This window comes from Psychromonas arctica DSM 14288 (assembly GCF_000482725.1).
In the GTDB taxonomy this organism is placed as follows: Bacteria; Pseudomonadota; Gammaproteobacteria; order Enterobacterales; family Psychromonadaceae; genus Psychromonas; species Psychromonas arctica.
Window position 1 is genome coordinate 329,878 of record NZ_AXWP01000008.1, and the last position, 52,426, is coordinate 382,303.

Here is a 52,426-nt window from a genome sequence, read left to right on the forward strand (position 1 = left end):
GAATGATTTGGGAAAGCTCAACGGTGGGGAGTTGTAGCCATATTGAGTAAAGTTTTATTGTTGTTATCTGATATTGTTTACTTTAATGATTAAGGCTGAAATTTTGGTTACTGCTTTCTGTTTTAGCTCGTCTGCGCTCGCCCTGTCGGCGACCAAACTTTCTTTTATCAGAAAAGACCTATACCTACAAAGAACTCAAAGAAACTGACCACCGAATCACTTTCTGATCCAATTAATCAATTACTTCTATAACGCACCGGCTCTTGCAGGCCATCCATGGCCAGAACGAGCCTAAACCAAACATCCTGTTTGGGTTTGCTAAAAGCAATAAATGATTTGGGAAAGTTCAACGGTGGGGGGAGTTGTAGCCACATTGAGTAAGGTTTTATTGTAACTATCTGATATTGCTTGTTTCAATTGTTTTCGCTGCATTTCAAGTTCCAGGAGCAGGTTTTTCCTCTTGTAAGATGATTCAAAATGAAAGACTTGACCCCATTAGTTTGTGACCCCATTAGTTTGCTTGGGGGCCAGCACTTTTGTGTTTGATTGTTGAACCTCATTTGCGGGAATAGCACATCTTATTCAGGTTCCATTTTTAGATTACGTTGAATCAAGCGATGATATCGAGACCTTTTTATTCAGCGAGTGATAGCATTTTCAATGCAGCACCTCTTGGCTTACTGTCTCCTTGTTCCCATTTTTTTACTAACTTATCACTCACATTAAAATAACGAGCAAAGACGGGTTGAGAAAGTTTATTTTTAAGCCTAAGTGCTCGAACTTGATCTGGTGTAAACTCATGCACACTAGTTAAACAAAGTGCATCAAACTTACGCATAGTGGTTTTATCTATCGAACCAGATTTCTGTAGGCCTTTAGCTGTTTTATGTACTGCTTTTAAAATATCACTCATCGTTTTCTACCTTAATAAGTTCGCCATCATTTACAAGTTGGTTTAGCTCATTCTGATCAAACCCTAGAAACTCTTTAGCTAACTCTTTTAGTGCTAATTTCTCTTTAGAATTAATATTCGCTTTGTCACTCTTGGCAAAGACATATACCCGTGATCAATGAAGATGCTTGATTTTTAGCTTAATGAGGATCATGCTACCTCAATGCAAAAAATAAACCTCACTTCTGACCAAAAGCATAAATTAATGCAGTTACATCACGAAACTCGTGATAAGCGTGTTTGTGATCGTATTAAAGCCATTATCCACCATTCAAATGGGTGGTCTACTAGTCAGATTGCGGAAGCTTTACTCATTCATGAGACAAGTGTTAATCGACACATCAATGAATATCTTGCGACGGGCAAATTAAAACCTGAAAATGGTGGCTCTCACGGTTATTTATCTGTTGCTCAAACAGAATCTTTGATACTTCATTTATCCAATAATACTTATCGATATTCTTACCAAATCATTGATTACGTTTTCGATACTTGGAATATCTCATTTAGTGTTTCTGGACTGAATAAATGGTTGCATCAGCATAAATTTAGTTACAAATATCCAAAAGGTGTTCCTCATAAATTTGATGCCGATAAACAAGCTGAATTTATCGAGTATTACAAACAACTCAAAGCTACCGCAGGTAACTCACCTATTTTGTTTATGGATGCAATGCATCCAACTCAGGCGACTAAAGTAGCATGTGGGTGGATCCAAACTGGCCAAGATAAAAGTATTGAGACAACCGGAAGTCGAACACGATTAAATATTATTGGCGCTATTAACTTAAGCGAAATTGGTTCGGCGATTGTTAAACGTTATGAAAAAGTAAATAGTGATTATATTAATATTTTCTTAGCAGAATTGAGGGCACAACATCCGCCGGATCTGAGTATTCATTTGGTACTCGATGGCGCAGCTTATCATCGGTCAAATATAGTAAAAAACAAAGCGAATGAGCTTAATATTCAACTTCATTATTTACCACCTTACAGCCCCAATTTGAATCCAATAGAGCGACTGTGGAAAGTAATGAATGAACATGTGAGAAATAATAAATATTTTTCTAGTGCCCAAGAATTTCGAGAACAGATTGATCAGTTTTTTGAAAGTAAACTTCCTGAGATAGGAGACTCATTATCGAGTCGAATTAATGACAACTTTCAAAAGCTAACGCCTGCATCTTGAAGTGGGATGGGTATATAGTGATTGCAGTTAATGCATTAATGGCTTTGCCTTTTGTATTAAAGAGTTTGTCATTACCTATGTTACATAATGCTCAAAAATATGAATTATTATGTGCGAGCATAGGTGTATTTTGGTGGCATCGTTTTTATTGGGTTGAATGGAAAGCGTTACGACGACCTATTTTACAAGCGCTGTGTTTAAGCTTTGTGCTGTCCGTGGGTGATTTAAGTGCGATTGCATTATTTGGTAGCCATAACTTTAGTACTTTACCTTTATATCTTTTCCAATTATTAGGCAGTTATCAAATGCAATCAGCAGCTGTCATTGCGTTGGTGCTATTGGTGTTGAGTGTGGGTGTTTTTATAGTGGTGGAATATCTATTTAAAGAAAGAAGAACTCAACATGATTAAATTTACAGACGTTAATTATCATTATAAACAGCAAAGCTTTCATTTTGATTTAGAGGTTGAAGCCGGCAGTGTAGTCGCTATTCTTGGGCCAAGTGGAGCCGGTAAAAGCACGCTTTTAAATTTATTGGCGGGTTTTATTACACCAGTGCAAGGAGAGATCAAAATAAATAACAGTTCAATCCTTAAGCAAGCACCGCATCAGCGACCACTTTCAATCTTGTTTCAGGATAATAATCTATTTACGCACCTTTCTGCCTATGAAAATATTGCATTAGGTTTACATCCTGGCTTAAAACTTAATGCTGAGCAAAAGTTACGTCTACATACTGTCAGCGAGCAAGTTGGTGTAGAGAGCTTATTAGATCGTTTGCCTGCTCAACTTTCTGGAGGGCAGCAACAACGTATCGCGTTAGCGCGTTGCTTTGTACAGGATAAACCTATCCTACTGCTAGATGAGCCTTTCTCTGCCTTAGATCCTGTGTTGCGAGTGGCAATGTTGAAGTCAGTTAAGTCATTGGCTAAATTACAAAATGTTACCGTGTTGATGGTCACTCATCATATTCATGATGCATTATCCGTAGCCTCTGACTTTGTTTTTATCGACCGAGGCACTGCCTTAGCCGTTGAAAAAATTACTTACCTCAATACGACTCATAACAATAAGCAACTAGTGTATTTTTTGAGCGCCGAAATGAATAGGTGATAGGATTTTTTCGGTATACTATTCAATCAATTTAGGCCATATTCTATTCATGAACAACGACTTATGGTGTCGCTTTAATGATTTTAGTTCTACTATTTGTATTAATTATAATGATTTCTCCCATGGAAGTGTCAGCTTTATTTACAACTTAATTGTAGGTAACTAATTATGGGTAATTACATGGTTGATATTTAAGCAATTGTTAAAGTTGGATCGTTACTTGCTCCTTTGTAGGTATATTGTTGTTTAACTATTCCCTATAAAACGTAAACAAGGGAAGTAAAGGAGTACTTTATGAAATTGAAATCAATGAAATCGATAGTGACATGCATGATTTTCTCAATTGCGAGCTTATTTAATATAGCGAATGCAAGTGTACTGACCGGGAACTTAAATGTGGATAATACATTTTCTGCATATTTAAGCACCGATGATAGCGTACAAGGTGCTTTATTAGTCTCTGGTAATGATTGGACTGTAACGGACACTTTTAGTACTAATTTAACGGCAGGAACAGACTATTACCTACATGTTAAAGCGCAAGACTGGGGCTATATAGCCGGATTTTTAGGTGATTTTAGTATAGATACTAATGATCACGTGTTTAACAACGGTTTGGCACAATTATTAACTAATAATGTTGATTGGAATGTAAGCACGACTGGTTGGAATAACTATACAACTGCTAGCACTAGTTTATTAGGTACCTCTTATAATGGAATCGGACCTTGGGGGTTAAGAAGTGGTGTTGATGCTAATGCAGATTGGATTTGGTCATCTGAATCTTATACTGATTTAAATGCTTATTTCTCAACCACAATTACAGCTGTAACGGCAGTACCTGCGCCATCAACAATGATTATCTTTGGTCTAGCGCTTATTGGCTTAGCATCACGTCGATTCAAAAAACAAGCTTAATTTAATAAGCTTAATTTATAAATTAAGCTTTACTCAAAAGCACCACTCGAAAGTTTGGTGCTTTATTGTTTTTAAGATTCAAAGATTCAAAGATTCAAAGATTCAAAGCTCCCTCTGTGCCATACCTGTTCTATGCTCGAATTATAATTTTCCTTGGTATTAACTCTAATCCCGTTTGATAACGTTTAGCTGATGCATTTAAACCTAGTTCCAGTGCACTGTCTGCAATCAGTTCGAATTGCTGTGCTAAAGAGTTAATTTTAATCGGTAAAAAGTCTAACAAGCGATTATCACCAAAGGTAGCTAGTTTGACTGTTTGCATGAGCGTTGGTTGCTCAATTAACACATCTAAAATACCTTCCAACATCGTATAAGAAGTCACAATAATGGCATCTGGTATTTTGTCTTCTGCTACCCATTGTTTAAAAGCGGCTTTGCCAGATTCACTATTAAAGTGCTCGCCATAAATAGAAGTACAGGTTATTCCTTGTTTTTCGGCTTGCGCTTTAAAACCTGCGTGACGTTGACGAGAGATATTTAATGTAGGTAAGGCGCCAATCAGGCCAATAGACTTTACATGCTCAGTGATCATGGATCCTGTTAATTCATAAGCACCATCAAAATCCTCACTGATCACACAACCAAAATATTCATCATCTAAGGCGCGGTCAAGGGCAATAATGGGCGTGCCTTGCTGTTGTATTTTCAAATAATATTCGCTGCCATCAGGCAATGAGCTCGCAACAAAAAGCGCATCAATACGACGACTCAATAATGCTTTTACTAAGTTCTTCTCTGTTTCTGGATCATCATCTGAACATCCAATCAGTATTTGATAACCTGCTTTACGAGAATTAGATTCGAGTAATTTGGCTAATTTTGTATAACTGCTGTTTTCAAGATCTGGAATGATCAGCCCAAAAGATCGGCTACTACCAGCACGCAGGGCTGACGCAGCATGGTCAGGACTATAATTGTGTTCATTAACAACCGCCATCACTCTCAGTTGCGTCTTTTCACTGATCCTATATTTCTTGGCTTTACCATTAATGACATAGCTTGCAGTGGTTTTTGATACGCCTGCTAATTTGGCAATATTATCTAATGTCATGGTTAAGATCCTTATTTATGTCGACAAGATCAAATTAATGCAAGTCTAATATGTTTAGTAGTTGCATTATATGCTGAATCGATTCACTATAAAAGCTGAAACGATTCAGTAAGACTTAAAGTTTGCAATAATTGAGACCAGCGTAACGTATTAATTATTATTTTATAAGCTTATTGAAAATTTTTTGAATGTTTTGCTGAATCGATTCAGTAAAGCGTTAATAGCGAATAATTCATTAATAGAGCGAGAGATTAAGACCGATGCTGACACTAACTAATAACGATATAACCTTACAACAAAGCGCAAGTGATAAAACCACTGCCATTAAAGCAATTGCTAAGCAACTGACTGATAACGGTTTAGTGGCGGAGCAATACGTGACTGGCATGCTTAACCGAGAAAAACAAAATTCAACATTTTTAGGTAATGGCATTGCGATTCCTCATGGCACAACAGATACACGAGATTTGGTGAATAAAACCGGTGTTGTGGTACATCATTTCCCTGAAGGGGTGAATTGGGGGGATGGAAATGTAGCTTATGTCGCAATTGGTATTGCTGCTAAGTCTGACGAACACTTAGGTATTTTAAAGCAATTAACTAAAGTGTTATCTGCTGATGATGTAGAAGGTAAATTAAAACAAGCTAAAACAAAAGATGACATCATCAAGTTATTAAATGGTGAAGTGCAGTTTGAAGCTGACTTCAACCCCACTTTAATACATTTAAATTTCCCAGCGACTGACATGATTCAAATGAGCGCTGTCGCAGGTGGCCTATTAAAAAATAGTGGTAGTGTAGAAAGTCAATTTGTTGCTGAGTTAGTCACAAAAGAGGTCACACATCTAGGTAATGGCTTGTGGTTAGTGAGTGGAGACCAAGGCGTTAAACGTTCTGCTATGTCTATTTTAACGACTAGCGAAGCCTGCGAATATAAAGGATTACCAGTGAAGGCCGTCATTGCTATTGCTGCTTGTAATGATTCACATCGTACGCTGTTAAACACCATTAGCCAGTTGGTGTTTGAGCAGCAACAAACAAAAATTTTCACCTCCACTGCCGCTGAATTAGTCGCTTTGTTCAACGGTTCAGTACAACAAGTCTCTGTTGATGGCGATAATGTCGCGACGTTCAAAATTCAAAATGCACACGGTTTACATGCTCGTCCTAGTGCAATGTTAGTGGCAACCGTTAAGAAATATAAATCAACAATTAAAGTATCAAATATTGATGGCGAAAATAAATTCGTTGATGCAAAAAGTCTGATGAAAGTGATTGGTTTAGGGGTTAAACACGGTAACTCATTACAATTTACCGCAGAGGGGCCTGATGCAAAAGAAGCGCTAGTAGGTATTGGTGAAGCGATTGCTTCTGGCCTGAGTGAGGGGTAAATCATGACTAATCAACATGCGATTGAAGATAATAAAGTGGTCACTATCACATTGAACCCTGCATTAGATTTAACAGGTAGTTTGGATACCTTAAATACTGGCTCGGTAAGTTTAGCAAATACTGGTTCATTACATGCAGCAGGTAAAGGCGTTAACGTTGCAAAAGTACTTTCTGATTTAGGTGCAGAGGTGACTGTCACTGGTTTTTTAGGGCGTGATAATGAAGCCTTGTTTTGTACCTTATTTAGCGAAATGAATGCTCAGGATAAGTTTATCCGTGTTGATGGTTCAACGCGTATTAATGTCAAACTAGTCGAAAAAAATGGCCAAGTGAGTGATATTAATTTCCCAGGTGTTGAAGTTTCTGAACAAGCTATTGGTGAATTTGAAACTGCTTTATTTAAGTTAGCTGAAACGCATCAGTTTTTTGTGCTTGCAGGTAGTTTACCTAAAGGTATTTCACCTGAACTGTGTGCAAGTTGGATAGAAAAGCTACATCAACTGGGTAAAAAAGTCATATTTGATAGTAGCCGCGCTGCGTTAGCTGCTGGTTTAGATGCACACCCATGGTTAATTAAACCCAATGATGAAGAGCTATCAGAATTTATCGGACGTGAATTGAATACGCCTAAAGCTTGCCAACAAGCGGCACAGGATCTGGCCAGCAAGGGTATTCAAAATATCGTTGTGTCATTGGGCTCAAAAGGAGTGATGTGGTTAGACAGCACTGCGCAAGATGAGCCAAAAAACCAACACAGCCAAAATGACCAAAACAACACCTTGTGGCGCTACGCCCAACCACCAAAAATGAATGTTGTTAGTACTGTGGGAGCTGGAGATACGTTAGTAGCAGGTTTTTGTTGGGGACACATGAAACAGTGGCAAGCAGAACAAACATTATCGTTTGCTACCGCGCTATCCGCTCTTGCTGTGACGCAAGTAGGCGTAGGTGTACCTAGTCTTGAAGCGGTAACGGAATTACAAAAAGAGATCACTCACAATAACCCTATTTCAACAAGCGTGTAAATACGCCAATAACTAATTTAAGGATTGAATATGAAAAATATAGCTATTGTAACTGCATGTCCAAGTGGCGTAGCAAACAGTATCATTGCTGCTGGTTTATTAAAGCAAGCAAGTGAAAAGTTAAACATTAATGCATCGATAGAGTGCCAATCAACGGTATTACCTGTTGAGCCTTTAACTGCTGCTGTTATTGCTGCTGCCGATGCGATTATTATCGCCACTAATAGTGATATCGATACGACACGTTTTGTTGGTAAAAAAGTCTACCAAGGTGCGATTGCTGATTGTACGGAAGATCCACAAGCCTGGTTGGGTAATGCAATTAATTCAGCTCAAGAGTTAACTGCTGCTAAAGCGAGTAAAGGTGCAATCGTTGCTTCAACTACTGCAATGAAGAGTTCTGACAGTAATAGTGCAAAGAAAATTGTTGCTATCACAGCTTGTCCAACGGGAGTTGCACATACCTTTATGGCTGCTGAAGCGTTAGAGAGTGAAGCTAAGCGCCAAGGGCATATTATTAAAGTAGAAACACGTGGGTCGGTAGGTGCAAAGAATCAATTAACGGATCAGGATGTTGCTGATGCGGATCTAGTGATTATTGCTGCTGATATCGAAGTACCACTTGAACGTTTTAATGGTAAACGTCTGTACAAAACAAGCACTAGTTTAGCACTTAAAAAAACCGAGCAAGAAATCACTAAAGCTTTTTCACAAGCTTCAGTTTTTCAAGCAAGCGGTAACGTAAACTCATCTCAAAGTGAAGAGAAGAAGGGCGTCTATAAACATCTTATGACAGGGGTTTCACATATGTTGCCTGTTGTTATTGCGGGTGGTTTGTTGATTGCGCTTTCGTTTGTATTTGGTATTGAAGCATTTAAAGAAAAAGGCACGATTGCTGCAACCTTGATGGATATTGGTGGCGGTGCTGCTTTTGCATTAATGATCCCCGTATTGGCTGGTTTTATTGCATTCTCGATTGCCGACCGCCCAGGTTTAGCACCGGGTTTAATTGGTGGTATGTTAGCAAGCCAACTTGGTGCAGGTTTCTTAGGGGGGATTGCAGCGGGTTTCATCGCAGGTTATGCAGCTAAATTTATTGCGGATAAAGTGTCATTGCCACAATCAATGGAAGCCCTTAAACCTATTCTGATCATTCCTTTTGTAGCGAGTCTATTCACTGGCTTAGTGATGATTTATATTGTCGGTGGTCCTGTTGCTAGCATTATGGCTGCACTTACTGAATTCCTAACTAATATGGGGTCAACTAATGCTGTTCTATTAGGAATAGTATTAGGCTGTATGATGTGTTTCGATTTAGGTGGTCCTGTTAATAAAGCGGCATACACATTTGGTGTAGGTCTATTAGCTTCTCAATCATACGGTCCAATGGCTGCTATTATGGCTGCCGGTATGGTGCCTGCGCTTGGCATGGGCTTAGCAACTTTCCTTGCGAAGAAAAAATTTATTGATAGTGAACGTGAAGCCGGAAAAGCATCATTTGTTTTAGGGTTATGCTTTATTTCTGAAGGTGCAATCCCATTTGCAGCAAAAGATCCGATGCGTGTTATTCCAAGTTGTATGGCTGGTGGTGCATTAACGGGTGGTTTATCTATGTTGTTCGGCGCACAGTTACTCGCTCCGCACGGTGGTTTATTTGTTCTGTTGATTCCAAATGCAATCTCACCGGTATTATTATACTTAGTGGCAATCGCAGCGGGTACAGCTGTAACAGGTTTCACCTATGCTTTCTTGAAAAATAAAGAAGAAGTAAAACAAGCTGTTGTAGTTTAAAACAAGCTTAAAAAATATAAGTGAGTTTTTAAATCACTCAATAAAAAGGGAGCTTACGATATTAGTCGTAAGCTCCCTTTTTATTTACAGGGGCTTTTATGATGAGTTTTAGCCCTAAACTTATCGCTTTATTGGTCTAGTATTGCAATATTCTTATCTGATACTAACGGACCCGTTTGATGCAGATATTCATTCTCATCATCTTGATTGTCATGTTCTGAAATGAAGTTAAGTAAACAGCTGCTGTAGTTCGCTTCAGCTTTAGCTAAGTGTTTACCATCATCACTACGAATTAAAATAGTATCTCCGGCTGAGAATTCACCGACCACTTCAACTATTTCATTACTCGTTAGCTGGTCACTATTTTCATGTAGAGGGTATTCAAATCCATCTCCAATAACAACTTCACCCTGTGCTCTTGATGTATGAGTCATCCAATGTAAATCTTCTTCCATTGGTTTTGCATAAGGTGCAAAAACAGTACCGGGGTTATTACCCAGTATTAACTGCTCAAAGGAGCTTTCTTTAAAGCCATTGATTATATAGGTAGTAAGACCATGTGATGTTGCTTTTTCAGCTGCTTCTATTTTAGTTTGCATACCGCCAGTACCAACGCTGCTATGTGCGCCACCGGCCATATCGTAAATGCTTTGATCGATAGCACTCACGTTTTTAATCATCACCGCATCGTCATTAGTATGTGGGTTTTTATTATATAAGCCGTCAATGTCAGAACATATGATTAATGCGTCTGCATCTGCCGCCGCTGCAACCATTGCTGATAAATTATCGTTATCACCCACTTTTAATGCATCTGTTGTTACTACGTCATTTTCATTAACAACGGGTAAAATGCCATGTTCGAGCAATGCGAAGATAGTTTCACGCACACTGTCATATCTCTCTCTATCTTGGAAATCACCATGCGTTAAAAGAATTTGTGCTGAAGGGAAATCAAAGAAACGATCCCATGCTGCCATCATTTCATTTTGACCTGCTGCGGCCATTGCTTTTTTTATTGGGAGAGATGGGTTTTCTATTTCACCGAAAAAGTGTGCGCCAGCTGCAACTGAACCTGAAGAGACAAGAATAACTTCAATGCCCATATCTCTGCACTGTAATATAAATTTGGCGATATGTAATAAGTAGCGTGAACTACAACCTTTTCTCTCTGGTGCAATGAGTGCGCTACCGACTTTAAGTACAATTCGATTCCATTTATGATTTTTCATATTTTCTCTTTTAACTTTACTGCATTACTCTTTTTATAAATGTGCAACATCAATCGCAAGAGTAAGAAGCGATTTGTCGCATTGAAAATTTTATAGTTATTTTTAGTTTGGAAAAGTGCTGGATCTTGGTGGGGGAAGCGTGGTTGATATATTATAACTTCTCAATAGAGTCATTATTCTATGTCCTGCCTTACTAAGTTGATTTAAAGGTTACTCAGATGAAGTAATTCCATATGATTTGTGTAGTGTATCACAAAATTATGCTTATATTTTGTTTGATTTTTGTTTGAATTAAATACATTTATTCCTAAATATGCTGCTTTTACACTAATCATGGGCCTGTGAGGCTATTTTTGTATTTTAAAAATCATTCTAAATTTTATTTTTTATTGATATAACTCAAAACATTTTTATCTCTAATATCATCTACCTGTAATAATCTTTTTAAGTCCCCACTTTATTCGCTATCTGTGTTTTAACTACCCCTCTTTCTAGCTAGCAGCTTTATCTTACGTTCTATTGATGTTACTTTGATTTGTTTTGACTATTAATTTAATTGAAATTAACAATTTTACCTATCAATCGATTTGCTACACAATGCTTTCCATGGACTCGCAGAACGAGCCCAATTAATGTAACTAACTCACTTAATAGGAATAATAAAATGATCAATTCTAAACTTAAACCATTTAACGCGACTGCATTTAAACAAGGTGAATTCGTAGAGATTTCTGAGAAAGACGTACTAGGTAAATGGTCTATCTTTTTCTTCTACCCAGCTGACTTTACGTTTGTTTGTCCTACTGAGTTAGGCGATGTTGCTGACCATTACGAAGAATTACAAAAACGTGGTGTAGAAGTTTTCTCTGTATCAACTGATACGCACTTCACCCACAAAGCATGGCACGATAGTTCAGACACAATTGGTAAAATTAACTACTTCATGGTTGGTGACCAATCAGGCGCTATCACAAATAACTTCGGTATGATGCGTGAAGGTCAAGGCCTTGCAAACCGTGGTACGTTCTTGATGGATCCAGAAGGTGTTGTGCAAGCACTAGAAGTTACTGCTGAAGGTGTTGGTCGTGATGCTGAAGACCTAATGCGCAAAGTGAAAGCGGCGCAATATGTTGCTGCACACCCAGGTGAAGTATGTCCTGCTAAATGGAAAGAAGGTGAAGCAACGTTAGCACCTTCATTAGACCTAGTAGGTAAAATCTAAGTCTACAGAGCTAAACCTAAAAGCTAAGTAACCTATACGTTGCTTAGTAATAATAGACCTTAGTCCTATCGACTGAGGTCATTTAAAAATAGATTTTTATAAAGCCTTGTTGACCAGAGAGTCGATTTTTAAATTAACCAAAATTGCTCATTACGTTTTTAACTAAACGTAAATAAATACAGCCCAAAAATATAAAGGTGACATTATGTTAGATCAAAATATGAAAACCCAGCTTAAAGCTTACCTAGAAAACTTAAAAACAGACGTACAATTAGTATTAAGCCTTGATGACAGTGAAACGGCAACAAAATTACACTCGTTAGCAACTGATATTGCTTCATTACACGATAAAATTACTGTGATTGAAGATGCCGCTGCAAGTGAACGTAAACCTATTATGCAAGTGGTTAATCCAGCTAAAAACACCGCTATCGGTTTTGCTGGTTTACCAATGGGTCATGAATTCACATCATTAGTGCTGGCTCTGTTACATAGCGGTGGTCACCCTATGAAAATTGACTCAGAAGTGATCGAGCAAGTAAGAAACTTAGAAGGTGAGTTCAACTTTGAAGTGTTTATTTCTTTAAGCTGTCAAAACTGTCCTGATGTTGTACAAGCATTAAATATGATGGCTGCGATTAATCCAAAGATTAGCACAACCATGATTGACGGTGGAGCCTTCCAAGCTGAAGTCGCTGAACGTAATATTATGGCAGTACCCAGTGTATTTTTAAACGGTGAAGTTTTTACCCAAGGCCGTATTACATTAAGCGAAATATTAAGCAAAGTTGATACAGGAGCAGCTAAGAAAAAAGCCGCGGTATTGAATGAGAAACAACCCTATGAAATATTAGTTGTAGGCGGTGGACCTGCGGGTGCATCAGCTGCCATTTATGCCGCACGTAAAGGTATTCGTACTGGCGTCGTTGCTGAACGTTTTGGCGGACAAGTCATGGATACAATGGCGATTGAGAACTTCATCTCAGTAAAAGAGACACAAGGCCCTAAATTAGCTGCTGCACTTGAAGAGCATGTAAAAGAATACGACGTTGATATTATGAATGAGCAACGTGCCAGTGCAGTTGTTGCTGCTGAAAAAACAGAAGATGGTTACATTCATGTCGAGCTTGAAAGCGGTGCAATATTGAAAAGCCGAAGCGTCATTTTATCGACTGGTGCGCGCTGGAGAAAAATGAACGTACCCGGTGAAGAGCAATACAGTAATAAAGGCGTTGCTTACTGCCCACACTGTGACGGCCCATTATTTAAAGGCAAAAAAGTAGCGGTAATTGGTGGCGGTAACTCAGGTATTGAAGCAGCTATCGATTTAGCAGGGTTAGTTGAGCATGTAACAGTATTAGAGTTTGCAGATACACTACGAGCAGATCAGGTACTTGTAAACAAAGCAAACAGTCTGGCTAACGTGACTATTATTAAAAGTGCACAAACAACAGAGGTCATTGGAGATGGTACTCGTGTGACTGCTCTCAACTATGTCGACCGTGTGAGTGGTGAAGAAAACCAAATTGAGCTTGCTGGGATCTTTGTGCAAATCGGTTTAGTACCAAATAGTGATTTCTTAAAAGACAGCGGTGTTGCTTTATCTGCTCGTGGTGAAATTGAAGTGAATGCTAAAGGGGAAACATCGTTACCGGGTGTATTTGCTGCAGGTGATGTAACAACCGTACCTTATAAGCAAATTATTATTGCGATGGGCGAGGGTTCAAAAGCGAGCTTAAGTGCTTTTGACCATTTAATTAGAACACCTGTGCCTTTCTCAAAATCGGAACAAGTTGCTTAAGTTATGTCTTATGATTAAGTTAAAGTTATTAGATAATTTTAACTATAAATAATTAAAATCAAGTGAGTGTGTCTCCTGTTATTGTGCGGGTTACACGCTCTTTTTTTGTTTATTCGCCTTTGAATTTAAGTTGTTAATTAATACGTTCAATCATCATTTACATAAACAGATATAAGTTCTACTACTAATTTTTCTACTTGTAATTGGTATGATTTTTTATAATAAATTGGTATGTATTAATATTTAATATTGGCTATTAATCATCATTTGGTTATTCTTTTGATAAGCTTATTATAAAAAGAGTCTCATCTTTTTGAGGTAATTATATGTTAATCTTAAATAAATTAGGGGTACCTTTTGCCTTCTTGTTCTTATCTCATGTTGTCTTTGCGGGAGATAATGAAAAAATTAATGCCCACTCATGTGCGCAGATTGATAATAAAATTGCTAAAGTTAAAACTGCAATGGAAAATCGTTATAGTGAAAAAAGAGGGCAGTCTTTAAGAGCAAAGTTAAAAGGCTTACAAAAACAAAAAACGTATTGTAAAAGGAAAAATTTTTCTACATCTTAAATGAATATAGATTATGGGTAATCTACATAACTTATTTTTATTTTATTAAGCCATTATATTTAATTAGGAGAGTATTTTGAATCAATTACTAAATATTATCATCTGTATCTTATTACCACCTTTGGCTGTTTTTCTAAAATTTGGACTAGGGAAAGATTTTATTATTAATCTTGTTCTTAGTATTTTCTTTTTTGTACCCGGCATTATTCATGCGTTATGGCTTACAACCAGATAAAGTGTTTTTAGGTAATAAAAGAAGTGCAAAAAAGCCATAAATAGGACCATTTATGGCTTTTTTATAGTACTTTTTTGATGCTTTCTAATCAGAACAGACAATGTGTTCTGAATATAATTGTTGTTCATCTGCTGTTTTAGTTGTCGCTTGCCGTCCAGCTAAAAAACTCTTTAAATATCCCATAGCAGCATAAAATATGACGGTATAGCCTAATACCTCCAACCCTTCCTCTACCACGCGTTTTATAAGGCGCTCATAATCGGGACCTAAAATGCCTTGCCATAATTCACCCATTCCAAAAATACGTGAAAAGACCAGTAATAATGTCATGCCAATGCTTAAACTAATAAAGTGTCGACTTTGTACGAATCTAGCGAAGGCGCTTAATGTCTTTTCAGGGGCTTTTAAAGCATGGATAATCGACAATAAAGCAACCAACGTAGCAGGGTAAACCCAAAAGCCGTGTTGAATAGTATCCAGTAAACCATCAAGTTCCCGAATTAACATACAGGCAAAAAAGCCTGCAATAAGCACACTGAAATGTCTGACTGAAGGGTCTTTATAAGCGGTATAGGTAAAAGATAAGGTGGTACAAAATAATAAAGTTTCCTGTAAAAGCTCTGTTGCTGAATACTCAGAGATACCTTGATCTAAGTTGATCACACCGTGCTGCATATAAATAAGATCAAAGGCAAGAGCTAAAATAGGTAAGGTCACTAAAAGAGATAACAGTAAAAATTGTTGAAAGCCTTTTAGGATGATGCGTAAATCAGATGACATAGTTACTCCGCTAAAATAAAGTATGGTGTATTGTCCTTAATGCGAGATTCCGTTCTACTTTATTAATGAGACGCAATATTATATCTTCACAAACAAAAAATCACACTATTTAAATAATGAAAAAGTAAAGAGAAATAATTGTAATATGTGATTTTTGTTGTATTTTTTTGTGTGTCTTTTATTGTTAACTGTATTAGTTTTTGCTGGATTATTTGCTTGGATTATTTGCTTGGATTATTTGCTTGGATTATTTGCTTGGATTATTTGCTTGGATTATTTGCTTGGATTTATTGTTTAGTCTCAAACGGTAATATCTAATTACTTTAAAATAACTTACAACAATCGCTAACCCATTATAGATCATTGAGTTAGCGATCAATTGATAAGATTAACTTAGGTGTAAAAACTACTTAACCGTTAGTTTTACATCTGCATCTCTTAGTAGATAAAGTGCAATACAAGCCGCAAGCATAGGCCACGCAGCAAAAAATAATAGGTTATTGAAACCGTCAATGTAGCGAGGGAATGAAGAAAAAGTGGATGCAGCGTGCATTAATAAAATAATACCGTAAGTAAGGCGTTTTTTGATGCCAGCAACAAATGCAAGAACTAACAACAGTTGTAGTGCGCCAAGAATATAAAAGATGGTATCACTTACTCCATTGATACCATAAAATGCTTTCATAACCAGCGCACTGTGTGCTGGATTGATAAATTTATCTAATGTCCACATAAAGAAAACGATAAAAATACCTAAGCGTAATGAAAAAAGTGACCACTGAAGGCGGTTTTGTAGGTTTGCTGAAACAGGTTGTGACATAGGGAAATCCTTAAAAATGTTAAACGGTTTAATACAGAACATATCAAGACCGTTGCCTATGTTGTTTTATTTCACAAATTTGTAATTAATTTTCAAATAATGACGCGTTAGTTCATAAATATCATTCGTGATGCTTTACAAAAAGCATTAATTTAGGCGCTTTTTGTGTTGCTTATCGTCATTAGCTTGATACTAGTAGCCAAAGAATCAGGATAAATTAAAGAGACTTTCAATGATCAAAATGTTCACAATATTAATACTACTTATTGCTGGTGGATACGCTTACTTTTTATATTCAAATAATGAATTGCCTCTTATTACTGCTAACACTCCAAGTGTTTCCATTGATGACAAAATAAAATGTACGACTAAAGAAGGCCGAATTTTATACGGGAAAGTTCCTGATGGTGTGATTTGTGAGCGCCTTGAGTCAGTAAAAGGATCGATTATTATTTTGCCAAGTGAAACTAAAAGTGAACGTAAAGCTTCTATTAATTTATTTAATAAAAAAAGTGAACTAGCAAATTCAAAATACCGATGTGATGGTCGAACCTATTGCAGTGAAATGCGTTCAAAAGCGGAAGCGATCTTTTTCATAGAGAACTGCCCAAATACCAAAATGGACGGTGACCACGACGGCGAGCCCTGTGAAAGTGATTCTCGTTTTTAAATTCATTTATAGTCATTAACGAAGAGGAGGATTAATAGCTATAAATAATCTCAACTCGGATAAGGAAAAGTATTGATGAAAAATAGCATGCTTATGCTGTTAGCGCTGTTGCTTGCTGCGTGTGATAACCAAAGCCAACCTAATGGGGTTACTTCAGAGCCATTAGCCAAATATGAGCAGATAAAAGAAGCAGCTTACACAATCAGCATTTCGGCTAATAGCGAACAACGCCTGAGTGATGCTTTTAAAGATAAGCGTTCAGATTTACAGATTGCTGGTAAAGGAACAGTGGTGAAACTACTTACTGATGACCTAAAAGGTTCTCAGCATCAACGTTTTATTATAAAAACGAATACTGGGCAAACATTACTGGTCGCACATAATATAGATTTAGCGCCAAGAATAAACACTCTAAAAGTCGGTGATAGCATTGAATTTTATGGTGAATATGAATGGAATAAACATGGTGGTGTGATGCATTGGACACATAAAGATCCTAAGCAACGTCATATCGATGGGTGGTTAAGGCATGCTGGTCTAGTTTATCAATAACAACAAAAGTGCCGTTAAACTTAAAATGAGCTCAGCATTCGAGCTCATTAATTTGCCTTAAAAGTTGTTTATCGCTGTTAAGGCAAGTGATCACTAATATTAGTTTAGCGTTTGATCGATGATTGGCGACGACGGCCTTTTTGCGCTTTTTTCGGTGCGTGTGCAGCGTTTGAATCAGGCACAACCAACTTCGCTTCAAAGCCTTCAATCACTTCACGGTTAATGAAGTAACCTAAATGACGTTCGATAGCACATAGGTTTCTAAAGTCATCACGCGATACCAATGAAATAGCTTCACCTTCAGCGCCAGCACGACCAGTACGACCAATACGATGTACATAATCTTCGGCTTCATCAGGTAAGTCGTAGTTAATTACACGTTCTAAATCATCAATATCAATACCACGAGCAGCGATACCCGTTGCTACTAAGAACTGAATTTTTCCCTCTTTAAAGTCTGCCATTAACTGCTCACGCACCGCTTGGCTTCGTCCACTATGGAATGATTCTGCTGCAATCTCTCGCTTTTCTAACTGACTGACTAGTTTAGCGGCACCACGTTTAGTTTCGATGAATATCAAGGCTTGTTGCCATTTATTCTCATGGATCAAATGGCTTAATAATGCCGATTTAAACTCTTTATCGACAGTGATCAAACGCTGGGCAATTTTAGGAACAGTAACATTTTCTGGTGCAATTGATATCTCTACCGCATCGGTCACAGCTGTTCTTGCTAAAAAGCGTACTTGCTTTGATAAAGTCGCTGAAAATAACAGGTTTTGACGTTGTTCAGGCAACTTCTCAACGATTTTATTAATATCTGCGATGAAACCCATGTCTAACATGCGATCCGCTTCATCAATCACTAGAATAGAGGTTTCATCAAAGTGAATGGCACGACGTGTGTACATATCTAACAAACGACCAGGGGTCGCTACTAAAATATCAACACCTTCAATCAAGCTTTGCTTTTGTGGTTCAACATCCACGCCACCATACATAGCCATCGAAGTAATATTAAGGTGCTTGGCATAAAGTTGAATATTGGCTTCCACTTGAATAGCTAGCTCACGCGTCGGTGTTAAAATCATAGCGTGAACACGTTTAGGGCGAACTAAAGGCGCATCAATTAATTTTTGTAATATCGGTAAAACAAAACTCGCTGTTTTGCCGGTACCTGTTTGAGCGGCAGCAATTAGGTTTTTGCCTTTTAATACAACAGGGATTGCTTTTTCTTGGATAGGAGTTGGCGTTGTATAACCTTGTTCAGTTACGGCTTGTACAATTGGATCACTTAATCCAAGGGATGAAAATGTCATTTTTTGTCTCTACTTATCAAGTTAAAATGGTATAAAACGGCCACATTTTTACATAAGCAAAGTATCAAGCGTATCTCACTGTCGCTAACGCTAAACGGTGATGTGCATAACAAAGATGGAAAAGTGACAGGTTTTATGAATTATTCGGTTTTATTTGTTGTTTCTTTCTTTATTTCTTTTTTTATTACAACCTCAAATCAGAAGCGCTGAATACAACGGCTGATTTGAGGTTTTATCTTCTATTGCAGGTTTAAGCTTAATTTTTTAGCTTCTGCCTGACTTGCTAGGTATTCATTATAAGTACCTTGGAAATCAATTACTTTTTGATCTTTAATATCAAGAATACGCGTCGCTAATGAAGATACAAATTCACGGTCATGGCTGACAAAAATCAACGTGCCTTTAAAGTCTTTTAATGCGTTATTTAATGCATCAATTGCTTCTAAATCCATGTGATTAGTGGGTTCATCCATTACTAAAACGTTAACATCTTGCATCATTAACTTGCCGAATAATAAACGGTTTTTCTCTCCACCAGAACAGTTACGTGCTTTTTTATTCGCATCATCATCGGTAAATAATAAACGACCTAACATACCGCGTACGATTAAATCGCTGTGTTTGCTAGTGCGCCATTGACCCATCCAATCCATCAAGGTTAAATCATTATCAAAATCATCAGTGCTGTCTTGTGGGCAGTAGCCGATAGACGCATTTTCAGACCATTTAACAACACCTTCGTTATGTTCAAGGTCATTCACTAAACAACGCATAAAGGTTGTTTTACCCACACCATTTTCGCCGATAATAGCCAGTTTAGCACCGGCTTCTAAAATAAGATCACCACCGCTAAATAATGGACCTTCTTCAAATCCATGACCTAAACCTTCCAATACTAACGCTTGGCGATGCATTTTTTTACCTTCATCAAAAGATAAAGAAGGGTGCATACGGCTTGTAGATTTTACTTCATCAAGTTTGATTTTATCCATCTTTTTAGCGCGTGAACTTGCTTGTTTTGCTTTAGAAGCATTAGCACCAAAACGGTTTACAAAGTCTTGTAATTCATCGATTTCTGCACTTTTCTTAGCATTTTCAGATAATAACTGTTCACGGATCAATGAAGATGCTTCAAGGAAGTATTCGTAGTTACCTGGGTAAATACGTAATTCACCGTAATCGATATCAGCCATGTGCGTACACACAGAGTTTAAGAAATGACGGTCATGCGAGATGATAACCATAGTACAACGGCGTTTATTCAACTCTTCAGATAACCAGTTAATGGTATTAATGTCCAAGTTATTGGTTGGCTCATCTAATAACAATAAATCTGGGTTTGCGAATAGGGCTTGTGCTAATAGAACACGTAGCTTCCAGCCCGGTGCCACTTGTTTCATTAATCCAAAGTGAAACTCTTCTTCGATACCAGCGGCTAATAAAATATCACCGGCACGGCTTTCAGCAGTGTAACCATCCATTTCAGCAAACTCACTTTCAAGTTCACCTACTTTCATGCCATCTTCTTCTGTCATTTCTGGTAAGTTATAAATACGGTCACGCTCTTGCTTGATTTTCCACAGCGGTTTGTCACCCATAATAACGGCGTCAATTACTGTGTATTCTTCAAAAGCAAACTGGTCTTGGCTCAAAGTACCGACTTTAACACCCGGATCTAATGATACATTACCTGAGCTAGGTTCTTGAGCACCAGTCAGAATCTTCATAAACGTTGATTTTCCGCAACCATTGGCACCAATCAAACCGTAGCGGTTGTAGTGTCCAAATTTGGCTGAAATATTTTCAAATAAAGGCTCGGCGCCAAATTGCATTGTAATGTTTGCGGTAGATATCAAAGTCAAGATTCCATCAGTTTAGAGCAGCACTTATTCACCTAAAAGTGATTAACAGCGTTGCAGAAATAATAAGGTCGCGAAGTATACAGATTAAGCAATTAAAATGTCGAATTATGTGAGTAAAAGCAGGTTATTTTTTGTTTTATTTTTAATCAGCTGAAGATGCTAATAAATTATTAAGACAAAGTGATCACGGTGAGGTGTTGTTTATTGTTATTTTAAAGTTGTTTCTGATTTTTATGGCTGTCTGTTTGTATATAAATTGTTTGGCATTTTAAAAAGAGGGGATTGCTGTTGTGACGAGATGGTATTGAAGTGTATTTTATTTCGCAACTGTTTTATTTCACAACAAAACTTAAAAATAAGCTCTAAAAAGAAAAAGTAAGTGAGCAACACGGTCATAGCGTGTTAATCACTTACTTTATTAAGGTTAGTTATAAATTGGGCTTATAACCCTTGTTGGTATTGTGCGTTAGTTGACACGGTTACCATACCTGTCACAGTTGCAGCTGCTTGTTGATCACCTGCTAAGAAATCCTCAAAATGCTTAATTAATTGCGCTTTATCCTGCTTCTCTTTTGAACCTGAACCAATATCCGTTAGGTCGATAAAGAACTCATCAAATAAGTCCGAAAAGTCTCTTACTGCATCAAAATTCAAGAACTGCTCGTGGTTGTAAATACTTGGATAACCACCTAGTTGCTTATCAACGGCAAATGAAATGCCTTTGACATTAGTGATGGTAGTTGCTTTTTGACACTTCAACATACAGCCATCTTCAATGCTTGGTTTGTTACAACCTACTGTTTGCTGGAAGAAACATTGGCGACTTGTCATCATTAAAATAGGATGGTAAATACTGTACAACATTTTAAAATTGGCAGGACGTTTGATATTTTTGATTTGGTTACGGTTGATCTCATTAGAAATAAACGCACCTGCACAATTAAGCTCTTCTTGCATGGTTAACAATGCATAAGAGTTGGTGGTGTTTAAAAATGGACCTGCGATCCACTCTATTCCCATTTCAAACGCTTTATAAGCGATGCCCGTATTGTTGGTTACGATACGTTCAGGTTTTAATTCTTCTAAAATACGCACCGCTTCAATGTAATCTTTACCAATTAATACCGCTGGAAACCAAGGAATAAAGCGCGGATTACGCACTAAAATATCACGTTGTTTGTTACAGCGTTTTTTAAAGCTTTCCGGTAATTTGAAGTAGATATCTGCTTCGGTTAAGTCACCTAAGTGTGCATCTTTCTCATCGCTGATTAATATTGATAACGTTGGTTTTTCGTTTAATTTAGGGTGAGAAGCTAATGGCGGTAAAGTGACTGCGGGGATCACGTCTTTTTCACCATTAAGGTAGTAAGCGACTTTGTTTTTAACTTCAGTTAGCTCTTTAAATGGAATCGTTAAGCTATCAGCAAGTTGTGAAAAATCAAATTCAGCCACATTATAACGGCTGTTTTTAAAGCTTTTAAAACGTTTTGCAATTGCGTCTGATGTGACGGCTGATTGCTCTGAAGCAATCATTTTTGAGTTAGATTCTACAATAAAGGTTTTTTTATCAATCATGATAGTCACGGTGAACGGAGTATCTAATTGCCCTGAAAAGCTTAATGATAAATCACTTTTATCAATATTTAAGGTGGCTACTTTAGCTGCCACTTCATCAACGATTTTATTTTTATCATCGCGTAAGTCTTGTTGTACTTCTTGAATTTGTACTACTGAAATTGCATTATTTTTTTCATTAGCATGGGTAAAACTGTTATCGCGTGGATTGTCGATAAACATATCTTTAGTCAGGTTGCCTTTCAAAAACGAGTTAGTGAAATCACGGTTAAATACTTTGTATAAAGCAGAGTCATCGGCTAATAATTTACCGGTATCCACAAAAGTATTAATCTGCTGACGCCAGCTATCCACAACCGTATGCACGTATTGTGCACCTTTAATACGACCTTCAATTTTTAATGAGTCAACACCTGCTTCTACCAAATCAGGTAAATCAAACCACGCAGAGTTATCTTTTAAATTAAGTGGGAATTTATTACCTGCAGCAGTGACTTCATATTCATCACGGCAAGCTTGACTACAGCGACCACGGTTACCTGAGTTACCGACACTCACTGAGCTTGAATAACACTGACCTGAAAATGCGATACATAATGCACCGTGTACAAACACTTCGGTTAATACTTCGTTATCATGTGCTAAAGCAGTAAGCAGTTTGATTTCAGTTAAATTTAATTCACGTGATAAATTAGCGCGGGTTGCACCAATTTTAGCAAGGAATAAAATTTGCCCTTCATTGTGCGTTGTCAGCTGTGTTGATGCATGAATATGTAAGCTTGGGAAAAACTTTTTAACCAAGTTAAATAACCCTAAGTCCTGCACGATGATGCCATCGATACCGGTATTAACTAACTGGTTTAATAGTTTAGTGAGCGTTGGGATCTCATGCTCTAGGATTACGACATTAAGCGTTAAAAATACTTCACATTCATATTCATGTGCTAGCTTGATGATGCCGACTAAATCATCAAAGGATAGATTAGCGGCACGGTTACGAGCGTTAAAAATATCTAAACCGCAATAAATCGCGTTAGCACCTGCAATTATCGCCGCTTTAATTGCGTCAACATCACCACCAGGGGCTAATAATTCGATTTTTCTACTCATAACTTGTCACCATCTATTTAATTCATTTTTATTTTGAGGCGCGAGTTTACCCTTATCCATAGTGTTTTGCTATCGTGCAACGGGGGATAATAACTAAGCGTTTATTTTGTTGAATATTTAAAACCGCTTGCGATTGAAAGTAATTGAATAGGCACTTTATTATTCAGTGTTTGTTCAGTAGGTTTAGGGATAGACTGTTATCCCGTAACAGCCTGTTATTTATTATATTAAGAGACACGATTGTTATATTTTAAATTAATAGCGAAAAGTAACTTAAACGAAAAAGGATAATAAAATGATTGAAGTAGGCCAAAAATTACCAACTGCAACACTAAGCCAATTAACGTCTGAAGGTATGGTTCATCATGATGTTGCTGAATTATTTGCCGGTAAAAAAGTAGTGTTATTTGCTGTACCAGGCGCATTCACGCCAACTTGTTCTGAAGAGCATTTACCTGGTTATGTCGTACTTGCTGATAAATTCCAAGCAAAAGGGGTTGATTTAATTGCATGTGTTGCTGTGAATGACGCCTTTGTAATGAAAGCATGGGGTGAAGTACATAACGCGTCTGAATTATTAATGTTAGGTGACGGCGATGCAAGTTTTTCTAAAGCATTGGGGTTAACGATGGACACTGCAGGTTTCGGTGGCGTTCGTTCACAACGTTACGCAATGGTGATTGAAGATGACGTGGTTACGTTATTAAACGTTGAAGCTGCGGGTGAATTCGAAGCAAGTAAAGCTGAAACATTATTAGCTGCACTGTAAACCTATCTATTTATTGGCTTTATCCATGAGCTAATTAAAAATCCCTTGCAAGGTTTGTGGCAAGGGATTTATTACTGACGAATTCTAATCCTTGTTCATCTCTTAATTTTATTTTCCACGGTACCCACCTGATCTATCGTGACTGAAACAACATCTCCATCATTCAGTGCTTTGGTACGTCCAGGCGTGCCCATAAAAATTAAATCTCCGGGCATTAATGTAAAGTATTGGCTTAAATAACTGACCACTTTGGCTGGTTTGTGGATCATATGCTTGGTATTTTCTTGTTGTACTATTTTGCCATTTAATTTAGTGGTTAAGAGTAGATTGTTATAATCAACACCAACGGTAATCATTGAACTGATAGGGCCGAATCCATCACTGGCTTTTGCGCGCATCCATTGTAGATCTGAGCCTTGCCAGCTGCGCTCTGTTAAGTCATTGCCTGCTAATACGCCAAAAATCACACTATCTGCTTGCGACTCGTTAACGCTTTTGGCTTGTTTACCGATCACTAATACTAATTCGCCTTCAAAATGTACGTTCTTTGCATCTTTCGGCAAGTGAATGGCTTGTCCTGAGGCAATTAATGAAGTAGGGAGTTTAAGAAATAATGGCGGTGGTGCATTTGAGGGCGATGACAGGTGACTATCAAAGTTCATTCCAACAGCAAATACCTTTTGTGGGGCAGTTGGTAGTAATAAAGTGACATCTGCTAATGCAATGGTATTGCCTGTGGCACTTAATTGAGTAAATAATTCACCGCTGAGTGGTTGAATGGAGTCTCCATTAATCTCGCCATAACTGATGATTTGGTTATGCTCAAAACGTACAATATGCTTAACCTCTGCACTAGCTATGGAAGGAAGTATTAATCCCATTATTCCGCCAAAAATAATTATAAAATATTTCATTAGGTGACTCCTGTCTTGATAATAAAAATGAATTTAATTGGCATTTAAAGTGTTATTTAAAACATGTGCTTTTAGATACGTACCAGTTAGGGCAATGGATTAATAACATCGCTTAAATCTGGAAAATAACAAATGATTTCCACGCCTGCTTGTTTTGCTTTTGTAAATAAATCAGCATATTTTTTATCAATAAAGTCTGCGGGCTGCACACGCTTTATGCCTGAATGTAATACTGCAAATAATAAAACACTGCGATAACCTTGTTGTTTCATCTCTATCAGTTCGCGTAAATGTTTTTGGCCGCGTGTTGTTACCGCATCAGGAAAATAGCCATCGCCAGCTTGCTTGCGTTCGTCTAATAGGGTGCAGCTCTTCACTTCTACGTAGCAATCAACTTTATTGTCATCGGTTAATAAAAAATCGATACGGCTATTCTCTTCACCATATTTTACTTCTGCTTTACAGCCTTGGTAGTTGAGCAATGCTGGGATCTGTTTTTGTTCAATAGCATCTGCAATGAGTGCATTCGCTTTTGCTGTATTAACGCAGATCCAATGACCTGCTTGCGTAAGTGTAAATTCCCAAGTGTATTGGTATTTACGTTTTTTATTATTCGAGGTGCTATATAAAACAGTATCGCCCTCGGTGGCGCAACCTGTCATCGCGCCCGTGTTTGCACAATAAATGGTTGTTTCACTGCCATCTTCTAAAATTACATCGGCTAAAAAACGCTTATAACGTTTTATTAAGGTGGCTTTTTTAAGGGGAGTTTCAAATATCATATTTATTCATATCTCTACTGTTGTTGGTTTTATCGCGTAAGTCTATTCAGGTGATTTTATGGCATCAGCTTATTTAATCGTATTTTATTGCTTATTAGTCGCTGAATTAAGGTGTTATTAATTTTTATTTAACAATTTACTAACAATGCAGATATTCACTCTTTACTATTTAAATGATAATCATTATCATAAATATATTGTTTATTAATCTATCTGCATAATCGTCAGCCGAGGAGTGTTAACCGCTATCTTGAAACTACATTAACAGGGAGCAACCTAAAATGACTATTCAAATCGAAATTGATAAAGATAAATTGCTATATTTGTTTGAGCAAGGCGTGTTGTGTGCCGCTGATTTTCGTTGTTTAAACGGTGAGTCCAAACAGGCAGTGTCTCAGTTATGCCTAACAAATTGTGCAAAACGATTACAGATAAAGACCTGTACAATTCCTATTTCTGTTTATAAACAAACACATTAATACAGTGGTTCAGTCATTTAACTGCTTTTATCTATGAGAAAAGCTGAGGGGAGTTAATATGACACCATGTTAATAACTGGCGTCTTGCCGTTAGGTGAATATTAATAGGTGAGCTTCAATTGAGGGGATCATTTGTTCCTAGTTTATGCCTAAAGGAACCGTATGATGACTTTGCCTACAACACGGTGTCAGCATAGCGGACGGTTATTTTTACTGATAATGCGTATTACATTTCACAAACAGATCACGTAAACTACGCGCTTATTTTTTAAGCCAATTATCAGGTGAATCATGATACGTCTCAACCAAGTTAAATTACCGCTCGACCATAATGAACAAGCGTTGCAGCAGTTTGTATTAACAAAGCTAAATATCAGTGCACAGCAATTGGTTAATATTCATGTCTTTAAGCGTGGCTACGATGCGCGTAAAAAAAATCAAATCACCCTTATTTATACCCTAGATATCACTTTAGTGGATATTGATGAAGCTAAGTTATTAGCTAGCTTTGAGAAAGATCAAAATGTCCGCGTTTCACCAAATACCGATTATCAATATGTTGCGACTGCCCCTGCTCATTTAACTGAGCGTCCAATTGTGATTGGTATGGGACCTTGTGGATTATTTGTTGCGTTGATTTTAGCGCAAATGGGATTTAAGCCAATTGTTTTAGAGCGTGGTAAATCAGTCCATGAACGTGCTAAAGATACGTTTCGTTTTTGGCGTACTAGTGAGTTAAACACTGAATCAAATGTACAGTTTGGTGAGGGGGGAGCAGGTACCTTCTCCGATGGTAAGTTATACAGCCAAGTAAAAGATCCGGGTTTCAAAGGCTTAAAAGTCAAACAAGAATTTGTTGCTGCGGGCGCACCGGCTGAAATTATCTATGTCAGTAAACCGCATATTGGTACTTACAAGCTTGTGACGATGGTCGAGAAAATGCGCCGTAAAATCATCGAGCTGGGCGGTGAAATCCGTTTTGAAACACGTGTTGAAGAACTAAATGTCGAAGAAGTTGACGGTAAAAAGCAAGTGACTGGCGTGACCTTAAAGGGCGGAGAAGTGATCAACTCTCGTTATGTGACTGCTGCTATTGGCCACAGCGCACGTGATACTTTCCAAATGTTGCACGATAAAGGTGTCCATATGGATGCACAGTCGTTTTCGATTGGCTTCCGTATTGAGCATAAACAAGAGATGGTTGACCAAGCTCGTTTTGGCATTAATGCTGGACACCCAATATTGGGTGCTGCGGATTATAAGCTAGTACATCACTGTAAAAACGGCCGTAGCGTTTATAGTTTCTGTATGTGTCCGGGTGGTGTTGTTGTTGCGGCAACATCGGAAGAGCATGCGGTTGTGACTAATGGTATGAGTCAATATTCTCGTAGTGAACGTAATGCAAATAGTGCGATTGTAGTAGGAATTTCCCCTGAAGACTTTAATAACGATCCGTTGCAAGGGGTCGCACTGCAGCGCAAATTAGAACGTCATGCTTATGTGATGGGCGGCAGTAATTATGATGCTCCTGCACAAATGGTCGGTGACTTCCTTGCTGCTGGCAAAGGTAAACCGTTTGAAAACGTTGAGCCTTCTTACAAACCGAATGTGAAAATGACCGATTTAAGTGACGCATTACCAGCATTTGCAATTGATGCGATTCGTGAAGCCTTACCTGCTTTTGCTAAGAAGATCCGTGGTTTTGATAGTAAAGATGCAATGTTAACAGGTGTTGAAACACGCACCTCATCTCCGATCCAAATTAAACGTGGCGATGACTTCCAAAGCATTAATACACAAGGGTTATATCCAGGTGGTGAAGGTGCTGGTTATGCTGGTGGTATTTTATCGGCTGGTATTGATGGCATTAAAATCGCTGAAGCAGTGGCATTGAAAATGTTAGCGGATTTAGACACGTAACTTTTCCCTTTTTCGTTTTACTTATTAGGTTATTTAAATAAGCTTTTTTTATCTTAAACGTTTCTTATTTGCTGATAAAAAAGCACTGCGACAATGGTTATTAATCACTGTCGCAGTGTTTTTATTTCACGCTTCTTATCTTGCTCGCATCTAGCATCCATTAACTGACCGCAATTAATGCCGCTGTATTTTATTGGCTATGCTGTTTTTGGCGTTGTAATAATTTACTTGGCCCGGTTGTGGACTGTTTTTTCTGTCCTGCATAAAGGTTGAGAGTATTAAATGCGCCTTTTAATCTTGAGGCGCTGTAATCTAGTTCAATGAGAGGCAGAACGGCTTGATGCATTTCAGGAAATAATGATTCTACAGATTGAGAAATCAGTTCAAACAAACGTTTAAGGTTAATTTTGTGTGTTTGTCCTGTTTGCTCAAATAACCAGTCAGTGATCGCCATAAAGTGCTCAAAAGGGTTGCCCGCTAAAATATGGTCTAATGAATGTTTAAAGCGTCCCGAATTACCAATCATATCCCAATATCTTGCAAAGCGATTGACCAGTTGCATCGTCGTAAAGTCGACTCTGTCGGTGCTTAATATATTAAAAGGTGGCAAGGGATTAAAACGCAGGTCAAAGGTGTCAGTATGCCTAATAATAGGGCTGCCTTTGAGGCGTTTCAAAATACCCATTTGAATTTCATGAGGATGGCATTCATAAAGCTGATTAAAGCTATCTTTAAAGCTTTCAAAGGTTTCGCCTGGTAAACCAAAAATAAGATCCGCATGGATATGTGCGGTAGTATTTTCTTTTAACCAAATTAAGTTTTGTTTTGATTTGGCATTGTTTTGCTTACGGCTAATATTCGCTTGTACTTCTTGGTTAAAGGTTTGAATACCTACTTCAAACTGCAAGCTACCTTCAGGGAATTGCGCCAACATCTCTTTTAATTTTCGCGGAAGGTGGTCAGGCACCACTTCAAAGTGTAAGTATAAATCATCGGTCATTCTATCTAAGAAAAATTGCATTATTTGCAAGGATGTATTGATGTCTAAATTGAAGGTTCTATCAATAAACTTAAAGTTACGTGCACCACGTTGATACAAGGTTTCCATTTGCTTTAAGAAGACGGTTAACTCGTAAGGATTTGATTTAGTGTCTAAAGATGATAAACAAAACTCACACTTAAAAGGGCAACCGCGAGAGGCTTCTACATACAATAAACGATTCTTTAAATCCTCGTCACTGTAATATTGATAAGGCATTTCAAGGTCTTTTAAATCCACAGGTTTAGACTTCAAAATTTTATTGTCTGGTGGATTATTATTGATTAGGTCCTGACATAATTCATAGAAACTGATATCTGCTTCACCGGTTAATACATAATCTGACGCTTGTACTATCGCTTGTTGCTCTGATTCATAACTGACTTCAGGGCCGCCTAATACCACTTTGACTTCCGGTGCGATCACTTTTAATAGGCTGACTACATTAGTGGTTTCGACGATATTCCAAATATACACACCAAAGCCAACAATAGTCGGTTTGGAAGCTAAAATTTGTTCCACAATATCAATTGGCCAAGTTTGAATAACAAACTCTTTTATTTCAGCGATAGGCTGTAGATCTTTTAAATTGGCGTATAAATAACGCAAACCTAAACTGGAATGAATATATTTAGCATTGATGGTCGCTAATACTATTTTCGGGGACGCTGACCCGTTACTGGCAGGGGGCTTAGCTTCGCTTAGCGTTGTACGCATAATGGTTAGGTCATGGTCGAATTGTTGCATAGCAGTTGAAGCTCTTAAGTATTTAGGGAATATGTGCGAATAATACAGTAATCGATAGGTTTATTCAGCGCTTGATTTATTACGTTGAGAAAAGTGAGGTTTTGATTGTTGCTAGAAAGTTTGTGTATTTTGTATCTGCAATGGTAACGAGTATCAAAATCCTGTATATCTAAGACTCTCAATTTATTGGCTTTTTCGTATTAAGGAACAGAAATGAATATAGTTTTATTAGATGCATTAACATTAGGTGACAGTGATTTATCTGTTTTCAATAATCTAGGTGAGTTGACTGTTTTCCAAACTACAGATGCACAGCAGACATCTGAACGGTTAGCAGGGCAGGAAGTTGCCATTACTAATAAAGTAGTGATCACTGCGCAACACATGGCGGATAATCCACAGCTAAAACTTATTTGTATTTCCGCAACAGGCACTAATAATGTCGATTTAGTCGCTGCTGAACAAGCTGGCATTGAAGTTAAAAATGTATCAGGTTATTCAACTGAAAGTGTTAGTCAATCTACCTTCTCTCTATTGTTTCAGTTAATTCATCAAAGTCGTTACTACGACCAATATATTGCAGACAAACAATGGTGTGATAGTCCTGTATTTACTCATATTGAACGTCCTTTTTATGAATTAAAAGGTAAGCGTTGGGGGATTGTTGCAATGGGCTCTATCGGACAACGTGTTGCTGAACTTGCTACTGCATTTGGTTGTGATGTTTGTTATTACTCAACGTCAGGTAAAAATACACAGCAAAGTATTCCAAAAGTGAGCTTAGAAACGTTATTAAGTGAATGCGACGTTATTTCTATTCATGCGCCATTTAATGCTCAAACTGAAAACTTAATTGGTGCGAAGCAGCTAAAACAGTTAAAAGCCGGTGCAGTGATCATGAATTTAGGGCGTGGTGGAATCATTGATGAAGAAGCGATGGCCGAAGCGTTAGAGACGCAAGATATCTATCATGCGACGGATGTACTCGCGGTTGAGCCGATGTTATCAAATCACCCTTACTTATCCTTAAAAGCATCGCATCGTTTAGTAGTGACGCCGCATACCGCTTGGGCAAGTGTAGAAGCTCGTCAATGTTTGTTAGAGAAAGTAGTTGAGAACATCAACGGTTACGTGGCTGTAAATTAGTAACTGTATGTAACAGTATAAAAAGACATCAAACTTAGGTTTGAACTTCTAGTATAAAAAGCATAAAAAATGCCGCGCTTTAATCATTTGGACTCAAATAATAAGCGCGGCATTTTATATTTCATCTTATTGGTTATCTGTTAACCAGGAAAGAAAACCAGTTTAAGGAAGAATAAAACAGCAAGGAACCAAACGCTTGCGCTTAACTCTTTCATTTTACCACTAGCCATTTTGATCGCCGCGTAAGCAATGAAACCAATCGCAATACCGTTAGCGATAGAGAATGTTAATGGCATCATGATTGCTACAATAACCACGGGCGCGGCTTCTGTAATATCATCCCAATTAATACTTTTTAAACCGCCAACCATTAATACTGCAACGTATAATAATGCGCCCGCAGTTGCATATGCTGGAACCATGCCGGCTAATGGCGCAAAGAATAGAGAAAGTAGGAATAAAATACCGACTACGACTGCTGTTAAACCAGTACGGCCACCTTCAGCAACACCCGAAACACTTTCGATATAACTTGTTGTTGTCGATGTGCCTAACATTGAACCCGCGATAGAAGCGCCACTATCCGCTAATAACGCACGGCTTAAACGGGGTAAGTTACCGTCTTTATCAAGTAGTTTTGCTTTATCCGCTACGGCAATTAATGTACCTGATGTATCAAATAAATCGACGAATAGGAATGCAAAGATAACGCTGATCATACCTACGTTTAATGCGCCGGCTACATCCATTTGCATGAAAGTAGGCGCAATGCTTGGTGGCATAGAAACAATACCAGCATATTGAATATCACCCATTAATAGGCCGATAACAGTAACGCCTAAAATAGCTAACATCACGCCACCCTTAACACGGTAATGTGCTAGTGCGATAATGGCGATAAATCCTAAACAAGCTAATGCCGCTGGTAATGCGGTTAAATCACCTAAGCTAACTAGTGTTGCTGGGTTTGCAACAACAATGCCGGCATTTTTTAAGGCAATTAAACCCAAGAATAAACCAATACCTGCTGCAATGCCTTTGCGCATAGGCAGTGGAATTGAGTTAATGATCCATTCTCGAATTTTGAATAAACTTAATAAGGTAAAACAAACACCTGAAAGGAATACCGCACCTAAGGCAACTTGCCAGCTGTAACCCATATGCAATACCACTGTGTATGAGAAGAAAGCATTTAATCCCATACCCGGTGCTAAAGCGACAGGGTAGTTTGCATATAAACCCATAATGAAACAACCAATTGCAGCGGCTAAACATGTTGCTACGAATACAGCACCCGAGTCCATACCCGTGGCAGATAACATTGATGGGTTAACAAAAATGATATATGCCATGGTTAAAAAAGTGGTAAAGCCTGCAACAATTTCTGTTTTCACATTACTGTTGTGTTCGCTTAGTTTAAATAATTTTTCTAACATAATTTTTCCATTACTCGCGCGTGTGGAGGTCTATTTCCTTCCGACCTATTAATATCCACGATAATAATTAAGTGATCTATATTATTGGTCAAAATCACTTATTTAATACAATCGATATAAGATGAATAAATTCTCTGTGTGAATTTCGCGCAATTATAAAAGAACTGATTTTATTAGCTAGTCTAAAAAGTCAATTAATCTGATTGATACTTAGATCTGGCTTGGCTTAGAACAAAAAACAAGCTACTTTTTGTGAGCTGAAAAAAACTGACCTTAGTCAGCTTTTTGTTTGATATCTCATTGTTGTTAGCTTGAGATAATTGATGATATTGATCACTTTAGGAGAGTTATTTGCCCGTTACCATTTAAGTGCATGTTCATAGAAGCATGTTCAATAGTAACGGGTAAAGCCTACTTTTCTTGTTGAGGTGATTTATTATTCACCGTTGAATCAAAACGAATACCTTGCTCGTTAATATCCAAATTGATATTCATACGTGCGTCATAATCCATTAAGAACTGCATTTCATCAGCGATTGATTCCCCAGACATTAACTGTGTTGCACTAACAAAAGGTGTAAGCATTTTATTTACGTCAAATGATAATTGGTAAAGCCCATTAGCAGATAATGGTTTCTGCCCAAGTTTTTCAGCGGCTTGCTCACTTTTAGTCCCATTATAAATCACTAAATGTTTACCTTTGATGGCAATTTTAGGATTGATGTTTAAAGCAACCGGTACAGGGAATAAGTCTTTTAATGAAATCGCTTTGCCATCATCACTTAAATTAACTTGCTGCAGCTCTGGGCTAAACATTCTAATGGAGTTAAAAATAGCTAATGGGTTATCAGCATGTACTGCTAATAACGCGTCAAAACTATCTAATTGTGTTGATTCTGTTTTACTCATACTGTAATTAAACAGTGCACCACTCAGACCTTTTAGGCCTGCTGCCATATTCGCACTCATGCCGACCATTGCGATAGATTGCCCATTCGCAGCAATTTTTGATTGTACTTCAGCTAAAGGCTGACATTGATAGGTAGGTTTTTGTAAATCCCCCCAAATAGTAGTTAATGAATTAGATAACTCGCTAACATTTAAGCCGATTGCCGATGCGACAATACTTTCATTAAAGTTTTGCGTGTAACTTGGGATAAAGCCTCGCATTGTGCTCAGTGCTTTTAAAATCACGGCATTTTTACTTTCTATGACCGCTGAAAAGCCGAGTGTTGATTCTGTTTCACTGATATCCATTTGAGTATAACCAAAGGCTGTGCGTGGCCAATTTTTTGCAATGCTCATAAATTCTTGATGACAAACAGGCGTTTGCAGCTTAGCAAATGGGTTATCATTTTCTATTTTAGTGATTTCTGTTAGTTGTTTAGCCAGTTGGTTGCCATCAGTTGTTGTTAAGCCTTTAATAATTTCAACATGATCGATGTAACCTACGCTTGAGTCAGAGAATTGATGCTGTTTGATGATGCCGTCTAAAATAGTTGACTCTGCTAATGGCGCTGTTGCTTTTTCTAAGCCCAATGCTGTTGCTAATAATGGTTCTGAAACAAATCTTGTTTTTACCGTGATAGTTAGGATGCCATTTGACTGTGCAACAATCACTTCAACAACTTCGTCTTCATCGGGAGGTGTAACGGTGTAGATGCGGTATGAAAGATCTTGGATTTTACCTTGTTTATGTACAAATCCCGTTTCTTGTTCATTTTTGTCTAATAAATCCCAGATTGCTTGTGGGTTAGCAACCTCTAGTTTTATCACTGGCAGCCATCCTAGCGTATAAGCATAAGCTCGGATTTGATCGTTTAAACCAAAGGTTTTAACTAACAAATCAGCATCTTTTAATCCGTCTTGGTAGGCTTTTAATAAATTAGCAACAAAGTGTAAACCTGGTTCATCTGATTCATACAATGCCTCTAATTTTGCTTGGTCACTTGGTGTGACGAGTTTTGGTGCTGATGCAATGTAATCTTTAATTGGGAATGGAGTTAGCTGGCCTACAAAAAAAGGTGTGTCTGACGGGACATAATTTAAGACATTATAGGCAGCAGCTGCTGGTTGTTGAGATAAGTAAACGCCTGCACCAAATGCGCCAATAGCTACCACAGCGGCAGGGATTAATAATTTTTTCACAGTTTAAACTCCAAAATTTATTTGTTAGGATGTTATTAATATTAACGATACAAGTGTTAGGTGCATACTGTACATCGCTTATTATCAACAATAGCAATATTATTGATTGTTTTTAACGCGATTATTTCAGCTGACTACATTATTATTCGAGCACCACATCATTCAAGTACTAAACCGTTCAAGTGCTACATCATTTAAGAGGCTGCTTTGCAGGATTACGGGCATTTGCAGCGATATAACTATTTGCATTAGCAGTTATATCACTATCTATTTTTCTAATAATATAATCAATTGCATTGTTTATTATCTTGCGACTTAAATTAACCATTAAATTAACGGTCACTGTATCGCGTTGTCAGGGTAAGTTTATTGGTCACCTTATTTAGTAATTTGTTCATTAAATTTTTATCTTATCGACATTAAAAATTAAGGAATTTATTTTTGTTGATAACGTAAGTCTTTTAAATTAAAGCCTAATACAATATCTGTTTTTAAGGCGACTAATTGTTTTGATAACTGGGCGGCCATTTCATTTACTTTTACTTTTTGTAGACGTTTATCTCCACTGATAATTTGTTCGTCTTGCTGCAGCATATTATCTAAACCTTGGTATTGTTGTAATAAGGCTAATGCGCCTTTATTACCAACTCCCTCAACACCTTTGATATGGCTACTGCTGATCCCGGTTATCGCCCAATAATCAGCTAATTGGTTTATTTTTAGGCCTACTTTATGTTCGACGTAATAACTATCCATGTGTAGCGATTGAAAATAATCGTAAATACTGGTGTAAGCATTCAGTATTTGGTAAAAACCTTTATCCGTGGACACTATGATACAGCGCTGTTGTCTCTCTGTTACTTTAGTTGCCAAGGTTGCAATTAAATCATCCGCTTCGTCTTGTTCTGTGACTAAAGACTCAATACCCATTTCGTAAAATGCGTCTTGAATTTGTGGTAAATAGGCTTTTAAAGCCTCGGGGATCGGTTTTCTACCTTCTTTATATTCAGGTAGTAACTGATGACGCCAGCTTTGCTGGTGGCTATCAAACACGCAAATGACATGGCTTGGCTGATGTGCCCTTAACATCTTTTGCAGTGCATTACAGGCAGTATTGTTGGTTGCACTTAATGCAAAGTCGATATTTTTATTTTGCTTTTCTTGTACTGCATAGATACGACGAATTAGGTTCATCGCATCTATAATTAATAAACAAGCACTCATATTAGGTTTTAATCTTATAGCAAGGGGTGTAAACCGTTCCTGGTAGTTTCATTCGCCCTTGTTCAATGAAACTCTTTAATAATTTGTCTACGCGCTGCATTAGATCTTTTTCGCCAGTTAACAAAAATGGACCATTTTCTTCAATGGATTTTATGCCTTCATCTTTTACATTACCACCAACGATCCCAGAAAAAACACGACGTAGATTGGATGCAAGTTGATCTTTTGGCTGATCGCGATGCAAAACCAGGTTTGCCATATTTTCATGATTGGGAATAAAAGGGACTTGGAAGTCATGGTCGATTTTCAATGTCCAATTAAAGGAATAAGCATCACCAATCGCTTTGCGATACTCTTTAACACGGCGCATGGATTTTTTAATGAGCTTGGCGACTAATGGCGCATCGTCAATAATGATTTGATAATGCTGCTGTGCTTCCTGCCCTAATGTATTCACAATAAAGTCATCAATAGCTTTAAAGTAATCAACACTGCTGGCTGGCCCGGTTAACACGATAGGTAAGGGCTGACGTTTATTTTCAGGGTGCATCATAATACCTAGAATATAAAGCAACTCTTCCGCTGTTCCTGGCCCGCCAGGAAAAATAACGATGCTATGGGTAAAACGCACAAAAGCTTCTAAGCGCTTTTCAATATCAGGTAAAATAACTAGCTCATTAACAATCGGGTTCGGTGGCTCAGCGGCAATAATTCCAGGCTCGGTTAAACCAATATAACGACCATTATTAACACGTTGTTTTGCGTGTCCTACTGCGGCGCCTTTCATCGGACCTTCCATGGCTCCTGGGCCGCAACCAGTACAGATGTTAAGCTCACGTAACCCTAATTGATTGCCAACTTCTCGAGTATACGCAAATTCAATATCATTAATAGAATGTCCTCCCCAACAAACGACGACACTGGGTTCAACACCGGCTTTGAGTACATTAGCATTACGCAAAATTGAAAAAACTAAGCTGGTCGCTTGTTCACTGTTGAACGCTGATGGAGGGTTGGGCTGTAATTGTGTGTTGACATATAAAAGGTCACGTAAGACTGAAAACAGGTGATCTTGCATGCCTCTGATTAACTCTCCGTCTATGTAGGCATCTTCAGGTGGGTTTAATAGTTCTAATATGACGCCACGTTCCTGGTGGAGTACATTGATTTGAAAGTCTTTATGTTGTTCAAGGATCTCTTTACTGCTGTCGGTATGGCTACCTGACTTTAATACTGCTAAAGAGCAATTTCTAAATAATTGATAAACTTCGCAAGAGGCGCTGTATTTAAGTTGGTTTACTTCTAATTGAGATAATAGCGCCATGCTACCAACGGGACTGATATGTGAAATCATAGCTTCTCCTTTTGACTGTGCATTAAGACTAACTTAGTTAAGTAGAGATGCCATCAAAAAGTACCACTTATTTATTAAATAATTGAAATAGCTACAGACTTTACTAGGTGTACAGCTTAGATAACAGTCATTCTGTGTAAATAACAATATGTCGAAGGTGCTCTATATGCGCTGAGAAGTTTAGCTTTATGTCTACTATCTGTTGAATTTTATTCGTCATCAGTCGCTGTTTTTTCTATAAAGATGACGCGATCTTTGCCTTCTGCTTTTGCTTGATATAATGCAGCATCAGCACGTTCAAAGGCTTCATCTTGATCATCACTTGAAACTAAAGTGGTAAAACCAACTGAGATGGTGATGATTAAGTTTTCTTCTTTAAATCTGAAAGTGATTGCTTTAATACGATCTCGTAATTTATTTAATACAAACTGCGCTTTCTGTTGGCTTATTTCTGGTAATAATAAGGCAAATTCTTCACCACCAAATCGGGCGATATAACCCGTTTTACGAACTGATTTCTGTAATGTTTGCGCGATCGCATGTAGGACTTTATCACCTGCTAAATGGCCGAAATTATCATTAATGCTTTTAAAGTTATCGATATCGATTACTGCCATTTGTAGTGGATTGTCATAACGTTTTAAACGGGTTATTTCAATGTCTAGACGTTCGCTCCAAGCCGCTCTATTGGGGATTTTAGTTAAAAAGTCGACATGTAATTGTTTAGTCTGGTGTTTGAGTGTTTTTTGATAGCTCTGCGTTTCACTTTGTAGCTCTTTAATTTGTCTCACAATGCCTTGAAACTTATGGCGAAATTTTTGTTCTTTCTTTTTCTCTTGTTCAGCAATTACATTTTCCACTTCACTCACGTAGCTTGTAATGTAGTTACGTAAACTATCGATATCTTGTGCTTCTTCACTTTGCTGCTGTAGAGTTTTTGCACTCTTTTCTATCGACACAAAGGTATCTTTTTGTTGCGTAAAACCGGCTTCAGTTGCATTTAAGGTTTTTGCAAAATTTAGATAAAATTCGGTTAAGCTATCATTAAGCGTATATAAAAAGTGACGAGAAGAACTACGCTCCTCACGTGTACTATTAATGATTAGATTAATAACCTGTAAACAATGATGAGGCAATTGAAAAGGATCACTTTCGTTGTTAATACTAAGACGTAGCTTTTCAAGATCTTTTACATAAGCTTCACCGACATCTAACTCCAAGATTACTTGCTGCAGTTCTTCATTAATAAATTCTACATCACCCTTGTTATTATCGCCAGATTGCATCGAACGTTTACTCAGTTCTATCACTGCGCGTTGATAAATTTTGATCAGTTCTTTTAATTCAACTTGATGCTCAATAATAGTGTAAGGGATTTCTCCATTTTGTATTTCTAGGAGTCGACCTTTGATGGCGTCTGATAAGGAATCTATTTGTTGCAATTGTGTGACCGAGTGACGAGAAATTAAGCGCCCCTCAGAGAGTTTGTCATCTAAATTATTTGGGAGCGTTGCTAATTGTACAACGCATTCATCGAATAGATCATTTTCGTTTTCGTCGGTGGACGTTGTTTGTAATTTTTTTAGGAATCGGATTTGATATTTATCAAAAGCTTTATCTTGGCGGTAAATTCGTTTGAATAATTGTTGTAATAAGCTTGTTAGCGCCAATGATGCCATGAATATAATCCTTTAATATTTACAGTTTTTTAATGTTAGCTTTTATTGTTTTTATTGAAATTACAATGGCTTAACGGCTAATTTCAGGCCACGTAATAGGGGTTTTAGGATGGCTGGTTTTCAATTTTACTATTCCTTTATCGATTCCTGCTTGACCTAATAGCCATAAATCTCCATCAAAGAATGCAGGTTGAATTTTTTCGATTGCATATAATTCTAACCAGCTACTTTCGTGGACTGTTTCTCTTATTTGACAAGCACCAAATAATGCTAAACAAGTGATGTTAAGCATGCGTTCCGGTGCTATTGCACGAGTAACATTGTTTAAAAAGGGAAAAGCCACGATGCCTGTTGAAACTCTCCCATCTAAATCATAATTTTCTGCAAATCTTTGAAAGAAATATTCAATATCTTGTGCAAATTTTTTCGCTTCACCATGATGTTCTTGTTCAGCAATAAATAGTAGTTGATTATCTCTGACTTGACTAATTTGTGTATGCTGAGAAAAGTTGTTTTTTAATTCTTGTCCTAAGGCGAACTCTATTTTCTCTGCACTGAACAAACCTTTTGAACCGTTTAAATTGCTTAAAAATGGAATATGAACCAAAGCATAAAACAGAGGACGTCCTTGATATTGTTGATCATATTCCTGTGCTTGTTGCGATATTAAACGTGTTCTAGGGTGATGTAACCATTTTTTTCGCGTTATTTGTTCTCTAATCACGAGTTTTTTATGGCGGATAAATATGAATAATGTAAATAATACTGTAACACCTAATAACGCCAGTACAATGTATGCAATATTTTTAAAGCGATTATTTTTGAGTAATAACTCATTATTTTTGGTTTCTAGTTGGATTTGTTGCTGTGTTTGCTCAATGAGTTGAAATTGTTCATTAATTTTTAATTGCTGCAGCGCAAATAGTTTTTCTTTAATTGCATTTTGCAAAGAGTGAAAGTTTTTAAAGTGAAAATTGGCTTGCTGATGATCACCGGATAATTCATAGCTTAGAGCGAGCATTTCAAAAGCCTTTACGCGTAGTTCTGGAAATCTACCCTTGGCCAAGGTTAATACACTTTCTAATTGTAGAATTGCCAAGCCGGTATCTTGACTACGAATGTTTAATTGCGCCAATAATAAAGTGCTTTCTGTTTCTTGTTCAAGACGGTGTAATTTTTGAAAATGATGACGTGCATTTTGCAAATATTTTTGTGCTAATTCGGCATTCTTTTTTAAGTCGTAAGGCATTGAAGCATAAGTTCTTCCAAGCTCTAAATAGGTGTAAGCAAGTAACATTTTATGCTTTTTTTCTACTAGTTCAAACGCATTAAATAAGTAGATGATCGCTTGATTATATTCTTTGTTTTGGCGCTTTAAAATTGCAAATTTTAATAGGCTATCTGCCTGTTGCACATAATTGTCTGTGGGTAATAAAAGCTCTACACGCTGACTAGCAAAATCCATTGCTTGTGTGTAACGATGTTTTTGTTGATAAAGATTGGATAAACTTTCTTTCACTAAACTGCTTAATTTAATCAGTTTAAGTTGGTCAGCCATTTCGTTCGCTGTTCGAAAGTTGGAAATAGCTAATTGTTGCTGATTTATTTGATCGTAATAATGACCATAATAATAAGCTAACCAGGCAACTAACTCTTTATGCTTGGTATTTTTTATGTTCTTTTTGACTTGACTTAATGACTCATTCGCTAGTTGATATTGGTGCGTCGCTAACGCGAGTTTAGCGATAGTTAAATGAATAATATCGACTAGATTTGACTTGTTTGCATGCTTTTTATCTTTCATGAACTCAAGTGAGTTAAACATCATTTTTATCAGCGCTTCATTACTCAGTTGTGGGCGCTCAGACTCTGGTATTTCGCTCGCAATGATATTTAAAGTTCTGATTTCATCAGGGGTGACACTTGGCGTTTTTAGCAAAGGGATCAGTAACGCTAAGCTATTTTCGTAGTCTGCAAGTTCTGCATAACAAGAGGCTAATAATTGTGAAGGTGCGTGATTAGGAATGCGTTTGGTAGAGGTCAATCTATTCTTAGGCATAGTGCCTTCAGCATAAGTGGGCAGTACTTCTACCTTATTCATAAATTTATTTACGGAGCTAATGCATTTTAAAGGTTCAAGTTGACGCGTTTTATAACTTTCTTTGATTGAAGCAGGGATAAGCGCCCCCGATAATTCAAGGGACCATAGGGGGTGGCTAACAGAAAGTAAAAGGCAGCTAAACAATACTCTTGAAAACAAACGCATTAATAATTAAAACCTCATTATAAAATAGTGGCGGTACAACTAAATAATTTAAGTAAGTGCAACATAACATGTAAAAACGTGAACAGTTGCACTTCTGCTCATAATACTGACTTTATTAATAAAACTACTGGCGTATTAAGCGTATATTATTAATCGGAAATTCCATTGATGTACTACGTAAAGGGTTAATATCTAAACCACCTCTACGTGTATATCTCGCATAAACGGTTAACGATGTTAACGAACCATACTTCATTAAATCACAGAAAATACGCTCTACACATTGCTCATGGAATTCATTATGTTGGCGAAATGAAATTAAATATCGCAACAACTTTTCATGGTCGAGTGATTTACCCGTATAGCTTATTTCAACACTTGCCCAATCTGGTTGGCTTGTGATTAAACAGTTTGATTTTAATAAGTGTGAGTAGAGTGTTTCCGTTACCGTGGTATCTGAACTAATACCTGTTAATAATGACGGTAACAGTTGATACTGGTCAACTTCAATATCTAACTCATCTAGGTTAACGCCGCTAAAAGTACCCAGTGATTCGTTAATAATATCTAGTTTCGCATTAAGGTTGACGCTAACAGGGGAGTTGGCGCAGGCTGATAAGTCTGCTGTTAATATTGCTTGTACCGCCGCAACGGACTCAAATTTACTTTGATTAAAGCTGTTTAAGTATAATTTAAAGGATTTTGATTCTATCAAAAATTCACTATCAAAAGGGACTTTAACAACTCCCGTTGCCACCATCGGTTTGCCTTTGCTATTTAACCAGGAAAGTTCGTAAATATTCCATAGGTCAAAGCCATGAAAGGGTAGCGAAGAAGCATCTAAGTTAAGCTCATTGCGATTTAAACTACGTGGTACTCCTTGTAACAAGGATTGATCGTAGTGGCATTTATACTCTGTGACTTTACCTAAAGATAAGTTTTGTAATGCTTCATCTTGGTTATAAAGTGTTGAATTTGGCATGGAACATCCCATTTAGAGGAAAGCGTTGTCAGAAAAACAAGACAAGACTGCCCGAATAGTTACAATATGCCGTATTGTAACTAAAAAGAAGAATTATTCGAGCTATGAATACAGATACACAACAGCAGTTATTCGCATTATATCAACGCCATCGACAATTATGGCAATCAACAGAGCAGACTTTACCGACTCAATTTTTTGACCCTGAGTGGTCGTCACCTTGTCAGGTCGGTAACGTTGAGGATGATAAAATCACATGGCAAGCAGTGCCGAGAGAGCAAAAAGCTAACCTGAATAATATTGAGCAAGCACTGGAAGTGACTTTACATCCTTCTATTGAAGATCTTTTTTGCAGTGCTTATAGCGACCATATCAGTTGCGAGTTTGAAGGGCATCCTGTTGAACTTATTCAAGTGTGGAATGATCAAGACTTTAATCTGTTGCAAGAGAATATGATTGCCCACTTTATGATGCAAAAACGTTTAAAAAAACCGGCATCCATGTTTATTGCAACCTGTAGCGATGAGATGCAAGTCATTTCTATTTTAAATGAAACAGGGCAAGTGCAATTAGAAACCTTAGGTAAAAAACAAGAAGCAGTTTTAGCGGAATCGCTAGCCGAGTTTTTAGAAAAATTAACCCCTGTATTGACTGAACAGCAAGATTAAAGGTGAGTAGGTGGCTTTAAGCTAATTGCTTTTTCTGTTCGCCAACAGCACTTAATGTACAGTAACAGAGTTAACAGCTAGTAGTGAAAAAGTGCAGTACTAAAGGTGCATGAATAAAAAAGCGCTTAGCGTATAGTACGCTAAGCGACCATGAACAGTAACGCCATTAACTTATTGAACGTTAGATAATAGCTTAGGGTTAATCACTAGGTTTCTTACTCCATGCGCATGATCTTCTTGATACACGTTGCTTTGTAACCAGGTGCCGACAGTATTGATATCAACTTTGAGTACGTTAGGGCGAACACTCCAAGTCACTTGAAAAGGAGACCCTATTTCGTTATAACCGGGACCGGTTGTTGAACCAAGGTACTCTATTGGATCGCCAGTATTGGTTGGAATGTTTAGTGCTTGTTGGTAATTGCCTGATTTAGCATCTTCTGTTAATTGCACAAAGTTAAGTGCTTGTTTATCGTTTACTAAGACAAATACTTGTGTTTCAACACGTAATTGCGGATTTTTTGTTGGGCTTGCTAAACATGCGCCTAATGTTGGGCCAGGGTTAACTTTTGCTGTTGAATAAACATAATGGACTTCAATTGTATCACCTGAAACTAAGTGGCCATGTGCATTTTTACCAATCTCTGTCTTGATTGGTAATAATTCACTCTCTGTCAATGATCCTGAAAATTTGTAACCACTATTATTGCCTTCGCCATCTCCATTACCGGCATACTCAGTGAACTCCCCACCTTTATGTTCCGCATTTCTATGAAAATGAATATTACATAAGTTCATTTCAGTATATGCGGGGGCTTTTGTAAAAAGTTGCTGGTTGCTGCCGTTTAAATGGTCTATATCTCGAGGGGATTGTGGACCAAAACCTTTGTCCGAGGTGTTTTTCTCAAGTGCAATACGTTGCTCTTTAATAACGTTATCTGTTACTGAGTGATGATGATTTTGTTCTGCAACGACAGAAAAAGGTAACGTTGCAGCTGCATAGGCGATAAATAAATAGGCTTTCATTAGTATGTTTCCAGTATTGATAGGAGCTGTTTTCCAGTGGTCAACTGAAAAAGGCTTTGAATGTGGTGTTGGTAATATTCACTGACCGTTGTATTCATTTAATATCACCATTCTTTGCTATAAATTAACCTGTATTGGCTGTCATGTTGTTGGTTAATGCGCTGTATAATATGAAAATTAAACACCCAAATAAATAACTAGGCGCCTGAAAATACGATAAACTAGACTTCTATTGTTATTAATCAAGTTAGTGCCTTTATGTTACGAAATTTTTTCTTGTCGATCCCGATTAGCTTACGGTTTATGTTGCTGTCAGCTTTCTCTTTTGCATTGATGACCGCATGTGTGAAGCTGGTAAGCACTCATAATATCCCTGTCTTTGAAATCGTTGCTGCTCGCGGCATTATTTCATTGTTGATTAGTTATGTTGATATTAAACGTAAGAAAATCCCTGTGTGGGGGAATAACAAAACGCTGCTTATCGCTCGTGGGGGTGTGGGGACGTTAGCGCTAATTTGCGTCTATTATGCGGTCACGACTTTACCTCTAGCTGAAGCCACATTATTGCAATATTTGTATCCTGTATTTACTGCTTTGTTAGCTTTTTTCTTTCTGAAAGAAAGGATCCAGCGTTCAACATTAATTTGTATTGTGCTTTGTTTATTTGGGCTATTGGCCATGGTGATGCCGAATTTATCGGTCACAGGGGAAGCTGTTTTACCTTGGTTTAGTGTTTGTGCTGCATTATTAGGTGCATTAGGCAGTGGTACCGCTTATGTATTAGTTAAACGCTTAAGTCAATCCGAAGACAGCTCCGTGATCATCTTTTATTTTCCCCTGATTGCCTTACCATTATCCATTATCTTATTAGGCGATAATTTTGTTATGCCCAATACTGAAGCGTTGATTTTATTATTGTTTGTAGGCATTTTTACACAAATTGGGCAGGTCGGCTTAACTAAAGCTATGCAAAGTGAAGTTGCTGCTAAAGTCAGTGCTTTTTCTTATGTGCAAGTTGTATTCTCCGCTATCCTTGGGGTCATCGTTTTCAATGAAGTACCTTCTATTTGGACTTTAATTGGAGGCTCTTTAATTGTGTTAGGTGCATTAGTGAATGTTTTTGGTAAGAAGACAAAATCATAAATAATCACCCATTTAAAATTTATTTTAGAGCGAGATTAAGCTTCTACTCCTAATTATTCAGTACGTTATATGCTGTAAAAGTAAAATTAAGCGGATTTTTATTTTACATGTCATGAATTGAACAAAAAGAAACAAAGAAACGATTGTTTTTATAGTACTATGAACGGTTATACCTTTTGATATAAGCACTGATTATTGTTTTATTAATACACTACTTAGTTAAAAGGCACTATAAGTGAGGCGCTATAGATGTAGCCGTTATTCGTTTGATGAATTGCCTGGGCATATATTCAATACTAATGAGTGTATGCTTCTATCTCACTATTACTCAGTGTAACTATTATCTATGAAGGTGATGACTGGGTAATACTGTTTCTGCTTTTTAGCTCTTTATTTAATTAAATGGCATTTAGCTCAATCAATTAAAATATTAGAAAACAAATTATATAAATGAAAATACCTAAAAGAATTCAACCATTAGTTGACGATGGCATCGTCGATAATGTATTACGCCAGTTAATGAGCGGCAAAGAAGCAACGGTTTATGTTGTTCAATGTGGTGATCAAGTTCGTTGTGCAAAGGTTTATAAAGAAGCGAGCAAACGTAGTTTTAAAAATGCGGTTTTGTACAATGAAGGGCGAAAAGTCCGAAATGGTCGAAATGCACGTGCAATGCAAAAAGGCTCTAAATTTGGGCGTGAACAACAAGAAGAAATTTGGCAGAGTACTGAAGTTGATGCGTTGTATAAATTCGCCGATGCAGGGATTCGTGTGCCTACGCCTTATGGGTGTTTTGGTGGCGTGTTGATCATGGAACTGATCACAGATGCCGAGGGTTATGCTGCTCCACGCTTAAATGATGTCACCTTGTCTCAAGAGAAGGCAATGATTGATCACGCTAAAGTGATGGACTATGTGGTTCGTATGCTCAGTGTGGGAGTGATCCATGGTGATTTATCTGAGTTTAATGTGTTGGTGGATGCAGAAGGCCCCGTGATTATTGACCTACCACAAGCTGTAGATGCGGCTGGTAATAATAATGCTAAGAAAATGTTGTTACGTGATGTCAATAACATGACACAGTATTATTCTCAATTCGCACCAGAACTAGCCCAAACACGCTATGGCGAAGAAATTTGGTCTATTTTTGAAACGGGCGAATTATCACCTAAAACAATATTAACAGGGCGATTTGTTGACTCTGATATTAATGCTGACGTTGATGGCGTACTGCATGAAATTAATGCCGCTCGAGAAGAAGAACTAGATCGTTTAGACCGTATTTCTGACGTTGATTAACATTTTATTGATTAGCGTAAACCTCGTAATATAAATAGTGGGTTACGCTACTTGATTGGAACCACTTCAGTAACAGGCCCACTGCGGCGATTTATTCGTCATTTCAAACATAACCTGAACTCAAACCTCAACTCAAACTTCGACCTCTAATATACTTAGTATTTTGTTATACAGCGTGACAACTAAGTCGCTTTGATTTCTATTTTGATTGAGGCTAGGATGGCTAATTGATACTGGATTAGTCTTTACACTCAAAAGCCCAGTATTAAATCACCTCCGTTTTTTTATTCCTATAGGTTGAAATATGATCGCAACAGTTAAACACTTTATAAGTTCCCTAATACCTAATGAACACCCTGAGTTCGATAATACCCTCGCCATTGCTTCTCTATTGTGTGAGGTTTGTATTGCAGATCATCACTTAAGCGCGGATGAGAAAATAGTTGCTACTCGTTCGCTTGAAAAAGTACTTGATGTTAATGCCGAGAAAGCGGCGGAATTATTAAACGTAGGTATGCAGGAAGCTAAAAGTAGCCAATCTGTGTTTGATTTTACTTCTCAGCTTGGAGATTTAGAGCGCGAGCAACGTATCGGCTTGATTAAGGCCATGTGGCAAGTCGCTTATGCTGATGGGTATCTAGATGAGATGGAAGAGGCTTTAATCCGTAAAGTCGCTAAGCTAATTTATGTTAATCATAGTGATTTTATTCGTACTAAACTCGCTGTTATGCCACAGTAGCTCGAATTTTTTAAGATTGAATTCTTGATTGTTAGTTAATTTGATTTAAATTTTTATGGGGAATGATTATGTCTCAATCAACGTTGCAAATGGTTAAAAATTACCATCAGCAAACAAAACATAGGCCAGGCGCTTATGCTCGCTCAGCGGGATATATGGATTGGGCAAATCAACCCTTGCCTTATCGTTTATACGAAGGGACAGAGAAAATATATCTTCCTTTAAATCAAGAGGTTGCTAGCTCCCCCATTGAGTATATCTTTCAAGTATCACCTGCTTCACCTGCGCCTATTTCAGTAAGCAGCATTGCGTCACTATTGCAAAACAGTTTAGGTTTATCTGCGTGGAAGTCTTATAACGGAACGGAGTGGGCATTACGTATTAACCCTTCAAGCGGTAATCTGCATCCCACTGAATGCTATTTATTATTACCTGAATCACAAGAGTTACCTGAATTACAAGAGCTACCTGAATTATCTGATTCGCAAGAGCTAAAAAAGAAAACCGTACATAGCCTACATTACAATCCTTATATTAATTGTTTAGAGAAACGTGCGCGACTCGCAGATGTTAAGGCTGACTTTTTACAGGATACGACCGGTTTTGCGATTGTTTTAACTAGTATTGCATGGCGCGAAGCTTGGAAATACGGTGAGCGGGCTTATCGGTATTGCCAACATGATTTAGGTCATGCGTTGGCTGCTTTGAATATTGCCGCCAACTTAAATGGTTGGAAAATTGAAGTGTTAGATGAGTTGTCGAACTCTGCTATATCAGCATTGTTAGGCCTTAATCAGTCTCCTCATGCAGCGCAAGAAACTGAATATGTCGATTGTGTTTGTTGGGTAAGCGCACAACCTAGCGATTTACAGAAAGTAAAAGAATGGATAAATGCACTCTCTGACTTTGATTATATGCATCAAAGTAACCAGTTAAGTCATTCGTATCAAGAATGGCCGGTTATTGAAGATGTTTTTAAAGCAAGCCATCAGCAAAATATTTCATTTATTAAAGAAGATCCTGCAACGTTATCTTCACCTGTTTTAAATCCAGATGTTGCGATTCTCAATGCTAATGTTGCTACTGTCAATTCGAATCTTACTGCTAGCAATAAAAGCTCTGAGTCAGTAGAGCAAAGTGCTGAACACTTAATTTTACAACGTCGAAGTGCTCAAAGTTTTGATCGCGAAGCTAGCTTTATATCCAGTGAACTATTTTTAAAGCAATTACACAATACATTACCGACCCAAAGTGTTCCATTCTCTGTCTTGCCACAAACGGCTCAAGTTCATTTACTGTTATTTGTTCATCATGTGCAAGGTCTTGATGCTGGATTATATATTTGGGTGCGTAACCCAATGCATTTACAGGATCTAAAGTCAGCAATGAAGCCGGAGTTTCTATGGCAACCCTGTTTTATAGAACAACCGTTATATGTGCTGAAAAAAGGCGACTTTAGACGCATTGCTAAAGCCCTTAGTTGTGAGCAAAATATTGCCGCAGATGGTGCCTATAGCCTTGGTATGCTAGCGCGTTTTGAAACAAGCTTAAGTCATTCAGCTAGCCAGTACCCATTATTATTTTGGGAAACTGGGTTGATTGGTCAAGTACTGTATTTAGCCGCTGAAAGAGAGGGATTAAGAGGAACAGGAATTGGATGTTTTTTTGATGATCAAGTCCATGACTTAGTTGGATTAAAAGATCAACAATGGCAAAGTTTGTATCATTTTACTGTGGGTAAAGCGATTGACGATAAACGTATTTCAACCAAACCTGCCTATTTTCATTTGCAAGTTAAAGCAGATGGCGAGTCTTATAGCAGTAAATAATCGACTTATTTTTCAGACTAGCAATAAATTTTAAAAGGGGATTATGATGACTTTATTGAGCCAACAAACCTGCCAAGTATGTAATGCCAGTGCACTTTTACTACAAGATGAGCAGATCAAGGTGTTATTCACTGAATTACAAGCGCAATCTGCAAAGAGTCAACAATGGCAATTAGTTGAAGATCAAGGCGTGCTGAAGTTAGCTTGTGAATTCTCCACTAAACGTTATCAACATTCGATAGCCTTTGTTAACCAGATAGCTGAATTAGCCGAGTCAGTGAATCATCATCCTTTACTGGTGGTTGAGTATGGTGTGGTAACGGTGCAGTGGTGGAGTCATATCATCAAAGGTTTACACCGTAATGATTTTATTATGGCTGTTAAAACGAGTGAATTATTTTCTGCAATGACGTTAAATAGAAACTAAATATGGTTAATTAACCTCGTTAATTAATGTTGTTACAACATCCTATGCTCGTTATCTCCCGCGATAAAACGAGACGGCTTAAAGCAAGATGTGAGGCGGTAGAGATAATAAAGCCCCCTCAATTTGTGAAGTGACCCCGTTAAGTTGAGCGATGTTTAAATCGCTTTAATGAGTGTTCTAGCTTCAACTATTCATCCTTCTAAACAAGATGGTAATTCACCTTATAGATAAGACGGTAATAAAAATCGGACTTTTTTATAACATTTTCTTAAATAACAGGTCGGTTTGAATATCTCCACCCATATCAAAACCATGTTCTCCAAATTGCTCAAATCCCATCTTTTTATAAAAGGTAAGTGCCGTATCATTATGTTCCCACACGCCTAACCAAAGATATTTTTTATCTTGTTGTTGAGCTCGTTCAATCGAAAAGTTGATCAACTGTTTACCTAAACCTTGTGATAAGAAGTTTTTTAGCAGGTAAATTTTTTCAACTTCTAATGCCTGTGGATCCAACACATCCGTTTGTGCATTATTTATATTCAATTTTAAAAAGCCTGCGGGGGTTGTTTTTTTATCGTTGGCATAAATGAAATAAAATTCAGAGTGCTGCTGTTGTAACTGTTCTGATAGTTTTTTTATATTTAACGATTGCTCAAAATATTTTTGTAGTAAAGCTTCACTGTTACTGTCAGTAAAGGTTTCATGGTAGGTCTTAATTGCTATTTCTTGTAACAGATGTACTTGTTGTAAAGTACATCTTTCTATGTTTTTGTATAACATGCTGAATATCTGCCTTTATTTGAACGTATAAATAGTTAGATAAATATTGTAACGAACAATTTAAGGTTTTACATAGGCTTATTTACTTGACGCTTTAATCGCTTACTCGCATTCTTACATAATACTATTTATTCTATTTTTATTTACTAGAGGCAATCATGACGCTTATTTTTGATGGACCTGAAGAGGGGCCTTTATTTGTTTTTTCACATGGTGCAGGAGCGCCATTAACGTCAGACTTTATGGAGGAAGTGAGTGTGGGTCTGGCTGAACAAGGCATTCGAGTTGCTCGCTTTAATTTTAATTATATGCAGCAGCGAGTTGAAACGGCGAGCCGGCGCCCACCTGAGCGAGCTCCTCATCTGATCAAGCAATTTATGGAGGTAATACAAACATTAAATCAACCAATGGTGATTGGTGGGAAATCGATGGGAGGCAGAATGGCCACCTTGTTAGCGGCACAGGAGTCCGCCGATCTCTTGCAACATGTTAAAGGCATTGCCTGTTTAGGTTATCCATTTCATCCGCAAGGTAAACCAGAAAAATTACGCGTGGAGCATTTAGCTGCGATTAAACAACCTGTTGCCATTATTCAGGGAACACGTGATAAGTTAGGCGGCCAAGATGAAGTATTAAGTTATGGTTTGCCTGAGCGTTTTAATTGGTTATGGTTAGAAGATGGTGACCATGACTTCAAACCGAGAGTAAAAAGTGGTTTGACTCATCAACAGCACATTCAATCTTGTATCGACTTTCTTGCTGCTTACATTAAAGACTGTCTTAAGTAATCATTGCGTGTGTTATTTTACTTTTTAATACTAAAAAAATTAAAATATTCACGGTTAGCTCAATAAAGTTACTTAATCTTGTTTTTTTGTAAAAGAAGTGTGGATGTATGGTTGAATATTTTTTAGAATCTAGCTCCGGCCAACACCTAAGCAATAATGCTTATGCTTTTCATTCGTTGTCGCAAAAAGCATTTAGATACAGAAGGGATTTACATGTCAATTGATATCAAACCGTTAGCTGTTGCAGATCGTAACGCTTGCCCAGCAGAATTTAGTTTTGGCGAAGTATTTGCCGATCACATGTTTACACAGTCATTTGAACCTACTAATAAATGGTCAAATGCAGAAATTAAACCTTATCAAATGCTACAACTGGATCCTTCTGCATCAGTTCTACATTACGGCCAAGAGATTTTTGAAGGTTTAAAAGCGTACCGTACTGAAAATGGCGAGATTAATTTATTCCGTCCGCGTGAAAACTTCAAACGTTTTAACCGTTCAGCTGCACGTATGGTCATGCCAGAAGTTGATGTTGAATTTCACTTAAAAGCAGTGACTGAATTATTAAAAATAGATAACCAATGGGTACCTGAAAAAAATGGTACTTCGCTATATATCCGTCCAACGATGGTAGCAACGGGAGCTAAATTAGGGTTAGGCGCAAGTGATAAATACCTACATTTTATTATCACTGGACCTGCAGGGGCTTATTTTAAAAATGGTTTCTCACCTGTTTCTGTGTATGTTGCAGATAAATATCGTCGCGCAGTTGTTGGTGGGGTTGGTGAAGCTAAAACCGGCGGTAATTACGCGGCTAGTTTGTACATGTCGGAAGATGTTGCAAAGCGCGGTTATTCACAAGTGCTTTGGTTAGATGCGGTACACGGTAGATATATTGAAGAAGTAGGCGCAATGAATATCTGTTTTGTTTACGGAGATCATATTGTGACACCTAAACTAAGCGGTAGTATTTTACCGGGTATTACACGTGACTCTATTTTACAGTTGGCACCTTCTCTAGGGTACACAGTATCTGAAGAGCAAATCGCCATTGAAGATATTCTAGCGGATATCAGAAGTGGTAAAATTACTGAAGCCTTTGGGTGTGGAACTGCAGCAGTTATTTCACCTGTTGGTCAATTATGTTGGAAAGACGAAGATTACTTTATCAATGATAATAAAGCAGGTACGGTTTCTCGTAATTTATACGATGAGCTAACGGGCATTCAATACGGTTTACGTGAAGATAAATTTGGTTGGATTGAAAAAGTTAACTACTAAACGTTAATGCCAATTTAAAATTAACTCTCCATCTAAAAAAGGCGCTCATTAGCGCCTTTTTTGTTTGCCCAGCAAAGCTGGCAAACCCGCTCACTTGCAAGAAAGTGAGATCACCCTGATTGAGGGGAAGATAATCCGAATGGCAAGGGCGTCACTGGCTAACGGTGGGGTCTGAAGGAAGCCATAGGAAGTTAGAAGTACACAACTAACCGTAACCTGTTTCGGCAGTGTTGGTGGATAAGCGTCCAAAATAGCGCGAAGTCCAATACTCAGTCAGACCAACACTGTGTTTGAGGGTGGTCATTTCTAACAGGGAG

At 37.6% G+C, this 52,426-nt stretch carries 44 protein-coding genes and 2 pseudogenes; 25 read left to right on the forward strand and 21 right to left on the reverse strand.

Annotation, left to right across the window (positions count from 1 at the left end; translation table 11 throughout):
* Positions 1-634: 634 nt before the first annotated feature.
* Entirely contained in the window at positions 635-913 is a 279-nt protein-coding gene (locus H592_RS0103480) for a helix-turn-helix domain-containing protein (RefSeq protein WP_028867536.1), read from the reverse strand.
* Positions 906-1,049 (reverse strand): annotated as a pseudogene (locus H592_RS23500) (type II toxin-antitoxin system RelE/ParE family toxin); the annotation flags it as partial. The gene H592_RS0103480 and the pseudogene H592_RS23500, both read right to left, overlap by 8 nt.
* A gap of 66 nt (positions 1,050-1,115) precedes the next feature.
* Here H592_RS23500 and H592_RS0103485 point away from each other — a divergent pair.
* The 4 genes from H592_RS0103485 to H592_RS0103500 all read left to right on the forward strand — a co-directional run bounded on the left by H592_RS0103485 (position 1,116) and on the right by H592_RS0103500 (position 4,172).
* Positions 1,116-2,141, forward strand: coding sequence for an IS630 family transposase (locus H592_RS0103485; RefSeq protein WP_028867537.1), 1,026 nt, complete (start codon positions 1,116-1,118; stop codon positions 2,139-2,141).
* Between the two features lie 17 nt (positions 2,142-2,158).
* On the forward strand, positions 2,159-2,551 hold the full coding sequence (locus H592_RS0103490) for an ABC transporter permease family protein (protein WP_028867538.1): 393 nt from the start codon (positions 2,159-2,161) through the stop codon (positions 2,549-2,551).
* Positions 2,544-3,254: a thiamine ABC transporter ATP-binding protein gene (gene thiQ / locus H592_RS0103495; RefSeq protein ID WP_028867539.1), complete on the forward strand. Its 711-nt coding sequence runs from the start codon at positions 2,544-2,546 to the stop codon at positions 3,252-3,254. Before H592_RS0103490 ends, thiQ begins: the two co-directional genes overlap by 8 nt.
* A 294-nt stretch (positions 3,255-3,548) precedes the next feature.
* Positions 3,549-4,172: a PEP-CTERM sorting domain-containing protein gene (locus tag H592_RS0103500; RefSeq protein ID WP_028867540.1), complete on the forward strand. Its 624-nt coding sequence runs from the start codon at positions 3,549-3,551 to the stop codon at positions 4,170-4,172.
* A 130-nt stretch (positions 4,173-4,302) separates the two neighbouring features.
* Here H592_RS0103500 and cra read toward each other — a convergent pair whose 3' ends face one another.
* A complete protein-coding gene (cra, locus tag H592_RS0103505) occupies positions 4,303-5,283 on the reverse strand; it encodes a catabolite repressor/activator (protein ID WP_028867541.1) in 981 nt (326 codons plus the stop codon).
* A gap of 260 nt (positions 5,284-5,543) precedes the next feature.
* Here cra and fruB point away from each other — a divergent pair, with 260 nt between their 5' ends.
* The 3 genes from fruB to fruA are packed head-to-tail and all read left to right on the forward strand — an operon-like array spanning position 5,544 to position 9,491.
* On the forward strand, positions 5,544-6,674 hold the full coding sequence (gene fruB, locus H592_RS0103510) for a fused PTS fructose transporter subunit IIA/HPr protein (RefSeq protein WP_028867542.1): 1,131 nt from the start codon (positions 5,544-5,546) through the stop codon (positions 6,672-6,674).
* A gap of 3 nt (positions 6,675-6,677) precedes the next feature.
* Positions 6,678-7,700, forward strand: coding sequence for a 1-phosphofructokinase (pfkB, locus tag H592_RS0103515; protein WP_028867543.1), 1,023 nt, complete (start codon positions 6,678-6,680; stop codon positions 7,698-7,700).
* A 30-nt stretch (positions 7,701-7,730) separates the two neighbouring features.
* On the forward strand, positions 7,731-9,491 hold the full coding sequence (gene fruA / locus H592_RS0103520; RefSeq protein ID WP_028867544.1) for a PTS fructose transporter subunit IIBC: 1,761 nt from the start codon (positions 7,731-7,733) through the stop codon (positions 9,489-9,491).
* A gap of 128 nt (positions 9,492-9,619) precedes the next feature.
* On the opposite strand, the gene proB is transcribed toward fruA, so the two are convergent.
* Complete coding sequence (proB, locus tag H592_RS0103525; RefSeq protein WP_028867545.1) at positions 9,620-10,723, reverse strand: glutamate 5-kinase; 1,104 nt, start codon at positions 10,721-10,723, stop codon at positions 9,620-9,622.
* 664 nt (positions 10,724-11,387) lie between these two features.
* On the opposite strand from proB, the gene ahpC reads away from it, so the two are divergent.
* The 4 genes from ahpC to H592_RS23505 all read left to right on the forward strand — a co-directional run bounded on the left by ahpC (position 11,388) and on the right by H592_RS23505 (position 14,553).
* Positions 11,388-11,945 (forward strand): alkyl hydroperoxide reductase subunit C, encoded by a 558-nt coding sequence (gene ahpC / locus H592_RS0103530; protein ID WP_028867546.1) that lies wholly within the window; start codon positions 11,388-11,390, stop codon positions 11,943-11,945.
* 205 nt (positions 11,946-12,150) lie between these two features.
* Positions 12,151-13,746, forward strand: coding sequence for an alkyl hydroperoxide reductase subunit F (ahpF, locus tag H592_RS0103535; protein ID WP_028867547.1), 1,596 nt, complete (start codon positions 12,151-12,153; stop codon positions 13,744-13,746).
* Between the two features lie 326 nt (positions 13,747-14,072).
* Positions 14,073-14,318, forward strand: coding sequence for a hypothetical protein (locus tag H592_RS0103540; RefSeq protein ID WP_028867548.1), 246 nt, complete (start codon positions 14,073-14,075; stop codon positions 14,316-14,318).
* A 76-nt stretch (positions 14,319-14,394) separates the two neighbouring features.
* A complete protein-coding gene (locus tag H592_RS23505) occupies positions 14,395-14,553 on the forward strand; it encodes a YqaE/Pmp3 family membrane protein (RefSeq protein ID WP_037070811.1) in 159 nt (52 codons plus the stop codon).
* A gap of 84 nt (positions 14,554-14,637) precedes the next feature.
* Here the strand turns inward: H592_RS23505 and H592_RS0103545 are convergent, their stop codons facing one another.
* Both H592_RS0103545 and H592_RS0103550 read right to left on the reverse strand, forming a co-directional pair.
* Positions 14,638-15,333 (reverse strand): hypothetical protein, encoded by a 696-nt coding sequence (locus tag H592_RS0103545; RefSeq protein WP_051368947.1) that lies wholly within the window; start codon positions 15,331-15,333, stop codon positions 14,638-14,640.
* 406 nt (positions 15,334-15,739) lie between these two features.
* Entirely contained in the window at positions 15,740-16,153 is a 414-nt protein-coding gene (locus tag H592_RS0103550) for a hypothetical protein (protein WP_028867550.1), read from the reverse strand.
* A 532-nt stretch (positions 16,154-16,685) separates the two neighbouring features.
* Between H592_RS0103550 and H592_RS24540 the strand changes: the two are divergent.
* Both H592_RS24540 and H592_RS0103560 read left to right on the forward strand, forming a co-directional pair.
* Positions 16,686-16,823: pseudogene (locus tag H592_RS24540) on the forward strand (excalibur calcium-binding domain-containing protein); the annotation flags it as partial.
* Between the two features lie 75 nt (positions 16,824-16,898).
* Positions 16,899-17,375 (forward strand): DUF3465 domain-containing protein, encoded by a 477-nt coding sequence (locus H592_RS0103560; protein WP_245600357.1) that lies wholly within the window; start codon positions 16,899-16,901, stop codon positions 17,373-17,375.
* Positions 17,376-17,479: 104 nt separating this feature from the next.
* Here the strand turns inward: H592_RS0103560 and H592_RS0103565 are convergent, their stop codons facing one another.
* The 3 genes from H592_RS0103565 to H592_RS0103575 all read right to left on the reverse strand — a co-directional run bounded on the left by H592_RS0103565 (position 17,480) and on the right by H592_RS0103575 (position 23,241).
* Positions 17,480-18,694: a DEAD/DEAH box helicase gene (locus H592_RS0103565; protein ID WP_028867553.1), complete on the reverse strand. Its 1,215-nt coding sequence runs from the start codon at positions 18,692-18,694 to the stop codon at positions 17,480-17,482.
* A 239-nt stretch (positions 18,695-18,933) separates the two neighbouring features.
* The gene (locus tag H592_RS0103570) at positions 18,934-20,550 is read right to left on the reverse strand and encodes an ABC-F family ATPase (RefSeq protein ID WP_084296186.1); all 1,617 of its coding nucleotides are present in this window, start codon (positions 20,548-20,550) and stop codon (positions 18,934-18,936) included.
* 447 nt (positions 20,551-20,997) lie between these two features.
* Positions 20,998-23,241: a peptidase U32 family protein gene (locus H592_RS0103575; protein WP_028867555.1), complete on the reverse strand. Its 2,244-nt coding sequence runs from the start codon at positions 23,239-23,241 to the stop codon at positions 20,998-21,000.
* A 295-nt stretch (positions 23,242-23,536) separates the two neighbouring features.
* Here H592_RS0103575 and H592_RS0103580 point away from each other — a divergent pair, with 295 nt between their 5' ends.
* Positions 23,537-24,010 carry a peroxiredoxin gene (locus H592_RS0103580; RefSeq protein WP_028867556.1) on the forward strand — a complete coding sequence of 158 codons (474 nt, stop codon included), beginning with the start codon at positions 23,537-23,539 and terminating at the stop codon, positions 24,008-24,010.
* A 95-nt stretch (positions 24,011-24,105) separates the two neighbouring features.
* Here the strand turns inward: H592_RS0103580 and H592_RS0103585 are convergent, their stop codons facing one another.
* Both H592_RS0103585 and sfsA read right to left on the reverse strand, forming a co-directional pair.
* Positions 24,106-24,924 carry a fumarylacetoacetate hydrolase family protein gene (locus H592_RS0103585; protein ID WP_028867557.1) on the reverse strand — a complete coding sequence of 273 codons (819 nt, stop codon included), beginning with the start codon at positions 24,922-24,924 and terminating at the stop codon, positions 24,106-24,108.
* Positions 24,925-25,010: 86 nt separating this feature from the next.
* Complete coding sequence (sfsA, locus tag H592_RS0103590) at positions 25,011-25,706, reverse strand: DNA/RNA nuclease SfsA (RefSeq protein ID WP_028867558.1); 696 nt, start codon at positions 25,704-25,706, stop codon at positions 25,011-25,013.
* 281 nt (positions 25,707-25,987) lie between these two features.
* Between sfsA and H592_RS0103595 the strand changes: the two genes are divergently transcribed.
* Complete coding sequence (locus H592_RS0103595; RefSeq protein WP_028867559.1) at positions 25,988-26,185, forward strand: hypothetical protein; 198 nt, start codon at positions 25,988-25,990, stop codon at positions 26,183-26,185.
* Positions 26,186-26,476: 291 nt separating this feature from the next.
* Positions 26,477-28,105, forward strand: coding sequence for an NAD(P)/FAD-dependent oxidoreductase (locus tag H592_RS0103600; RefSeq protein ID WP_028867560.1), 1,629 nt, complete (start codon positions 26,477-26,479; stop codon positions 28,103-28,105).
* A 190-nt stretch (positions 28,106-28,295) separates the two neighbouring features.
* Here the strand turns inward: H592_RS0103600 and H592_RS0103605 are convergent, their stop codons facing one another.
* Entirely contained in the window at positions 28,296-29,891 is a 1,596-nt protein-coding gene (locus H592_RS0103605) for a B12-binding domain-containing radical SAM protein (protein WP_028867561.1), read from the reverse strand.
* A gap of 213 nt (positions 29,892-30,104) precedes the next feature.
* On the opposite strand from H592_RS0103605, the gene H592_RS0103610 reads away from it, so the two are divergent.
* Positions 30,105-31,037, forward strand: a complete 933-nt coding sequence (locus H592_RS0103610; protein WP_028867562.1) for a D-2-hydroxyacid dehydrogenase — start codon at positions 30,105-30,107, stop codon at positions 31,035-31,037.
* A gap of 140 nt (positions 31,038-31,177) precedes the next feature.
* Here H592_RS0103610 and H592_RS0103615 read toward each other — a convergent pair whose 3' ends face one another.
* The 7 genes from H592_RS0103615 to queF form a co-directional block, all read right to left on the reverse strand.
* Positions 31,178-32,473: an NCS2 family permease gene (locus tag H592_RS0103615; RefSeq protein ID WP_028867563.1), complete on the reverse strand. Its 1,296-nt coding sequence runs from the start codon at positions 32,471-32,473 to the stop codon at positions 31,178-31,180.
* A 411-nt stretch (positions 32,474-32,884) separates the two neighbouring features.
* Entirely contained in the window at positions 32,885-34,621 is a 1,737-nt protein-coding gene (locus tag H592_RS0103620) for a hypothetical protein (RefSeq protein ID WP_028867564.1), read from the reverse strand.
* A 435-nt stretch (positions 34,622-35,056) separates the two neighbouring features.
* On the reverse strand, positions 35,057-35,845 hold the full coding sequence (gene xni / locus H592_RS0103630) for a flap endonuclease Xni (RefSeq protein ID WP_028867565.1): 789 nt from the start codon (positions 35,843-35,845) through the stop codon (positions 35,057-35,059).
* 1 nt (position 35,846) lies between these two features.
* Positions 35,847-37,199 carry a nucleotide 5'-monophosphate nucleosidase PpnN gene (ppnN, locus tag H592_RS0103635; protein ID WP_028867566.1) on the reverse strand — a complete coding sequence of 451 codons (1,353 nt, stop codon included), beginning with the start codon at positions 37,197-37,199 and terminating at the stop codon, positions 35,847-35,849.
* A gap of 209 nt (positions 37,200-37,408) precedes the next feature.
* Positions 37,409-38,878, reverse strand: a complete 1,470-nt coding sequence (locus H592_RS0103640) for a GGDEF domain-containing protein (RefSeq protein WP_037070817.1) — start codon at positions 38,876-38,878, stop codon at positions 37,409-37,411.
* Positions 38,879-38,948: 70 nt separating this feature from the next.
* Complete coding sequence (locus tag H592_RS0103645; protein ID WP_211235610.1) at positions 38,949-40,979, reverse strand: tetratricopeptide repeat protein; 2,031 nt, start codon at positions 40,977-40,979, stop codon at positions 38,949-38,951.
* 289 nt (positions 40,980-41,268) lie between these two features.
* On the reverse strand, positions 41,269-42,126 hold the full coding sequence (queF, locus tag H592_RS0103650; protein WP_028867569.1) for an NADPH-dependent 7-cyano-7-deazaguanine reductase QueF: 858 nt from the start codon (positions 42,124-42,126) through the stop codon (positions 41,269-41,271).
* A gap of 104 nt (positions 42,127-42,230) precedes the next feature.
* Here queF and syd point away from each other — a divergent pair, with 104 nt between their 5' ends.
* Positions 42,231-42,794, forward strand: a complete 564-nt coding sequence (gene syd, locus H592_RS0103655; RefSeq protein ID WP_028867570.1) for a SecY-interacting protein — start codon at positions 42,231-42,233, stop codon at positions 42,792-42,794.
* Positions 42,795-42,965: 171 nt separating this feature from the next.
* On the opposite strand, the gene H592_RS0103660 is transcribed toward syd, so the two are convergent.
* A complete protein-coding gene (locus tag H592_RS0103660; protein ID WP_028867571.1) occupies positions 42,966-43,820 on the reverse strand; it encodes a delta-class carbonic anhydrase in 855 nt (284 codons plus the stop codon).
* A 258-nt stretch (positions 43,821-44,078) separates the two neighbouring features.
* Here H592_RS0103660 and H592_RS0103665 point away from each other — a divergent pair, with 258 nt between their 5' ends.
* The 5 genes from H592_RS0103665 (at position 44,079) to H592_RS0103685 (ending at position 49,257) form a co-directional block, all read left to right on the forward strand.
* Positions 44,079-44,963 carry a DMT family transporter gene (locus H592_RS0103665; RefSeq protein WP_028867572.1) on the forward strand — a complete coding sequence of 295 codons (885 nt, stop codon included), beginning with the start codon at positions 44,079-44,081 and terminating at the stop codon, positions 44,961-44,963.
* 450 nt (positions 44,964-45,413) lie between these two features.
* Positions 45,414-46,262 (forward strand): PA4780 family RIO1-like protein kinase, encoded by an 849-nt coding sequence (locus tag H592_RS0103670; protein ID WP_028867573.1) that lies wholly within the window; start codon positions 45,414-45,416, stop codon positions 46,260-46,262.
* Positions 46,263-46,566: 304 nt separating this feature from the next.
* Positions 46,567-47,001: a tellurite resistance TerB family protein gene (locus H592_RS0103675; protein WP_051368949.1), complete on the forward strand. Its 435-nt coding sequence runs from the start codon at positions 46,567-46,569 to the stop codon at positions 46,999-47,001.
* Between the two features lie 68 nt (positions 47,002-47,069).
* On the forward strand, positions 47,070-48,830 hold the full coding sequence (locus H592_RS21440) for a SagB/ThcOx family dehydrogenase (protein WP_037070821.1): 1,761 nt from the start codon (positions 47,070-47,072) through the stop codon (positions 48,828-48,830).
* A gap of 43 nt (positions 48,831-48,873) precedes the next feature.
* Entirely contained in the window at positions 48,874-49,257 is a 384-nt protein-coding gene (locus tag H592_RS0103685) for a 4a-hydroxytetrahydrobiopterin dehydratase (RefSeq protein ID WP_211235611.1), read from the forward strand.
* Between the two features lie 255 nt (positions 49,258-49,512).
* Here the strand turns inward: H592_RS0103685 and H592_RS0103690 are convergent, their stop codons facing one another.
* The gene (locus H592_RS0103690; protein WP_037070825.1) at positions 49,513-50,040 is read right to left on the reverse strand and encodes a GNAT family N-acetyltransferase; all 528 of its coding nucleotides are present in this window, start codon (positions 50,038-50,040) and stop codon (positions 49,513-49,515) included.
* Between the two features lie 158 nt (positions 50,041-50,198).
* Here H592_RS0103690 and H592_RS0103695 point away from each other — a divergent pair, with 158 nt between their 5' ends.
* Positions 50,199-50,828: an alpha/beta family hydrolase gene (locus H592_RS0103695; RefSeq protein ID WP_028867577.1), complete on the forward strand. Its 630-nt coding sequence runs from the start codon at positions 50,199-50,201 to the stop codon at positions 50,826-50,828.
* A 213-nt stretch (positions 50,829-51,041) separates the two neighbouring features.
* The gene (locus tag H592_RS0103700; protein WP_028867578.1) at positions 51,042-52,109 is read left to right on the forward strand and encodes a branched-chain amino acid aminotransferase; all 1,068 of its coding nucleotides are present in this window, start codon (positions 51,042-51,044) and stop codon (positions 52,107-52,109) included.
* Positions 52,110-52,426: the final 317 nt, after the last annotated feature.

Coding starts and splice junctions, on each gene's coding strand:
- xni (WP_028867565.1), bottom strand. CDS start 35,845: ATGAGTGCTTGTTTATTAATTATAGATGCGATGAACCTAATTCGTCGT.
- H592_RS0103545 (WP_051368947.1), bottom strand. CDS start 15,333: ATGTCATCTGATTTACGCATCATCCTAAAAGGCTTTCAACAATTTTTA.
- H592_RS0103695 (WP_028867577.1), top strand. CDS start 50,199: ATGACGCTTATTTTTGATGGACCTGAAGAGGGGCCTTTATTTGTTTTT.
- H592_RS0103685 (WP_211235611.1), top strand. CDS start 48,874: ATGATGACTTTATTGAGCCAACAAACCTGCCAAGTATGTAATGCCAGT.
- H592_RS0103485 (WP_028867537.1), top strand. CDS start 1,116: ATGCAAAAAATAAACCTCACTTCTGACCAAAAGCATAAATTAATGCAG.
- H592_RS0103605 (WP_028867561.1), bottom strand. CDS start 29,891: ATGCAACAATTCGACCATGACCTAACCATTATGCGTACAACGCTAAGC.
- H592_RS0103595 (WP_028867559.1), top strand. CDS start 25,988: ATGACTATTCAAATCGAAATTGATAAAGATAAATTGCTATATTTGTTT.
- H592_RS0103675 (WP_051368949.1), top strand. CDS start 46,567: ATGATCGCAACAGTTAAACACTTTATAAGTTCCCTAATACCTAATGAA.
- H592_RS0103690 (WP_037070825.1), bottom strand. CDS start 50,040: ATGTTATACAAAAACATAGAAAGATGTACTTTACAACAAGTACATCTG.
- H592_RS0103670 (WP_028867573.1), top strand. CDS start 45,414: ATGAAAATACCTAAAAGAATTCAACCATTAGTTGACGATGGCATCGTC.
- H592_RS0103580 (WP_028867556.1), top strand. CDS start 23,537: ATGATTGAAGTAGGCCAAAAATTACCAACTGCAACACTAAGCCAATTA.
- H592_RS0103500 (WP_028867540.1), top strand. CDS start 3,549: ATGAAATTGAAATCAATGAAATCGATAGTGACATGCATGATTTTCTCA.
- ahpF (WP_028867547.1), top strand. CDS start 12,151: ATGTTAGATCAAAATATGAAAACCCAGCTTAAAGCTTACCTAGAAAAC.
- sfsA (WP_028867558.1), bottom strand. CDS start 25,706: ATGATATTTGAAACTCCCCTTAAAAAAGCCACCTTAATAAAACGTTAT.
- syd (WP_028867570.1), top strand. CDS start 42,231: ATGAATACAGATACACAACAGCAGTTATTCGCATTATATCAACGCCAT.
- H592_RS0103615 (WP_028867563.1), bottom strand. CDS start 32,473: ATGTTAGAAAAATTATTTAAACTAAGCGAACACAACAGTAATGTGAAA.
- H592_RS0103540 (WP_028867548.1), top strand. CDS start 14,073: ATGTTAATCTTAAATAAATTAGGGGTACCTTTTGCCTTCTTGTTCTTA.
- H592_RS21440 (WP_037070821.1), top strand. CDS start 47,070: ATGTCTCAATCAACGTTGCAAATGGTTAAAAATTACCATCAGCAAACA.
- H592_RS0103660 (WP_028867571.1), bottom strand. CDS start 43,820: ATGAAAGCCTATTTATTTATCGCCTATGCAGCTGCAACGTTACCTTTT.
- fruA (WP_028867544.1), top strand. CDS start 7,731: ATGAAAAATATAGCTATTGTAACTGCATGTCCAAGTGGCGTAGCAAAC.
- H592_RS0103550 (WP_028867550.1), bottom strand. CDS start 16,153: ATGTCACAACCTGTTTCAGCAAACCTACAAAACCGCCTTCAGTGGTCA.
- pfkB (WP_028867543.1), top strand. CDS start 6,678: ATGACTAATCAACATGCGATTGAAGATAATAAAGTGGTCACTATCACA.
- fruB (WP_028867542.1), top strand. CDS start 5,544: ATGCTGACACTAACTAATAACGATATAACCTTACAACAAAGCGCAAGT.
- H592_RS0103665 (WP_028867572.1), top strand. CDS start 44,079: ATGTTACGAAATTTTTTCTTGTCGATCCCGATTAGCTTACGGTTTATG.
- H592_RS0103565 (WP_028867553.1), bottom strand. CDS start 18,694: ATGACATTTTCATCCCTTGGATTAAGTGATCCAATTGTACAAGCCGTA.
- H592_RS0103575 (WP_028867555.1), bottom strand. CDS start 23,241: ATGAGTAGAAAAATCGAATTATTAGCCCCTGGTGGTGATGTTGACGCA.
- H592_RS0103560 (WP_245600357.1), top strand. CDS start 16,899: ATGAAAAATAGCATGCTTATGCTGTTAGCGCTGTTGCTTGCTGCGTGT.
- H592_RS0103600 (WP_028867560.1), top strand. CDS start 26,477: ATGATACGTCTCAACCAAGTTAAATTACCGCTCGACCATAATGAACAA.
- H592_RS0103610 (WP_028867562.1), top strand. CDS start 30,105: ATGAATATAGTTTTATTAGATGCATTAACATTAGGTGACAGTGATTTA.
- H592_RS0103480 (WP_028867536.1), bottom strand. CDS start 913: ATGAGTGATATTTTAAAAGCAGTACATAAAACAGCTAAAGGCCTACAG.
- cra (WP_028867541.1), bottom strand. CDS start 5,283: ATGACATTAGATAATATTGCCAAATTAGCAGGCGTATCAAAAACCACT.
- ahpC (WP_028867546.1), top strand. CDS start 11,388: ATGATCAATTCTAAACTTAAACCATTTAACGCGACTGCATTTAAACAA.
- ppnN (WP_028867566.1), bottom strand. CDS start 37,199: ATGATTTCACATATCAGTCCCGTTGGTAGCATGGCGCTATTATCTCAA.
- H592_RS0103640 (WP_037070817.1), bottom strand. CDS start 38,878: ATGGCATCATTGGCGCTAACAAGCTTATTACAACAATTATTCAAACGA.
- thiQ (WP_028867539.1), top strand. CDS start 2,544: ATGATTAAATTTACAGACGTTAATTATCATTATAAACAGCAAAGCTTT.
- H592_RS0103585 (WP_028867557.1), bottom strand. CDS start 24,924: ATGAAATATTTTATAATTATTTTTGGCGGAATAATGGGATTAATACTT.
- queF (WP_028867569.1), bottom strand. CDS start 42,126: ATGCCAAATTCAACACTTTATAACCAAGATGAAGCATTACAAAACTTA.
- H592_RS0103645 (WP_211235610.1), bottom strand. CDS start 40,979: ATGAATAAGGTAGAAGTACTGCCCACTTATGCTGAAGGCACTATGCCT.
- H592_RS0103700 (WP_028867578.1), top strand. CDS start 51,042: ATGTCAATTGATATCAAACCGTTAGCTGTTGCAGATCGTAACGCTTGC.
- proB (WP_028867545.1), bottom strand. CDS start 10,723: ATGAAAAATCATAAATGGAATCGAATTGTACTTAAAGTCGGTAGCGCA.